At 69.3% G+C, this 55,502-nt stretch carries 55 protein-coding genes and 8 pseudogenes (2 of these 63 running past the window's edge); 38 read left to right on the forward strand and 25 right to left on the reverse strand.

What is annotated here, in order from left to right; genetic code table 11:
- Positions 1-475: the start of a cytochrome P450 family protein gene (locus tag AC07BS_RS20650; protein WP_478933651.1), read on the reverse strand. It extends 734 nt beyond the left edge of the window; the window shows 475 of its 1,209 coding nt (coding positions 1-475); the start codon lies at positions 473-475; its stop codon lies off the left edge, out of view.
- Positions 459-1,565 (reverse strand): cytochrome P450, encoded by a 1,107-nt coding sequence (locus AC07BS_RS20655; protein ID WP_478933653.1) that lies wholly within the window; start codon positions 1,563-1,565, stop codon positions 459-461. Before AC07BS_RS20655 ends, AC07BS_RS20650 begins: the two co-directional genes overlap by 17 nt.
- A gap of 646 nt (positions 1,566-2,211) precedes the next feature.
- Here AC07BS_RS20655 and AC07BS_RS20660 point away from each other — a divergent pair.
- On the forward strand, positions 2,212-3,738 hold the full coding sequence (locus AC07BS_RS20660; RefSeq protein WP_478933655.1) for an amino acid permease: 1,527 nt from the start codon (positions 2,212-2,214) through the stop codon (positions 3,736-3,738).
- Between the two features lie 345 nt (positions 3,739-4,083).
- Positions 4,084-4,476, forward strand: a complete 393-nt coding sequence (locus AC07BS_RS20665) for a hypothetical protein (protein ID WP_478637790.1) — start codon at positions 4,084-4,086, stop codon at positions 4,474-4,476.
- A gap of 18 nt (positions 4,477-4,494) precedes the next feature.
- Here the strand turns inward: AC07BS_RS20665 and AC07BS_RS20670 are convergent, their stop codons facing one another.
- Positions 4,495-5,610, reverse strand: coding sequence for a serine/threonine protein kinase (locus tag AC07BS_RS20670; RefSeq protein ID WP_478637787.1), 1,116 nt, complete (start codon positions 5,608-5,610; stop codon positions 4,495-4,497).
- Positions 5,611-6,365: 755 nt separating this feature from the next.
- Here AC07BS_RS20670 and AC07BS_RS20675 point away from each other — a divergent pair.
- Positions 6,366-7,067: a Clp protease N-terminal domain-containing protein gene (locus AC07BS_RS20675; RefSeq protein WP_478933658.1), complete on the forward strand. Its 702-nt coding sequence runs from the start codon at positions 6,366-6,368 to the stop codon at positions 7,065-7,067.
- 191 nt (positions 7,068-7,258) lie between these two features.
- Here AC07BS_RS20675 and AC07BS_RS20680 read toward each other — a convergent pair whose 3' ends face one another.
- On the reverse strand, positions 7,259-7,945 hold the full coding sequence (locus AC07BS_RS20680) for a DUF4232 domain-containing protein (RefSeq protein ID WP_478933660.1): 687 nt from the start codon (positions 7,943-7,945) through the stop codon (positions 7,259-7,261).
- Between the two features lie 458 nt (positions 7,946-8,403).
- Here AC07BS_RS20680 and AC07BS_RS20685 point away from each other — a divergent pair, with 458 nt between their 5' ends.
- On the forward strand, positions 8,404-8,805 hold the full coding sequence (locus AC07BS_RS20685) for a peptidase inhibitor family I36 protein (protein ID WP_478933792.1): 402 nt from the start codon (positions 8,404-8,406) through the stop codon (positions 8,803-8,805).
- Positions 8,806-8,980: 175 nt separating this feature from the next.
- Here the strand turns inward: AC07BS_RS20685 and sigJ are convergent, their stop codons facing one another.
- Positions 8,981-9,916, reverse strand: coding sequence for an RNA polymerase sigma factor SigJ (gene sigJ, locus AC07BS_RS20690; protein WP_478933662.1), 936 nt, complete (start codon positions 9,914-9,916; stop codon positions 8,981-8,983).
- Positions 9,917-10,018: 102 nt separating this feature from the next.
- On the opposite strand from sigJ, the gene AC07BS_RS20695 reads away from it, so the two are divergent.
- Positions 10,019-10,387, forward strand: coding sequence for a hypothetical protein (locus AC07BS_RS20695; protein ID WP_478933664.1), 369 nt, complete (start codon positions 10,019-10,021; stop codon positions 10,385-10,387).
- Positions 10,388-10,435: 48 nt separating this feature from the next.
- Here the strand turns inward: AC07BS_RS20695 and AC07BS_RS20700 are convergent, their stop codons facing one another.
- A complete protein-coding gene (locus AC07BS_RS20700; RefSeq protein WP_478933666.1) occupies positions 10,436-11,284 on the reverse strand; it encodes an alpha/beta fold hydrolase in 849 nt (282 codons plus the stop codon).
- A gap of 79 nt (positions 11,285-11,363) precedes the next feature.
- Here AC07BS_RS20700 and AC07BS_RS20705 point away from each other — a divergent pair, with 79 nt between their 5' ends.
- Entirely contained in the window at positions 11,364-11,969 is a 606-nt protein-coding gene (locus AC07BS_RS20705; protein WP_478933668.1) for a TetR/AcrR family transcriptional regulator, read from the forward strand.
- A gap of 218 nt (positions 11,970-12,187) precedes the next feature.
- On the opposite strand, the gene AC07BS_RS20710 is transcribed toward AC07BS_RS20705, so the two are convergent.
- Entirely contained in the window at positions 12,188-12,688 is a 501-nt protein-coding gene (locus AC07BS_RS20710) for a flavoprotein (protein WP_478637770.1), read from the reverse strand.
- Positions 12,689-12,814: 126 nt separating this feature from the next.
- Between AC07BS_RS20710 and AC07BS_RS20715 the strand changes: the two are divergent.
- A pseudogene (locus tag AC07BS_RS20715) lies at positions 12,815-12,937 on the forward strand (transcriptional regulator); the annotation flags it as partial.
- Between the two features lie 664 nt (positions 12,938-13,601).
- Here AC07BS_RS20715 and AC07BS_RS20720 read toward each other — a convergent pair.
- The gene (locus AC07BS_RS20720) at positions 13,602-14,189 is read right to left on the reverse strand and encodes a hypothetical protein (protein ID WP_478933670.1); all 588 of its coding nucleotides are present in this window, start codon (positions 14,187-14,189) and stop codon (positions 13,602-13,604) included.
- Positions 14,190-15,213: 1,024 nt separating this feature from the next.
- Between AC07BS_RS20720 and AC07BS_RS20725 the strand changes: the two genes are divergently transcribed.
- Both AC07BS_RS20725 and AC07BS_RS20730 read left to right on the forward strand, forming a co-directional pair.
- Positions 15,214-15,693, forward strand: coding sequence for an ATP-binding cassette domain-containing protein (locus AC07BS_RS20725; RefSeq protein ID WP_478933672.1), 480 nt, complete (start codon positions 15,214-15,216; stop codon positions 15,691-15,693).
- A gap of 377 nt (positions 15,694-16,070) precedes the next feature.
- Positions 16,071-16,910 carry a class I SAM-dependent methyltransferase gene (locus tag AC07BS_RS20730; RefSeq protein WP_478933674.1) on the forward strand — a complete coding sequence of 280 codons (840 nt, stop codon included), beginning with the start codon at positions 16,071-16,073 and terminating at the stop codon, positions 16,908-16,910.
- A gap of 9 nt (positions 16,911-16,919) precedes the next feature.
- On the opposite strand, the gene AC07BS_RS20735 is transcribed toward AC07BS_RS20730, so the two are convergent.
- Positions 16,920-17,285, reverse strand: a complete 366-nt coding sequence (locus AC07BS_RS20735) for a MerR family transcriptional regulator (RefSeq protein WP_478933676.1) — start codon at positions 17,283-17,285, stop codon at positions 16,920-16,922.
- A gap of 70 nt (positions 17,286-17,355) precedes the next feature.
- Here AC07BS_RS20735 and AC07BS_RS20740 point away from each other — a divergent pair, with 70 nt between their 5' ends.
- A complete protein-coding gene (locus tag AC07BS_RS20740) occupies positions 17,356-18,498 on the forward strand; it encodes an alkene reductase (RefSeq protein ID WP_478933678.1) in 1,143 nt (380 codons plus the stop codon).
- A gap of 83 nt (positions 18,499-18,581) precedes the next feature.
- Here AC07BS_RS20740 and AC07BS_RS20745 read toward each other — a convergent pair whose 3' ends face one another.
- On the reverse strand, positions 18,582-19,772 hold the full coding sequence (locus AC07BS_RS20745) for a cytochrome P450 (protein WP_478933680.1): 1,191 nt from the start codon (positions 19,770-19,772) through the stop codon (positions 18,582-18,584).
- Between the two features lie 183 nt (positions 19,773-19,955).
- Here AC07BS_RS20745 and AC07BS_RS20750 point away from each other — a divergent pair, with 183 nt between their 5' ends.
- Complete coding sequence (locus tag AC07BS_RS20750) at positions 19,956-20,633, forward strand: GbsR/MarR family transcriptional regulator (protein WP_478933682.1); 678 nt, start codon at positions 19,956-19,958, stop codon at positions 20,631-20,633.
- A 34-nt stretch (positions 20,634-20,667) separates the two neighbouring features.
- Here the strand turns inward: AC07BS_RS20750 and AC07BS_RS20755 are convergent, their stop codons facing one another.
- Entirely contained in the window at positions 20,668-21,603 is a 936-nt protein-coding gene (locus AC07BS_RS20755) for a LysR family transcriptional regulator (RefSeq protein ID WP_478933684.1), read from the reverse strand.
- 140 nt (positions 21,604-21,743) lie between these two features.
- Between AC07BS_RS20755 and AC07BS_RS20760 the strand changes: the two genes are divergently transcribed.
- A complete protein-coding gene (locus AC07BS_RS20760; protein WP_478933686.1) occupies positions 21,744-22,994 on the forward strand; it encodes an MFS transporter in 1,251 nt (416 codons plus the stop codon).
- A 275-nt stretch (positions 22,995-23,269) separates the two neighbouring features.
- Here the strand turns inward: AC07BS_RS20760 and AC07BS_RS20765 are convergent.
- The 4 pseudogenes from AC07BS_RS20765 to ureA all read right to left on the reverse strand — a co-directional run.
- Positions 23,270-23,584: pseudogene (locus AC07BS_RS20765) on the reverse strand (urease accessory protein UreD); the annotation flags it as partial.
- Positions 23,585-23,773: 189 nt separating this feature from the next.
- Positions 23,774-24,115 (reverse strand): annotated as a pseudogene (locus AC07BS_RS20770) (GTP-binding protein); the annotation flags it as partial.
- Between the two features lie 40 nt (positions 24,116-24,155).
- A pseudogene (locus AC07BS_RS20775) lies at positions 24,156-24,344 on the reverse strand (urease subunit beta); the annotation flags it as partial.
- 9 nt (positions 24,345-24,353) lie between these two features.
- Positions 24,354-24,659, reverse strand: a pseudogene (gene ureA, locus AC07BS_RS20780) (urease subunit gamma); the annotation flags it as partial.
- Positions 24,660-24,892: 233 nt separating this feature from the next.
- Between ureA and AC07BS_RS20785 the strand changes: the two are divergent.
- The 5 genes and pseudogenes from AC07BS_RS20785 to AC07BS_RS20805 form a co-directional block, all read left to right on the forward strand.
- A pseudogene (locus AC07BS_RS20785) lies at positions 24,893-25,117 on the forward strand (recombinase family protein); the annotation flags it as partial.
- Positions 25,118-25,334: 217 nt separating this feature from the next.
- On the forward strand, positions 25,335-25,640 hold the full coding sequence (locus AC07BS_RS20790) for a DUF6247 family protein (RefSeq protein ID WP_478637753.1): 306 nt from the start codon (positions 25,335-25,337) through the stop codon (positions 25,638-25,640).
- Positions 25,637-25,897: a type II toxin-antitoxin system RelE family toxin gene (locus AC07BS_RS20795; protein WP_478933688.1), complete on the forward strand. Its 261-nt coding sequence runs from the start codon at positions 25,637-25,639 to the stop codon at positions 25,895-25,897. The genes AC07BS_RS20790 and AC07BS_RS20795 overlap by 4 nt, the downstream gene beginning before the upstream one ends.
- A 239-nt stretch (positions 25,898-26,136) precedes the next feature.
- A complete protein-coding gene (locus AC07BS_RS20800; protein ID WP_478637749.1) occupies positions 26,137-26,670 on the forward strand; it encodes a hypothetical protein in 534 nt (177 codons plus the stop codon).
- 92 nt (positions 26,671-26,762) lie between these two features.
- Positions 26,763-27,134 carry a hypothetical protein gene (locus AC07BS_RS20805; protein ID WP_478933691.1) on the forward strand — a complete coding sequence of 124 codons (372 nt, stop codon included), beginning with the start codon at positions 26,763-26,765 and terminating at the stop codon, positions 27,132-27,134.
- A 179-nt stretch (positions 27,135-27,313) separates the two neighbouring features.
- Here AC07BS_RS20805 and AC07BS_RS20810 read toward each other — a convergent pair whose 3' ends face one another.
- On the reverse strand, positions 27,314-27,595 hold the full coding sequence (locus AC07BS_RS20810) for a hypothetical protein (protein ID WP_478933693.1): 282 nt from the start codon (positions 27,593-27,595) through the stop codon (positions 27,314-27,316).
- A 66-nt stretch (positions 27,596-27,661) separates the two neighbouring features.
- Here AC07BS_RS20810 and AC07BS_RS20815 point away from each other — a divergent pair, with 66 nt between their 5' ends.
- The gene (locus tag AC07BS_RS20815; protein ID WP_478933695.1) at positions 27,662-28,294 is read left to right on the forward strand and encodes a flavin reductase family protein; all 633 of its coding nucleotides are present in this window, start codon (positions 27,662-27,664) and stop codon (positions 28,292-28,294) included.
- Between the two features lie 18 nt (positions 28,295-28,312).
- On the opposite strand, the gene AC07BS_RS20820 is transcribed toward AC07BS_RS20815, so the two are convergent.
- Positions 28,313-29,191, reverse strand: coding sequence for a TauD/TfdA family dioxygenase (locus tag AC07BS_RS20820; protein WP_478933697.1), 879 nt, complete (start codon positions 29,189-29,191; stop codon positions 28,313-28,315).
- Between the two features lie 301 nt (positions 29,192-29,492).
- On the opposite strand from AC07BS_RS20820, the gene AC07BS_RS20825 reads away from it, so the two are divergent.
- From AC07BS_RS20825 to AC07BS_RS20840, 4 genes are read left to right on the forward strand one after another with little or no spacing between them, the layout of a single operon-like run.
- Positions 29,493-30,962, forward strand: a complete 1,470-nt coding sequence (locus tag AC07BS_RS20825) for a radical SAM protein (RefSeq protein ID WP_478933699.1) — start codon at positions 29,493-29,495, stop codon at positions 30,960-30,962.
- Between the two features lie 6 nt (positions 30,963-30,968).
- Complete coding sequence (locus AC07BS_RS20830) at positions 30,969-32,420, forward strand: glycosyltransferase family protein (protein WP_478933701.1); 1,452 nt, start codon at positions 30,969-30,971, stop codon at positions 32,418-32,420.
- 12 nt (positions 32,421-32,432) lie between these two features.
- A complete protein-coding gene (locus AC07BS_RS20835; RefSeq protein ID WP_478933703.1) occupies positions 32,433-33,428 on the forward strand; it encodes a TauD/TfdA family dioxygenase in 996 nt (331 codons plus the stop codon).
- 10 nt (positions 33,429-33,438) lie between these two features.
- Positions 33,439-34,692 carry a hypothetical protein gene (locus AC07BS_RS20840; protein WP_478933705.1) on the forward strand — a complete coding sequence of 418 codons (1,254 nt, stop codon included), beginning with the start codon at positions 33,439-33,441 and terminating at the stop codon, positions 34,690-34,692.
- A 19-nt stretch (positions 34,693-34,711) separates the two neighbouring features.
- On the opposite strand, the gene AC07BS_RS20845 is transcribed toward AC07BS_RS20840, so the two are convergent.
- Positions 34,712-35,359 carry a hypothetical protein gene (locus AC07BS_RS20845; RefSeq protein WP_478933707.1) on the reverse strand — a complete coding sequence of 216 codons (648 nt, stop codon included), beginning with the start codon at positions 35,357-35,359 and terminating at the stop codon, positions 34,712-34,714.
- Between the two features lie 117 nt (positions 35,360-35,476).
- On the opposite strand from AC07BS_RS20845, the gene AC07BS_RS20850 reads away from it, so the two are divergent.
- Both AC07BS_RS20850 and AC07BS_RS20855 read left to right on the forward strand, forming a co-directional pair.
- Entirely contained in the window at positions 35,477-36,370 is an 894-nt protein-coding gene (locus AC07BS_RS20850; RefSeq protein ID WP_478933709.1) for a hypothetical protein, read from the forward strand.
- 291 nt (positions 36,371-36,661) lie between these two features.
- A complete protein-coding gene (locus AC07BS_RS20855) occupies positions 36,662-37,144 on the forward strand; it encodes a macro domain-containing protein (protein ID WP_478933711.1) in 483 nt (160 codons plus the stop codon).
- A 60-nt stretch (positions 37,145-37,204) separates the two neighbouring features.
- On the opposite strand, the gene AC07BS_RS20860 is transcribed toward AC07BS_RS20855, so the two are convergent.
- Positions 37,205-37,645: a hypothetical protein gene (locus AC07BS_RS20860; protein ID WP_478637731.1), complete on the reverse strand. Its 441-nt coding sequence runs from the start codon at positions 37,643-37,645 to the stop codon at positions 37,205-37,207.
- A 199-nt stretch (positions 37,646-37,844) separates the two neighbouring features.
- On the opposite strand from AC07BS_RS20860, the gene AC07BS_RS20865 reads away from it, so the two are divergent.
- From AC07BS_RS20865 to AC07BS_RS20875, 3 genes are all read left to right on the forward strand, one after another.
- Positions 37,845-38,306, forward strand: a complete 462-nt coding sequence (locus AC07BS_RS20865; protein ID WP_478637729.1) for a hypothetical protein — start codon at positions 37,845-37,847, stop codon at positions 38,304-38,306.
- 2 nt (positions 38,307-38,308) lie between these two features.
- Positions 38,309-39,190, forward strand: coding sequence for a M64 family metallopeptidase (locus tag AC07BS_RS20870; protein ID WP_478933714.1), 882 nt, complete (start codon positions 38,309-38,311; stop codon positions 39,188-39,190).
- A 128-nt stretch (positions 39,191-39,318) separates the two neighbouring features.
- Positions 39,319-40,305, forward strand: a complete 987-nt coding sequence (locus AC07BS_RS20875; RefSeq protein WP_478933716.1) for an aldo/keto reductase — start codon at positions 39,319-39,321, stop codon at positions 40,303-40,305.
- Positions 40,306-40,524: 219 nt separating this feature from the next.
- On the opposite strand, the gene AC07BS_RS20880 is transcribed toward AC07BS_RS20875, so the two are convergent.
- Positions 40,525-41,130, reverse strand: a complete 606-nt coding sequence (locus AC07BS_RS20880; RefSeq protein ID WP_478933718.1) for a hypothetical protein — start codon at positions 41,128-41,130, stop codon at positions 40,525-40,527.
- A 323-nt stretch (positions 41,131-41,453) separates the two neighbouring features.
- Here AC07BS_RS20880 and AC07BS_RS20885 point away from each other — a divergent pair, with 323 nt between their 5' ends.
- The gene (locus AC07BS_RS20885; RefSeq protein ID WP_478933720.1) at positions 41,454-41,948 is read left to right on the forward strand and encodes a hypothetical protein; all 495 of its coding nucleotides are present in this window, start codon (positions 41,454-41,456) and stop codon (positions 41,946-41,948) included.
- Between the two features lie 177 nt (positions 41,949-42,125).
- On the forward strand, positions 42,126-42,395 hold the full coding sequence (locus AC07BS_RS20890) for a cupredoxin domain-containing protein (protein WP_478637721.1): 270 nt from the start codon (positions 42,126-42,128) through the stop codon (positions 42,393-42,395).
- A 39-nt stretch (positions 42,396-42,434) separates the two neighbouring features.
- On the opposite strand, the gene AC07BS_RS20895 is transcribed toward AC07BS_RS20890, so the two are convergent.
- Complete coding sequence (locus tag AC07BS_RS20895; RefSeq protein WP_478933722.1) at positions 42,435-44,324, reverse strand: transketolase; 1,890 nt, start codon at positions 44,322-44,324, stop codon at positions 42,435-42,437.
- A 315-nt stretch (positions 44,325-44,639) separates the two neighbouring features.
- Here AC07BS_RS20895 and AC07BS_RS20900 point away from each other — a divergent pair, with 315 nt between their 5' ends.
- The 4 genes from AC07BS_RS20900 (at position 44,640) to AC07BS_RS20915 (ending at position 47,813) form a co-directional block, all read left to right on the forward strand.
- Positions 44,640-45,362: a hypothetical protein gene (locus AC07BS_RS20900; protein ID WP_478637716.1), complete on the forward strand. Its 723-nt coding sequence runs from the start codon at positions 44,640-44,642 to the stop codon at positions 45,360-45,362.
- Positions 45,363-45,422: 60 nt separating this feature from the next.
- Positions 45,423-45,851: an LLM class oxidoreductase gene (locus AC07BS_RS20905; RefSeq protein ID WP_478637714.1), complete on the forward strand. Its 429-nt coding sequence runs from the start codon at positions 45,423-45,425 to the stop codon at positions 45,849-45,851.
- 305 nt (positions 45,852-46,156) lie between these two features.
- Positions 46,157-46,621: a hypothetical protein gene (locus AC07BS_RS20910; RefSeq protein WP_478637711.1), complete on the forward strand. Its 465-nt coding sequence runs from the start codon at positions 46,157-46,159 to the stop codon at positions 46,619-46,621.
- 586 nt (positions 46,622-47,207) lie between these two features.
- Positions 47,208-47,813, forward strand: coding sequence for a hypothetical protein (locus tag AC07BS_RS20915; RefSeq protein WP_478933725.1), 606 nt, complete (start codon positions 47,208-47,210; stop codon positions 47,811-47,813).
- A gap of 51 nt (positions 47,814-47,864) precedes the next feature.
- Here the strand turns inward: AC07BS_RS20915 and AC07BS_RS20920 are convergent, their stop codons facing one another.
- The gene (locus AC07BS_RS20920; protein WP_478637707.1) at positions 47,865-49,364 is read right to left on the reverse strand and encodes an amidase; all 1,500 of its coding nucleotides are present in this window, start codon (positions 49,362-49,364) and stop codon (positions 47,865-47,867) included.
- 150 nt (positions 49,365-49,514) lie between these two features.
- On the opposite strand from AC07BS_RS20920, the gene AC07BS_RS20925 reads away from it, so the two are divergent.
- A complete protein-coding gene (locus AC07BS_RS20925) occupies positions 49,515-50,141 on the forward strand; it encodes a TetR/AcrR family transcriptional regulator (RefSeq protein ID WP_478933728.1) in 627 nt (208 codons plus the stop codon).
- A 25-nt stretch (positions 50,142-50,166) separates the two neighbouring features.
- Here AC07BS_RS20925 and AC07BS_RS20930 read toward each other — a convergent pair whose 3' ends face one another.
- A complete protein-coding gene (locus AC07BS_RS20930; protein WP_478933730.1) occupies positions 50,167-50,703 on the reverse strand; it encodes a hypothetical protein in 537 nt (178 codons plus the stop codon).
- Positions 50,704-50,734: 31 nt separating this feature from the next.
- Positions 50,735-51,841 carry a NucA/NucB deoxyribonuclease domain-containing protein gene (locus AC07BS_RS20935; RefSeq protein ID WP_478933732.1) on the reverse strand — a complete coding sequence of 369 codons (1,107 nt, stop codon included), beginning with the start codon at positions 51,839-51,841 and terminating at the stop codon, positions 50,735-50,737.
- A 417-nt stretch (positions 51,842-52,258) separates the two neighbouring features.
- On the opposite strand from AC07BS_RS20935, the gene AC07BS_RS20940 reads away from it, so the two are divergent.
- From AC07BS_RS20940 to AC07BS_RS20950, 3 genes and pseudogenes are all read left to right on the forward strand, one after another.
- The gene (locus AC07BS_RS20940) at positions 52,259-53,230 is read left to right on the forward strand and encodes a GlxA family transcriptional regulator (RefSeq protein ID WP_478933734.1); all 972 of its coding nucleotides are present in this window, start codon (positions 52,259-52,261) and stop codon (positions 53,228-53,230) included.
- Positions 53,227-53,832: a DJ-1/PfpI family protein gene (locus tag AC07BS_RS20945; protein WP_478933736.1), complete on the forward strand. Its 606-nt coding sequence runs from the start codon at positions 53,227-53,229 to the stop codon at positions 53,830-53,832. The genes AC07BS_RS20940 and AC07BS_RS20945 overlap by 4 nt, the downstream gene beginning before the upstream one ends.
- 174 nt (positions 53,833-54,006) lie before the next feature.
- Positions 54,007-54,893 (forward strand): annotated as a pseudogene (locus AC07BS_RS20950) (amidohydrolase family protein).
- Here AC07BS_RS20950 and AC07BS_RS20955 read toward each other — a convergent pair.
- Positions 54,874-55,188 (reverse strand): annotated as a pseudogene (locus AC07BS_RS20955) (MmyB family transcriptional regulator); the annotation flags it as partial. The pseudogenes AC07BS_RS20950 and AC07BS_RS20955 sit on opposite strands and share 20 nt — an antisense overlap.
- Positions 55,189-55,390: 202 nt before the next feature.
- Between AC07BS_RS20955 and AC07BS_RS20960 the strand changes: the two are divergent.
- A protein-coding gene (locus tag AC07BS_RS20960) for a MazG-like family protein (protein ID WP_478637692.1) crosses the window boundary here: on the forward strand, positions 55,391-55,502 show its start. The gene runs 194 nt beyond the window's last position; 112 of the gene's 306 nt are visible here — the first part of the coding sequence; the start codon lies at positions 55,391-55,393; its stop codon lies beyond the right edge, outside the window.

The following is a 55,502-nucleotide window of genomic DNA, read 5'->3' on the forward strand; positions in this document are numbered from 1 at the left end:
AGAGGCCGAGGAGGTCGAAGATCACCGCCACGGGGAGCGGAAGGGCGAACTCGGTGATCAGCTCGGCCTCGTCCTGTTCTTCGAGCGCGTCGAGCAGCGCGGCGACGTGCTGCCGCACCTGGGGCCGCAGGGCGGCGGTGCGACGGGCGGTGAACTCCTTCTGGACGATCCCGCGCAGTCGGGTGTGGACGGGCGGGTCGCTGTTGAGCATGTGCGAGAAGAGACCGCCGCCGGGCCCGTCGGTGAGGCCGATGTGACGGCCGAACCTCCGCACCGCGTCGTTCTTGGCCAACCGGGGGTCCGCGAGCAATGCCCTCGCCTGCTCGTGGTCGGTGACCACCCAGCCCTCCACCGGCGCCGGGCCGGGATAGCGTACGTAGCGGGGTCCGCCGGTCTCGCGGAGCCTGCGGTACGTGTGGTGGGCGCTTTCGTACCAGTCCTCGCCCAGGACCTCGATGTCATGCCGGTCGGGCACGGCGGCGTACCTTCGTCCTGGGACCTATGTGGACGGTCTCGACGCCCAGGAGGCCCACGAGGGGAACGTGTGCCTCGTGCTGTCCGGGGGCGACGATCAGGCCCGTTCTCCGGATGTGGTCGAGGAGCAGCTCGGCGAGCGGCATGACCATGTGGCGTCCCCAGCAGCGTTCCGAGTGATGGCCGAACGGCAGGTAGCCGGGGGTGTCGTCCGGGTCGAGCGTCTCCCACCGCTGCGGCCGGAACTCGCCCGGCGCGTCCCACAGGGCCGGGTCGCGATGGGTGAGCAGCGGCAGCATGAGCACGTCGTCGCCCGGACCGATGCGGGAGTCGACGGCGGGAAACTCCGGACACCGGTTCCGTAACAGGTTCCAGGAGGGCGGCATGAGCCGCATGGCCTCCCAGATGATGTTCCGGGTGGGTACGTTCTCGTCGAAGGGGGCGCCGAGCCAGAGGGCGTTGGCCACCAGAGTGGAGACCGTGAAGCACACAGGTGCCGCCAGGCGCCGGTACATGCCCATCGCCCAACGGCGGTCGTGGTACCCCTCGGCCCGGGCGAACAGGTTCGCCGTGTGGGTGAGGTGCGGCCCCGGCCGCGGCCGGCGCGGCAGCGCGGCCCCGGCGACGATCGTGGTCCATGTCAGCTTCGGGTCGATCTCCAATGTCCTGGACATGAGGACCTTGAGCCGGCGCGGGTCATCGCGCAGGACCAGGTCCCGGAGGAAGCGGTGGCCGGTGATCGGCCAGGGCCCGGACAGGTCCGCCGAGGAGGGGATCGGGTCGGGCTGCTCCAGCGCGGCGCGCACGTCCCTGCCGACCGTGCGGATGCCGGACGATGCCTCCGCTTTCGAGATGGAGCGGCCGTGGAGGGGTTTGAAGGTGGGCCGCTCGGTCTCGGTCGCCTTGCGTACGGCCAGAATGCGGTCGCACAGCTCGGCTCCGGCGACGCCGATCGTGTCGGGCTCGAGTCGGACGAGGTCCTTGCCGAGGTGGTCGTCGAGGAGGGCCTGGAGGCGCGGGTGGAAGACGGTGGTGCGCCGGACGGCGGGCGGGGACAAGGCGGCGGGGGACTGGGACAGGGCGGCGGGCATGAGGAAGCTCCTGGTTCCGGGGCGTACGAACGCGCTGGGCCCGCCCGGGCGGGCCGGCAGGAAGGCCGACGCTGCCGGGGCGGGCCCGGTGCTGGGAATGCTCCGGCGACTCAGTACCAGAAGTACCAGGCGCTCCGCTTCAGGCTCTGCTCACGCTTCTTCGCGAACGCGGCGAGAATCTTCGTCATGGGTACCTACCTCCCCTCAACGCTTCCTTGCACCGCGCGGTGGAGCATTGAGCGCGGTGGCTCGTACCGGGGAGGCCGGGAAGTCCCCTGCTCCGCGACCGGTGCAAGGAGTGAATCCGTGGGGTACGGAGGATGTCAATGGTTGTACTTGCCCTGAGTGATGACACGGGCCGCAATGTCTTGATACATGCGGTGGAGACGTCTGTGGCTGTCACAGGGTGCGACGGGGCGCGTACGAAAACGTGATGTTCCGTCAGGCCGCAGCAGGGCCCCACGTGGCCACGTCAGGCCGACGCCGGGCCGAGTCCCCCAGCGGCAGTCCGCGCGGAATAACCCATGCGCACGAGACGCCCCGTTGATCAGTGGCCCTGCCTTCGGGTGTCATGGAACGTCTGCTCGGACGCACCGCTCGCTTCACCCACGTTCTCTCGTCTCCACACTTTCTGGAGGTCGCTTCCGTGTTCACACCACGCTCGCGCCCGCGTGGGCACCGATCGACGCACGGCGCCGAGGCCGACGACTCCTTCCTTCAGGAGTTGGGCTACAAGCCGCAGCTCGTCCGGCGCATGGGCCGGCACGGCAATTTCGCCATCTCCTTCTCCGTGATCTCCGTGCTTTCCGGCTGCATGACGCTCTACGGCTTCGGCCTGTCCACCGGTGGGCCGGCGGTGATGTTGTGGGGCTGGGTCGCGGTGGGAGCGATGGTGTTGTTCGTCGGCGCCGGTCTGGCCGAGGTCACCAGCGCCTACCCGACCAGCGGGGCTCTGTACTACATGGCCGACCGGCTCGGAGGGCGGCGCTGGGGCTGGTACACGGGCTGGCTGAACCTGCTCGGCCTGCTCGGGGCCATCGCCGGCATCGACTACGGTGCCGCGCAGTTCTGCGGAGCCTTCGCCGGCCTTCAGTGGGGGTTCGAGGCCACCCCCGCCTCGACCTTGCTGCTCTTCCTGGGCATCCTGGCACTGCATGCCGTGCTGAACCTCTTCGGTGTCCGGCTCGTCAGCGTCCTGAACTCCATCAGCGTCTGGTGGCACCTGGCAGGCGTGGCCGTCATCGTCAGCACACTGGTGCTCGTACCGAGCCACCACCAGTCCGCCTCCTTCGTCTTCGGCACGTTCGTCAACGACACCGGCTGGAGCGCCCAGTGGTACGTGGTGCTCATCGGCCTGCTGCTGGCCCAGTACACCTTCAGCGGTTACGACGCTTCCGCCCACTTGTCCGAGGAGACCACCGACGCCCGCACCAGCGCACCCCGCGGCATCATGCGCGCCATCACCTGGTCGTGGGGCGCCGGATTCGTGCTGCTCGCCGGCATGACCTTCGCCATCCAGGACTACGCCGAGACCAAGGGTGCCGACGTGCCGCCCGCCCAGGTCTTCCTCGACGCCCTCGGGGCGTCCGGCGCCAAGGCGCTGCTGCTGATCGTCATCGTCGCGCAGCTCTTCTGCGGAAACGCGGAGGTCGCGGCGTGCTCGCGCATGGTCTTCGCGTTCTCCCGTGACGGCGCCCTGCCCGGTTCCCGCGTCTGGCGGCGAGTCGACAACCGCACCGGCACTCCCCGCGCCGCGGTATGGCTGTCCGTCATCATCGCCGCCCTTCTGGCACTGCCATCCCTCTACAGCGATACGGCCTACGGAGCGGTCACCGCCATCAACGTCATCGGGATCACCCCCGCCTACGCCATACCCATCTACCTGCGCCTACGCCACCGTCGGACCTTTCAGCCCGGCCCATGGCACCTCGGCGGCCGGGGCCCGCTCATCGGCTCCATCGCCGTCGCATGGGTAGCCGTCGTCACGCTGCTCTTCCTGCTCCCTCAGAGCTACCCCGTCACCGTCGCCACCTTCAACTACGCCGGCGTCGCCCTGGCCGCCGTCCTGGTGCTGGCCACCCTTTGGTGGTTCGTGGCCGGGAAGGACTCCTACCAGCCCCCGGGCCACGGCACCGCCCGCACGAGCGTCGAATTCGAGGAAGAGATCGTCTAAATGGACGCCACCCAGGAATAACCCGGACGTCCGACCACCCCGGAGACCTGGATCTCGGCGACATCGCCACGGGTATTCCGACGACCATGGAGGCCGCCCCTGAGGGAGCGAGCGTAGGACACCTCGCCCGTAGGGTGGGACGGCACAGGTCTCACCGGCGTCCTCCGCACCCGCCGCTACGGCCACTGGCGCTGGGCGCCGCCCTCACCGCCCATCCCACCCTGGCACGTGGGGAGGTTGCCCGCGCGGAGGCGTGTCTTTTCCGATCTTCGGAGGTTAAGGAAAGCGGATCGCGCAGGGCGGTCCGCTCGACTCGGGGACACTCAGGGGAAAGGGGCGGTCACCATGGTTCGCGGTGCCAGGATCCTGGCCGTACTGGCTATTTCGGCGATCACCATGTGCGGCGCTGGAAGTGCGGCCCATGCCCACACGGGCAAGGGCACGGGCGGTGAGGACATCGCGGGCAGTGTCCTGTCGGTGCTGGGCAGCAGCACCAGTACGGGGCACGCCAATCAGTGCGGAGCCCCTATCGGTGGCGTGGGAGTGAAGTCGGTCTGCCGGGCCAAGCACGACCACGCCGACCGGAACCGGCCGGGTGACGAGCGGGTGGAAGGCGGGCTGCTGTCCAACGTCGCCGCCTGGAACGCGACCGGGCACAGCAACAACTGCGGCAATCCCAACGTCGCCGTATTGAGCGACACCACCTGCATCACCGAGGAGGTCCACCACAGGCACTGACCCCCGGTCGCGGAAGCCTCAGAACCTTCCCGATCGCCTGGGGAAGTAGTCCTCCAGCACGCCTTCGCGGTGGACGTCGAGTGTCGCGCAGTGCAGTCCGCCGCCGAAGGGAGCCACGTCCCAGAACGGCACCGGGACGACCTCGAAGCCCAGCCGGTCGAGCTGTTCCATCTGTGCGGTCTCGCTCGCTTCCACGCAGACCGTCCCGGGGTCCAGCACCAGCACGTTCATCGACAGCCAGCGGCTGCACGCGGACAGCGGCGGCGGGTTCTGCCGCCCGGGGGTGGCGGCCTGCACGACCTGCCAGTCGTTGACCTTGAGGTGGTGCAGCAGCTCCTCCTCGGCGGGACGTTCCCCACAGTGCAGAACGAGGCCGGGACGCAGGGGCACCCATGTGGCATCGATGTGCATGGGGTGCGCGTTCCCGAACGTCACCCCGTGCACGCGGTGCTCCGGCAGATGCTGCCGGAGCCAGCGGATCCCGGCCGCGTTGGTGGCGAGGGACTGCTGGACGAACAGGTCCTTGCCGCAGCGGGCGATGTCGGCGGCGTCGAAGAGCGGCTCGGTCTCGGTCAGCAGCAGCTCCCCGGCCCTGGCCCGGGCGATCTGCTCCTCGAACGGCAGGGCGTCGTACATCTCCCAGAAGCCCGGCCGGTACGACGCCTCGGTCAGCCGGGGCTTGGGGGCCGCCTCCCACCTCATGTCCGGGTCGTCGCGGAAGTAGCTCTCGATCAACGGCCGGTGGGCCAGGAACTCGAACCAGCGGCTGCGGAACGACATGGTCGCCTCGAGCAGCTCGTTCCCGATCACCACCAGGACGTCACGCACCGGCATGGCACCGAACATGCTCTGCTGCGACCACTCAGGGGTGCCGACGGGCCGGCCGAAGTCCAGCGGCCGTGGCCGGTCGACCCGAATGCCGCGCTGTTCGAGGACACGCGCGAAGTCGTCCAGTTGCTCGTTGGCGGCCGCCGTCATCTCCTCCGGCAACGGCCCATACGTTCCGCGTGGAAAGCCGTGCTCGGGCCAGTCCCGCACGACCGCCGGCTCGGGCGCCTGCACCACGGTGCCGTCCGCCCGGCCGACGACGACATGCCTCAGCGGATCCCACTCGTTCCAGGAACCGACCTTCACCGATCCTCCCCCGAGGTACACCGCCGTGTACGGCCCGCTCCCCGAAGCGGGAAGCGACGAGAGGCCAGTGTGGCGTCCGCCCGGCCGCAGCACGAGAGGGCGAGCCAGGGGCGCGTGAGGTGACCAGGGAGTGCCCGGCGCACGAGCGCCGGGCGAAGACCCGGCGGGCGCGATGGTGATGGGAGACGGCGCGCCCCCAGGAACAGCCGGTCAGGGTGATGGCGGCGCACCTAACGGCATACTGCGGCGCTGCCCCGTCGGACGCCCCTGACGGCACCCGCGGGCGACGGCCGGTACGCAATCGGCAGCCGCCCGGATATGGCCCGGAACAGGCCCGGAGCGCCGGACCTGTGTTCAGGTGACCGTGACCGTTCCCGTCATCTCCGGGTGGATGTCGCAGTGGTGCGGGAACGTCCCGCGCAGGGGGAAGGTGTGGGGGAAAGTCTCGCCCTGGCCGAAGGGGCCCGAGTTGAAGGATCCGTCGTCGGCCGTCTGGACGGGGGGAATTGCCCCGGCGCCGACACCACGGCTCCTTACGCAGGGCAGCAGTACGAGAACCGGTCCTCAATGAGCAATGGGCGACACCACAGGCCGACGGCCTGCGGCCGGCTGGCCGGTATGCGATCAGGCGAGTGGGCAGGCGCACGACAAACCCGACCGCCGTACCGGGCCGTCGGGCGAAAGCGAGCGGGCGCACACGGAATGAGCGTCAACTGCACGTTGACGACAGGGAATCGTCAACTTACGATTGACGCATGAGCCCACTCGACATCAGTCTCGCCGACCTGATCGCTCGGCTCGACGAGGAACTCCCCGGCGCCAACGAACTGGCCCGCATCAGCGAGGCGCGACTTCGCGCCCAGACGCTGTCCGACCTCGGTGACCAGCTCATCGACCACTACGTCAGCAAGGCCAAGCGGAACGGCGCGTCATGGACCGAGATCGGTGACGCCATCGGAGTGTCCAAACAGGCCGCCCAGCAACGCCACACGCCCGCCCCGTTCGAGCGCTTCACCAAGCTGAACCGGCACAGCATCGTGCTGGCGCAGGAAGCCGCCCGAACGCACAAGCACGACTTCATCGGCACCGAACACATACTGCTCGGCCTGCTCGGCGAACCGCGGGGTCTGGCGCATGAGGTGCTGGTGGCGAAAACCGAGTCGGAGCGACGCATCCGCGACGCGATCGAGGAAGCCATGCCGCCGGCCGGGGAGAAGCCGCTGCGAGGGCACATCCCGTTCCGGCCGGAGAGCAAGGAGGCCATCGAGCAGGCGCGCCGCGCGTCGGACGACCTCGGCCACGACTGGGTCGGCACGGAACACACGCTGCTGGGCCTGATCCGCACCGAGGGGAGCCCGGCCGCGCAGATCCTGCGCAACCTCGGCTTCACCTCGGACGAGCTGCACGAGACGGTCAAGGCCGAGACCGCCAAACGGCTCGACGCGCACGACGAGTAGTAGCGAGACCATCAGTCGCCGCTGAGGGTCGGACCGACAAGGGGCGGTGCGTTCGCGCCGCCCCTTACCCGACGTCGTCAAAACCTTGCAGTGCATGGTGGGTGAGAGATATCCGATATGTCGACTCATATCGAGGCCCGTCAGTCGGGCGTCCAACGGACCGCGTGACGCCCTCTCTCAAGGGCGTCTGATCAGCCGCCCTGACCGGCGCTCCCGATCGGGCCGACCTTCACCGGGGAGCCGGAGCCGTCCGTGACGGGCAACGTGGCAGCGCCCGGCCAGGAGAGGGTGACCGTCTTCGTCTCGCTCGGCGGGGTCACCAGCAGCCCCGTGACGCGGACGCCGGAACCACCCGACTTGTTGAACGGATAGCTGATTCCGAAGGCTATCGACTCTCCAGCCTTGAGGACGACCGAAGGTGCCTGCTCACCAGTGCGCTTCGCGGACAGTAACCCCGCGTTGGTCTTCAGATCGACGCCCGCGTACCCGGACATCGCGCAGCTGCGGCCACCGTGGTTCTTCAGCTCCACCACGACGGTGCCATCGGGGTCACCGTCGATAGTGCGGTCCTTCGCCGTGATCTGCAGATCGTCGGTGCGGCACTTGACGGCCTTGCCGTTCTTGTCGGATCCGGTCCCGGCCGCCGCGCCCTGCCCGCCGGAGCTCTTCCCGGTGGGCTGCTTCCCGGTGGGCTCCTTCCCTCCGCCCTGATCCGAGCCGCCCGAGCCGGAACCACCGCCCGAGGCAGACGCGGAAGACGCGGAGGACGCGGACGACGGGGTGCTCTGCCCCTTGCCGTCATCGTCGCTCTGGCAGGCCGTGAGCGAGAGACCCGCGGCAATGGACAGGGCGGCGAAGGTGAGCCTGTGAACACGCATCGTTTCTGCCTCGATATCGGTTGGGGGTGTCGGCCGCTCGATACGAGTTGGTACGAGCGAGCGCTTCTGATCATCAGGATGCACGCGACCCGGCGAACCGTTCCGCCCAACTACTCCCTAGTACATTCCTGTTACACGCAGCCAGGTGCGACGCGCACCATCATCGAGGACACGCCGCCCGCAGCCGTCCCTCTCGTGCCCTTCTCCTGCCGACGTCTGGCGGGGGAAACAAGACTCGAACACGGTGCGCCGTGCCGCGCCGCCGGCCCGTCTTGCACAGGCGAGCGCGTGAACCGAGCTGCGGGGGCAGGCCCCCTGGAGGAGTCGGCGGCGCACTGGTGAAGGCCAGTGGGCATTCGGTGAAGAACCCCGGGGGCCGAGGTGCGGCGATGCGCCCGACTTCTACCGTTGTCGTCGATGTGTTCACGACACCCCAGCCGAGGAGTCCGCGCGTGCCGATGAGGAAGCTGCTCTCCGCTCTGCTCGTACCGGTGGCCGCCGCGGCCGCCGCTGTGGTGCCGACCTCCACGGCTCACGCGGCCGCCGGGTACTACCGCTGCCCGGTCGGCTACTTCTGCCTGTTCTCCGGCCTCGACGGCACCGGCGACATGGTCGAACTGAAGCAGAGCACGCCGGACCTCACGGCGCTCGGCATGGACAAGCGGGGCAAGTCGGACTGGAGCCGGACGCGCTCGACCATCCACCTGTGGTCCGAGACGAACTACTCCGGCTGTACGACCGTCACTGCCTCCGGCCCGACGGGCAAGGGCAACTTCTTCCCCGGCTTCCGGGACTTCTTCAGCTCCGTACAGTTCGACGGGCCGGGCGGCCAGAGCTGCGGTACACCCCCCGGTGAGTGAGCCGTCGTGGAGAGCCCACCGCGCCCATGGATCGCCATCGGCCGCAGTTCGGGAGCCCATGAGCCAAGGTCTCGAACCTGCTCGACAGATTGGCCCGGTACGTGGCCGCCACCAAGCGGCCGGCACTCCCGGGGCACCACGTTCGCGACCGAACCCGAACCGGCCGCCCGTATGATCACCCGGTTCCCGGGTGCCAGTCGGCCCTCCCGCGCCACGGGCGCAGCTTCTCCGGGTTGCGGACGGCCCAGATACGGGTGACGCGCCTGTCCACGACGTCGAACGAGGCTACGGTCACGACGATGCCGGCACTCTGGGCCACCAGGCCCGGTACGCTGTTGACCGACCGCTCGAGGAGTTCGAGCCCCGGAGCCTTGTCGGCAATCGCGACCATGTACTGAGCGATGCGTGCGCCGTCCTCGACCGGGCGCAAGGCGGTGCCGACCATGCCGCCGCCGTCGGCGGTCATCACGGCAGCCGGGTCGAGGAGACCGACGAGGGCTGCGATGTCCTTGGACTCCCATGCCTCTTTGACGCGCCTCACCACCTCGGCGTGACCGGCAGCCGCGCCCGGAGGGCACGCGACGGCCACCCGCCGCCGAGCGGAGGCCGCCAGCTGCTTGCAGGCCGCAGGGGTCCGACCGAGGGCCCCGGCGATCTCGGCGTAGGGGTACCGGAAGACCTCGTGGAGGACGAACGCCACCCGCTCGGCAGGCGTCATCGTCTCCAGAACGAGAAGGAGGGCCATACCCACCGACTCGTCCAGAACGATTTGGTCGGCCGGGTCTGCGGTGCCGGTGCCGATGCCGCCCGTCAGGTCCCACTCGGTGCGGTCGGGCAGCGGCTCGGGCAGCCACACGCCGACATAGCGTTCACGGCGGGCCCGCGCGGACCCGAGCAGGTCCAGGCAGATGCGGCTGGTCACCGTCGTCAGCCAGGCGCCGGGGGAGAGGATCTCCTCCCGCCGGCTACGCGGCAGCCCGTACCAGCGTGCGTAGGCGGACTGCACGGCGTCCTCGGCCTCGGTCACCGAACCGAGCAACCGGTATGCGACATTGATCAGTTGGCGTCGCTCGCCGGCAATCTCATCCGCGCTGGTGCCGACACTCCCCATGCTTCCGGCCGTCCCCTCGCCTTACCTTTCGCGGGCCCGCGTCGTCGGACTGGTGAGACCTTACCGAGCTCCCGCCCGGGGCGGAAAAGAGGGGACTGTGACATGGCCACTCAGGTGACGGCGAAGACACAGAGCAACTCCTGGTTCCTGAAGTTCGCGATCGCCCTCCAGACCGTGACCATCTTCCTTCAGGCGGTTTCCGCCGGGCTGCTGCTGACCTCGTCCTACGGAGAGACGCTGCACAGCATCGGAGCCCGTGTGATGTACGGGGCGTCGATGCTGCACGTACTCGCGGCGGTGCTGGCATGGAAGCCGGGCGGCAGTTCGCCCCGGCCTGTCTGGCACGCGACAGGATTCCTCGTACTCGCCTCCGTCCAGGTCGTGCTGGGCATCGCGCACGTTCCGTCGGTCCATATCCCACTGGGCGTCTTGATGTTCGGCCTGAGCGTGCTGGCGCTGACCCGGCGTTGATCCCCGTACGGGAGCGGCGCCCGGCACTCCCTGCCCTCGGGCGGCGCATCAGCGGGAAGGACCAGCTCCGGTCTGTCGCAGGAAGTCTCTGAGAACAGCAGCGAGTTTCTCGGGCTGATCCTCGGGGACAAGGGTGGATGAGTCGGTGATCTCGACCAGCCGTCCCTTCGGGTACAGCTCCGCCAGCCGGGGGCCGTGCTCACGCGGCATCAAGGGATCCTCGGTGGCCCAGACGACCAGGACCGGACGGTCGAAGCCGCTCAGCTGCCGGCTCCAGTCCAGCAGCGTCTTGCGGTCGGGTGCCGAGGTGGCGAACTTGGCGAAGTCCCTGCGAATGGCCTTGCTCCGGGTCACAGGAGCGAACCAGTTCTTCGTGATCTCGTCGGGGATGCCGCGACGGCTCATGCCGCCGTATCCCTTGGGGCTGGTCCGGACAGCGGGGATGCGCATCAGCTGGATCAGAAGCCGGAGGCCTCCAGGGATCCGGCACACGGTGGCCAGTGCCTTGGTAGGCCCCGGGGGAAAGTTGTCGAACGCCTCGCAGGCCACCAGTACCAGCCGTGCGACCCTTTGCCCCTGCTTCTCCAGAACGAGGAACTGGCCGCCGCCCCAGTCGTTGAGTACGAGGGTCACGTCGTTCAGCCCCAGCCGCTCGATGAACTCGCCCAGCAGTCGTACGACGCCGCGCTGGGAGAGATCGGCGTCGGGGTTCATCGGCCTGCGGTGACCGCCCAGAGGCAGCGTCGGCAGGATGCAGCGATACCCGTCCAGCAGGGGCACCACCTTGCGCCACTGCGCACCGTCCATCGGCACGCCGTGGCCGAACACGAGCACCGGTCCGTCACCGCCGGTGTCCTGGTAGTCGATCGGCCCGGATGACAGCTCTATTCCTGGCATCGAACCCCCTTGATAGATTGTTCTACTGGAACGTAGCGGAGGCGGGCGGCAACGCCAAGGACTCGGTACGCAAAGGGTGATGGACATCGAACGGGACCAGCCGGACACGCGGACCAGGATCCAGAGCGCCGCCACGATGCTGTTCCGCCGCGTCGGCTACCCGGGCACCGGTCTGAAACGGATCGCGGCGGAAGCCGACGCGCCCTTCGGCTCGATCTACCACTTCTTTCCCGGTGGCAAGCAGCAACTGGCCGAGGACGCGATCCGCACGGCCGGCGCCGAGTACGGCCGCATGGTGCTGGCACTGCTGGACAGCGTCCCGGACCCGGTCGAGTCCGTCGTACACGCCTTCGAGGCGGCTGCCGACGACCTTGTCGCGACGGAGTATGCCGATGCCTGCCCGATCGCGACGGTGGCATTGGAGATGGCCAGCACCAACGAGGTCCTGCGAGTCGCGACAGCGGAGGTGTTCGCCGAGTGGGTGAGCGCGGGTGGGCAATGGTTCGCCCGGTGGGTGCACGATCCCGACGAGGTACGGTCACTCGCCTATTCATTGATCATGAACCTGGAGGGAGCGTTCATGCTCTCCCGGGCCGCCCGGGATCCAGAGCCACTGCGAGTGGCCGGCCGATCCATGGCCCAACTGCTGCGCGCAGCGATCGAGCGAGCCGACAAGGGTTGCTGACCTCCGACGACGACCACAAAGCCCCTGAACGCGGCTCCTGTGACGATGCCGGCAGCGGAGTTACGAGGCAGTCCCGGTCAAACGAACCAGTATGGCGACTCACCCTCCGGGTGCGGGTCGAGCTCGTCGACGGCGAGTCCGTCGCGGCTGAGTTCCCGGACCGGAGCGCCGGCCCATCACCGCCTCCCGATTCGCGATGTAAGGGGCCGCGGCTTCTGTCAGGCCTTCCGCTCGCCCGCTGCCGCGAGCGCGGCACTCCAATCGAAGCGCGTCTCGCCGTGGAGAACGGTGACGCCGGCATCCTTGAGGGTCGAAAGCGAGCGATCGAACTGCGGGTGCTGCGCGAGCGCACTGTTCACGCAGGGCATCGTCACCAAGGGGATGCCCTTGCCGATGGCTTCCGCGGCGAAGGCCACGACGAAGTGATCGGTCAGTCCGAGCGCCCAATGGTTGATCGTGTTGAACGTTGCCGGCGCCACCAGAGCGACATCAGCGGGAGGCCACACGTCGACCTCGGTGGGCCGGCGGTGCCGGGACCGGATGGGACGGCCGGTGAGCGACTCCAGCTCGGGCAGACTTTCCTCGAGCCATTCCGCCGCGGTGGGAGTCAACCCCAGGCAGACGTCCCATCCGTCCGAGTGGGCCCGGCGGATGGGGCCTCCGATGTCCAGGACCGGGGGCGCGGCCGTTCCCAGGAGGTAGAGCACGGGAGTGGTCATGTGGTGATCCCACCACATGGAGCCGCCCCCGGACCGATTGCCCTGGGGCGGACTCCGTTCCCCCGATCAAAGTGCAGGGGTACCGTTCCAGATGGTGAGTCAGGAACGGAGACCAGTGTGCGCAAGCTGGGATGGGAAGACGACCACATTGGAAGGCGCATCGCCGAGCATCGCAAGCGCGCCGGTTACACCCAACGCGGATTAGCCGAACGGCTGCCGTACTCGTACAGCCTGCTGCGCCAAGTGGACACTGCCTGACCCCGTCCAGAGAGTGGCTCGCTCGGGCCAGCGCCTTCCGCAAGGCAGCCGGTTGGCTTGGCTCGCGGCAACCTGACCCGTCCTGGCCCGCGCGTGCTGGTCGCGCGGCGAGTCCGCGCTGATCCCGCTGCCCTCCAGTCCCTGATCGGGGGAGGCAAGGTGTGGTGATCGCCTATACCCCGGACGAGCCGGCGGCCATCCGCCGTCGGCTCGCCATCAGCCCCTAGGGCCCGGGTCTCACCGAGCACCGCTGGGCAAGGGGGCCTTCCTGCGCCGATGACCGCCGGCCTGCCGTGGGACGTCGTGCACGTCCCCTACGCCGTCGCCCTACGCGCCACGATGATCATGCGGGCGCGCGGCCAGGCACCCGGTCCCCGGACCGTCAGCATCCGGCACGGCACGTGGTGGTTCATCGGCAACGCCCGCGACTTCGCCCTCACACCGGTGCCCGGCGGCTACTTCCGCCCCCGCGGAAGTCTGGTCACCCGCGCCACCACCGGGAGGACCGGCCGACGGGTACCGATGGATTCTGCCGACGGAACCCCGGTCCGGCCCGTTCACCTTGACCGACCCGCTCCACCTCTGGGAAGCGCTCATTGACTCGTCCATCGGCCCATTGTCGACGGCCGGTCGTTCGACGAGCCAATCGAAAAGATCATGGATTGTGGGAACCCTGGCTTCGGGGTGCGCGCGAGCCTTCGTCGATCGCCCGTACTGGGCGCGGGATGAGCTCGGGCATGGAGGTCGCCGCGGTCTTCGGCCACGTCACGGCGTCGGGGACCTGTCTGTGCCCGGCATGGCCGTACTCCGCCCGGTGGGCCGCGCGGACGCGATCCAGGAGGGCGGTCAGAGCCGGGGGTTCGAAGGTCGCCCGGTGGCCTTCGGTGAGCTCGTGGAGCAGGGCGTTCAGACCGGCGCATCCGAAAGTGCGGTGGGCGTAGTCGATCGCCGCGAGCACCAGGCCCTGGCAGGCGGTCATGTCGGCAGCCGCGATCGTACTCAGGGCGCTACGGGCGAATTCGTCGCCATCGAGGGAGAGCCGGCCGCAGTCGCAGAAGCCCAAGCGCTTGGTCAGGGCGAGGGACTCCTCCTGGGGCAGGATGTCGGCGATCGCGTCGACGGCGACCTGGAACGCCTGATGGCACGTAACCGGGTGGGCGCCGAACTCGCCGATGAGCGGTGCGTGGCGGCGGGTGACGGCTGGCGGCCGTGGTGGTCGGCGGCGATGGCGTGAGGACGGCATGCAGCGTTCAACAGGCCGCCGCGCGGCCGGTCACTGCCGTGTCCCCCGCTTGGCACAGCCTGGGCACTGCGACGAGCGCGGGCCGAGCGGGCCGGTCTACTGCCTGCCAGGCCACCGCAGCCGCTGTGCCAGGCTGAAGGCGACGCTGCGGATCCCACGGCGTGCGGCGAGCATGTCGTACGGACACTCGAATATTTACTCGGTCGTCGTCTGTCTGGCCGCCCGAAGGCCACGGCCGGTTCTGCAGATGACGGCAACACATCACATGACCTCGCTGGGCACGCTCGAAACCGGTACCGTGGGAGCGCGATGTCCACCCGGTCGACAATGGGGGGCCGGGCCAGCCAGGCACGGCCGATGGACGTAGCGGAGCCCACCACCGGAACACCGCGACGATGACGGTGCCCACGAGGGGAGCCGTCCAGCGGTAGATCTGGTAGAGCCGGGCCCGCAGGCGACCGGTCCTTCTTCTTGCGATGGCGCACGTGCTGCGCCTTTCTCCCAGGGTGGGCAATTGCCCGCCGGTTAGCCGTGTTGCGCCCCGCGCAGTAAGGGAATGCGGGAACTCGAGTCCCTTGTGTCGCAAGCTCGTTGGGCCGAGCATGGCACCCTCCACCCTCCACCCTCACCGAGACCGGCACGCAACGCTCCGGGGCCGGAACCCCTGATCGTCGCCGTCGTTATGTGAGCTGACGGGCCGAGATGGCCACGAGGGACAACCGGACGGGGCAAGGAATCGATGACGTACACCCGCCGCGCGGCGTCGGCTTGCTGAACGAGTCCGAGCTCGCAGCGGAGGGGGAGAAGCTCCTGAGGCGTGGGACGGGGCTCGTCGATTTCGCGCTGCGTGAGGCCGCGGACCGGCTGCACCCCCGTCCATGGCCACGGTGTGCCGCTACCACCTGGCGTGGGACACCGATGACTCCCCTGCGTCGGTATCCCGGGAAGGCAACCGGGGCCGGGCCGCGCTGGCCCTGCCACGAGGAGGAGACCCACCGTGCCGTCCACCCCGTACGCTCTGCGCGTGCGCGACGTACACAAGGCCTATCGGTCGCGTCGCGTCCTGAAGGGGGTCTCGTTCCACCTTGATCCGGGCACCCTGGCGGGAGTTGTGGGGGAGAACGGCTCGGGCAAGAGCAGCCTGTTGCGCGTGCTGTGCGGGCAGATGCAGTTCCTGTCCGCCTATGGCCCGGCCCGACATAGGTCGGTTTCACCGCCGGCTTCACGCACACGGACGCTCCGTACGGTCATCTGTTGCTCGGCCCCGCGTGGTTCCTGCCGATGTGGCTGCTCGGCACGGCCGCGTTCTTCACCCGGACCCGCAGTCACCTGCCCGCCCCGCGCGCCCCACTGCCAAGAGAGAGCACCGTATGAATTCTTCCGACTCAACCACTACGCCGCCATGCGAGGCGGTCATCGTGCTCTGTCGGCTTTGGCACAGCGACGTCATCTCATGTGGCGAGGCGCCGTCACACGGGCCGACGGTCAGCTGGGAACGCGATGACCGACGGCACGACGTACAAGGCAACGATGACGATGCCGATGGCAACTGCTTCGAACGGCCCTATGTTGCTGAACATCGGTTCAGCCTATCCCGGTACTCCCGTGGTACGACCCCGGACCCTCGCTCGGATTCGGCCCGTTCCCGCGGCTGCGGCGGTTCGAAGGCCGGAGGTTTCAGCCGGGTGGCGGCCCCGGCGCGACCCTCTGAAAGGCAGAAGAAGGTCGTGATCGTCGGCTGGCCCGGGCGGCACGACCCCATCTTGACGCGGGTGCCGGCCTCCCGGCATGGGCACAACGGCACCGGCGGTCCTTTGCATTCCGGTTTGCCGAGCAGTGGAAGTCCGAGTACCGATGATCGATGAGGAGTTGGTTGCGGGGATGCGGGAGACGAACGAGGCAACGACGAACACGGCGGTCGGCGCCGGCAGCGCGGCCGGGCAGTACGACGACGTGCTGGGGCATCTGCATCCCGCGGAAACCGCTCGTCTGCTGGCGTTGGCGGAGGCGTTCGACGACGGCACCCAACGGCGGATGGAGGCACTCGGCATCGGCACGGACTGGTCATGCCTGGAGGTCGGAGCCGGTACCGGAACGATCGCCCACTGGATGGCCGCGGCCTGTCCCCAAGGACGGGTGACCGCCACCGACCTGGACGTGACACTCGTACGGGAACCCGTCCCCTCCAACATGACCGTACTGCGCCACGACGTCACCCACGACGCCTTCCCCTACGGCTCCTTCCAGCTCATTCACGCGCGCACGGTCCTCATGCACCTGCCCCAGCGGGAGCAGACCGTCGAGCGCATGCACCGCTGGCTGGCCCCCGGCGGCGTGCTCCTCCTCGAAGAACTCGTCCACTTCCCCCGACACTGCCTGCCCGCCACATCGCCGCTGCGCCGGGCCATCGAGGGGTGGTGGGCCATGCTCACCGCGGCCTTCGGGATGGACGCGGACTGGGGCAGCCGGGCGGCAGGGGTCCTTCGCCGGGCCGGATACCTCGATGTGCGGGCCGAGGCCGGCCTGCCCGCATTCCACGCCGGAGCGCCGATCGCCGAGTTCTCACGGCTGACGCTGGAGACCATCGGTCCTCGGCTCACCCATGGCGGATTCCTCGGCGAGGACGATCTCCAGCTGGCGCTCGACGAGATCGGCAACCCCGAACATCTGTCCTTCCCCCTGGCAGTCATCGCGATCTCGGGACGCCGGGCTCCGCAATGACACCGGCCCCTAGGAGACGCCGACCGACGCCGTGGTGATGACTTCGTCCAGGACGTCGCGGGAGCGGACCAGGTCGCTGATCAGTCGGCTGATACGGTCGCGTTCCGAGGTGAGCTCCACGACCAGCTGCTCGGTGGCGGCCTCGGAGGGGCCGCCGTCCGTGTCCCGCATGCAGGGGAGCAGCTGGGCGATCTTCTTGCTGTTGAGCCCCGCCGCGTAGAGCGCCTGGACGCGGATGACCCGGTCGACCGCCCACTCGCCGTAGTACCGCTGGCCGCCCGGAGTGCGCTCGGCCTTCAGGAGGCCCTGCGTCTCGTAGTAGCGCAACGAACGCTCGCTCACGCCGCTGCGCCGCGCCAGTTCGCCGATCCGCATTCCCCACCCCGCCTGTCGCTGCCGCCACGGACTTGAACCTGACACTGATGTCAGCTTCTACCGTACCGGCATGACGAACACACAAGCACCGTCCCGCCTCTTCGACCACGCCCGCCTCGGCCCTCTGCACCTGCCCAACCGCCTGGTGATGGCGCCGTTGACCCGCAACCGGGCCGGCGCCGACGGCGTCCCGCAGCCCATCATGGCCACCTACTACGCGCAGCGCGCCTCCGCGGGGCTGATCATCGCCGAGGCCGCCACCCCGAACGCCGTGGGGCAGACGTACCCCAACATCCCCGCGATCCACAACGAGGCACATGTGGCCGGATGGCGGCAGGTCACCGACGCGGTGGCGGCGAAGGGCGGCCAGATGTTCCTGCAACTGCAGCACGGTGGCCGGGTCGGCCATCCCGACAACAGCGGACTGATGCCCCTCGCGCCGTCGCCCATACCGCTCCCGGAGACGATTCACACGCCCGGCGGGCGCCAGGAGGCCGTCGTACCGCGGGAGATGACGCAGGACGACATCCGGTCCACCGTGGCCGATTTCGCCGCCGCCGCCCGCAACGCCATCGACGCCGGCTTCGCCGGAGTGGAGGTGCACGCCGCCAACGGTCATCTCCTGCACCAGTTCATGGCGCGGAACACCAACCACCGCACCGACGGCTACGGCGGTTCGGTCGCCGGCCGCATCCGGTTCGTCGTCGAGGTGGTCCGGGCGGTCGCCGAAGCCATCGGCCCCGAGCGGGTGGGCCTGCGCATCTCCCCGGGAAACACCGTCAACGGCATCGAGGAGGGTGACACGCAGAGCATCTACCCGGCGCTCGTCGAGGCACTGGCGGACACCGGCCTGGCCTACCTGCACATCGTCTGGGCCGACCCCGACCAGCCCCTCTTCCACGAGCTCCGGAAGACCTGGACGGGCACGCTGATCGCCAACCCGGCGCTGGGCTGGGGAGGGCCGATCCCCGCCGACGGCGGCCGAGGCGCGGGTGAGCGGCTGCTGGACGCGGGAGCCGACCTGATCGCACTGGGCCGTGCCTTCCTGGCCAACCCTGACCTCGTCGAACGCATGCGCATCGGTGCGCCGCTCAACCAGGTGCGCGACCAGCACATGATGTACGTGGGGGGAGAGACCGGGTACACCGACTACCCCACGCTGGCCGCCGACGTCCCGCACCCCGCCCAGGTGCTCGAACCCGTCGGATCGTGACCAGCGCGCGATGGCGCGATGGCGGGCGATGGCGGGCGATGGCGGGCGACCGTACGGGCCCTGGACGTGCCACGGGCTCGCGGTCACACGTCCCAGGTGACCGGCAGGCTCTTCACCCCGTAGATGTCCGCGGTCTCCGGGCGCAGGGCGACTTCCTCGGCCGGTACGGCCAGGCGCAGTGTGGGGAAGCGGTTGAACAGCGCGCGGAACGCGACCCGCATCTCGACGCGGGCCAGTTGCTGGCCCAGACACTGGTGGATGCCGTGGCCGAAGGCCAGGTGGCCGCCGTCCTGCCGGTGGAGTTCGAGCGTGTGGGGGTCGGTGAAGCGCTCGGGGTCGCGATTGGCGGTGTTGTACGACAGGACGACCGTCGTGCCGGCCTTGATGGTCTGACCGCCCAGCTCGACATCTTCCAGCGCCGTCCTCCAGAACTGCTTGGCGACGCTCAGATAGCGCAGCAGCTCCTCCACGGCCCCGTCGGTGAGCGCGGGATCCGCGCGGAGGGTGGCCAGTTGCACCGGGTTGCGCAGCAGCGCGAAGGTGCCCAGCGCCAGCATGTTCGCGGTGGTGTCGAATCCGGCCGCCAGCAGGATCAGGGCGATCCCCTTCAGCTCCTCGTCGGTCAGATCGCTGTCGGTGAGTTCGCTGAGTACGTCGTCGGTGGGGTTCGCGCGCTTGGCGGCGACCAGCTCGGCGAGGTAGTGCTGGGTGGCGGTGTAGGCCGCTATGAGCTCCTCGTCGCTCGTCTCCCCGCCCATGAACGTGTCGATCTGCTCCTGGAAGGATCCCCGGTCCTCGTACGGCACCCCCAGCAGCTCACAGATGACGATGGCGGGGAGGGGCTTGGCGAAAGCGGTCACCAGGTCCGTCGGCGGCCCGGCGTTCTCCATGGCGTTCAGGCAGTCGGCAGTGATCTGCTCGACGCGCTCGGTGAGCTGCCGCATGCGCCGTACGGTGAACCTGCCCATCAGCGGCTTGCGGTAGCGGCGGTGCTGTGGGTCGTCCATGAGGAGGAACTCGCCCGGCGGCGCCGGGGGAAGCTCGAAGTCCACGACGTTCATGAGCTCCCTGCGCGAGCTGAACCGGGGGTCGGCCAGGACCGACCTGACCAGGTCGTACCCGGTGATGAGCCAGCCGGGTGTTCCGCCGGGGTGGGTGCAGCGGCTGATGGGGCCGTGCCGGCGGGCGTCGATCAGCTCTGCCGGCGGGTCGAAGGGACAGCCGGGCTGACGCGCCGTCGGCAATGTGGTGACGGTGTGGACGGATTCACCCATGACCATTCCTCATCTCGCGATAGTACGCGTTTGACGTAACTCGAAAGCTACGTTGCATTCATGACTGGGTCAATCTGCGAGAAGTTATTGTCCCAGGTCGGCGGCGGTAAATTGATGCAATGACGCTGAACTTAAATGCAACGATGCATTGCAATGAATGGCGGTGAAGGCAATACTGACGACATGCCAGGCGGACGATTGACCCAGCAGGAGCGTCAGCGCATCGCGGCCGGACTCGCCGACAGGCTCTCCTACGCCGAGATCGCCAGACGGCTCGACCGGCCGACGTCGACGATCAGCCGGGAGGTCGGACGCAACGGCGGCCCCCACGGCTACCGGCCCCAGCAGGCGCATCAGGCCACGGTCCAGCGGGCACGGCGTGGCACACCGGCACCGCCACGCGCGACCGGAGCGTCGGGCGGCGGCGCCGCGGAAGAGGAGATCGTCGAGCTGGCGGTCAGGTCGGGAATGCCGAGGATGACAGCGCGGGTGCACGTCGATCTGCTGCTGGCCGAGGACGGCAGGCGCACCGCGGCCGAGTTGACCCGCAGACTGAAGGTCAGCCCGGCCTCCGTCTCCGTGGCCGTGAACTCCCTGGTCCAGCACGGATATGTCCGCCGCGAGCGCGATCCGCGACGACGCCACGACATCTACGTGGTCGATGACGACGCCTGGTACCACTCGATCGTGATCAGCGCACAGCAAACCCTCGAGGCGGCGCAGGCCGCGATGGCGGCGGCGGAGACGTCCGGGCCCGACACACCCGTGGGGCGGCGGCTGGCCAGGGCGGGAACGTTCCTGGAGAAGGTCACCCTGGACATGGTGGAATCGGCCGACCGCTGGCGCGCACTCCTGGCGTAATGCCCCCAGGGGGCGGAGCGGTATGCGGGCGCGTTCAGCGCGGGAGCACCCAGTCCGGCGTCCAGGTTCCAGCGGCGTCGTTGTCGGGTGTTGCGGCGGCGAGGTGGGTGCGGAGGGTGGCCAGGGCCGGGTGGGGGTTGTCGCGGTGCCACAGGAGTGAGTGGGGGTAGACGGGTGTCGGGTCGGTGACCGGGATGCGGCGCAGGCCGTGGCCGGTGGGCCAGACGAGGCGCGTTTGCTCGCTCATGAAGGTGGCCAGGGCCGGGGTGTCGGCGATGGTGTCGAGGAGGGCGTCGGAGCCGAAGTTGGGGCCGGTCGCCTCGATGGTGAGGCCGAACTCGGCGACGAGGTCGTCGTAGTAGGCGGCCCACTCCGTGCCGGGGACGATGCCGGGCATCCAGATCCGGTGTCCGACGAGCTCGGCGAGCGTCACCGACGTGGCGCCCGCCAGCGCGTGGGCGGGGCCGGTGAGGAGCTGGAGCGGCTCGTCGAGCACCCGTACGGACTCGATGTCCTCGGGAAAGGGCCGGCCGGGCGCGGCGACGGCGCGGAAGGACGCGTCGATGGCGCCGGAGCGGATGGCGGTGACGGCCGTCTCGATGTCGAACAGCATCAGCACGTCGAGCTCGATCCCGGGGTGGGCGCGATGGAAGCCGCGCATCAGTCCCGACGCCGCGCCGCGCGAGTTGATCACGTCGACGCGCAGCGGGCGGTGGCCGGTACGTACGGACGCGACCGCGCGGTCGGCGGCCCGTAGCAGCTCGCGTGCGTGGGGGAGGAACGCCTGACCGTCGATGGTGAGCTCGGCGCCGCGCGGCGTACGGGTGAACAGCCGCACGCCGAGGTCGCGCTCCAGTGCGGCGACGCGCTTGGAGACGGCCTGCTGGGTGATCGACAGGTCGGCGGCGGCCCTCTGGAACTGGCCGGCTTCCGCGATGGCGACGAAGGTGCGTACTGCTTCGAGATCCACACCGACCCACCCTAGTGAACAACCGATAGTTGTGCAGGGAGGGCGAGACGGTTGTTTGACCTGCTGTTGTGCCGCCCGATTAGCTCTCCCCGGTCAACATCGGTTTGTTCGATCGGGGCATCGAGGGGAGCGCGCCGAACATGGTGGGCAGGAGACGGCTGGGCCGGCGGTTCGGCTGGCTGTGGGCGGCGTACGCGGTGAGCGCGTACGGGTCCGCTCTGGGGTTCGGGGCATTACCGCTGATCGCCGTACTGGCGCTGCACGCCGGCCCCGCCGAGGTGTCCGCGCTGTCCGCGGTGGGGCCCGCGGTGGGCGCGCTGATCGCGGTGCCGCTCGCACCGTGGGTGGAGTTCCGGCGCAAGCGTCCGGTCATGATCGCGACGGACCTGACCCGGTTCGCGGCCATGGCGACGATTCCCCTCGCCTACGCCCTCGGCCGACTCAGCTTTGTCCAGCTGCTCGTCGTCTCGGCCGTGGTCGCCGCGGCCAAGATCGCGTTCGGCGCTGCCAGCGGCGCCTACCTGAAGGCGCTCGTCCGGCCTGACGACCTGCTCGTGGCCAACGCGCGGTTCGAGTTTACGAACTGGAGCTCCATCGCGGTCGGGCCACCGCTGGGCGGGGCGGCGATCGGCTTGTTCGGGCCGGTCACCACCGTGGTGGCCGACGCGCTCAGCTACCTCCTCTCCGCACTGGGCATCACCGCGATCCGCGGCCGGGAGGAAGCGCCGCGACCGACCGGCGAGAACCCGGCCCGGACGGGCGCGATCCTCGACGGCTGGCGACACATCATGGGCGATCGCGGTCTGCGGGCGCTCTACCTCAACAACATGCTCGTCGCCGGCCTGATCATGGCCACCGAACCGCTGCTGGCCGTACTCATGCTGCGCCGGCTCCACTTCCCGCCCTGGCAGTACGGCCTCGCCTTCGCCGCCCCCTGCCTCGGCGGACTCATCGGCTCCCGCCTGGCCCAGCGCGTCGTGACCCGCTACGGCCGCGACCGGGTCTTCCGGACCGTCGGTACCCTGCGTGCCGTCTGGCTGATCGGCCTGACCTTCGTCCGCCCCGGCGTCGTCGGCCTCCTCACCGTGATGGCCGTCGAACTGGCGATCATCATCAACATGAGCCTGTACACCCCGGTGCTCGCCACCTACCGGCTCGAACGCACGCCCAAGCAACTCGTCGCCCGTACCCTGACCGCCTGGTCGATCGGCCAGCAGGCGTCCATCGCCGTCTGCACCGCACTCGGCGGGCTGCTCGCCGACGTCACCGGCCCACGCACCGCTCTCACGGCGGCGGGACTGCTCATCCTGGCCACCCCGCTCCTGCTTCCCCGACACGACCAGTCGTCGCAGGACGAGCCGGAACCGTCCCGCGGCAGAACGCCGCTGTAGCGCGCCGGCCGCAGCCGGCCGGCCGCAACATGCCGGGCAACGCGCCGACGCTGTTCGTGCCGACCCGGTGGCAGGGCTACCTGGACGAGGCGGCGGCGAAGGGAGACGCGACGGCCTACCGGCTTGGACGTGAGGTGGATGCCGGTTTCAGTGGGTGGTGTGTGCCGCGTCAAGGAGGTGACGCAGGCGCAGGCTGTCCGGGGCGACGGTTCGGCCTGTTGGTCCAGCAGGGTGCGCCCGCCGCGTCGGACGGTGAGGCGGGTCGTCAGGTGGCCTGGGGTTTCGCCGGTGCGCCCGAGGATTTGTTCCTCGCGCAGGACGAGCCGTGCGGTGGGGGCGAGGTCGATGGTCCAGCTCTGGCGCAGAGTCCAGCTCTGGCGCAGATTGCTGCCGGCCGCGCAGATCAGCGGTTTGGGGAGCCAGTGGAGCTGTGCCTGTTCTTCTACGGTCAGATGCACGTCGTAGGTGGCGTGCTCGGTGGTCGGTCCCCGCAGGGCGAGGGTCGCGGCGGCGGTGGTGATGTGCAGCGCGGCGCCGCGCTGGGCGGTGGCTTCGATCCGCAGCCGGTCGCCGCCGAGCGGGGCGATCATGGCGCCGATGATGCACACCCGCGCCTGGCTGCCGTGCGGGCGCAGGCCCCGCACGTCGAAGGGCCCGTCGCCGCTGAGAACGAGCAGGATGGTGGTGTCGCCCCGGGCGGCTGCCACGACGCGGGCGGTGGCATGGACGCCCGCGGGGGCCTGCTGGGGGAGGATCGGGTGTGCCCGGTGGCGGGGTCGTGCGGGGACCGCGGTCCAGTCGGTGAGGCGTGCGCGGACCCAGTCGGCGACCGGTTTCACGCCGTCCTCGGTCTTGAGAGTGGTGAAGGCGACGGGGAGCCGGCCGCGTTGGGCTTTGGCGTCGCGGGCCATGTTCTCGAGGTCGGAGCCGACGTACGGGGCGAGGTCGGTCTTGTTGATGACGAGGAGGTCGGCGGTGGTGACGCCGGGGCCGCCCTTGCGGGGGATGTCGTCGCCGCCGGCCACGTCGATGATGAAGATCTGGTGGTCGACCAGGCCCCTGGAGAAGGTGGCGGTGAGGTTGTCGCCGCCGGATTCCACCAGGACAAGGTCGAGGCCGCCGCGGGAGCCGATTGCCGTTGACGGCGTCGTAGAACTTCAGTCCTTCGTTCACCTCGTAGAAGTGGTAGTGCGAACCTATCTGGATGGGACGGTAGGACCTGTCCTCGTTGGTGACGGTCAGCTCGAGGACGTCGCCCTGAAGATGCGCGTTGTGCCGCACCTTCCCGCCGTCGACGTGCGTAGCATGATCCACATCGCCCGGAATGACGGCCGATTCGGTCGTGCCCACGCTCTTGAAGATGGGGTTGCGGATGGTGACGAGCTTCGTGCCGTCGGGGAAAGTGGCTTCCACCTGCACGTGTTCGATCATCTCGGGGACGCCCCTCATGACCCACACGTCCTTCAGCAGCGTCTTCCCTTCAGCCATCACCTGGGCGACGGTCTCCTCGCCATGCCGGGCCTCCGCAAGGATGTACGAGGTCAACACCGCCATCACCTCGGCATAGTTGACTGGCAGGCGCGGGTTCCGTCTCAGACGCTTGTCGACGACGTCCGCCGCGACATGGATCATCAGGCGCTCTTGTTCATGTGGAGTCAGATGCACAGTTCTACCCTGCGTTCGCCTTCCCCCAGAGCTACTGCCCTGAGGCTCATGAGCTCGGAGCCAGGCCATGTGCCATCAGCGCAGCTCAGTGCCTGCGGCCACGGCCCCAATCCTCACGAGAGCATCGTGATCACACCGATAGCGCCGGAAGCGGCGCACGGCCCGCCTCCGCCCGTATAAGTGACGACCGGACCGCCATATGCCGACGGCCTGGCACGCCGGGAGCGAGGACCCGCACCGGGGAACCGCTCTCGACGGTGAAGTTCATGGCGCAGACCCTCGCCGCCGCCGGCGAACTCCAGCGCGACCTTCAGCGTGAGCTGACGTACGACGGGCTGCGGGCCGCCGAGGTCAAGGGCAGCAAGGGCGGCCGCCGCCCCGCCATCACGACCGAAAAGACCGACGCCGTCCGCACGGCATACCAGGGCGGCCGGTCCATCGCCGCGCTGGCCCGCGAGACTTGGGCCCCACCATCGACACCGCCGAACTGCACGCCCTGCTCCGGGCCGGCCGACTCGAACCACGAGCCGATGCCACTCACGGCCGCCGGCACCCACCCGGTGCGGTAGCCGCCCGCAGCCTCGCCTGCCCCTCCACCACCACCGACTTGCCGAGCGGCGCCCGCGGCTGCGCCGCTGCGCGTACGGTGATGACGAGACCCACTTGGAGGATCCCATGAGCGCCCAGCCCGAGCACGCGACGGTCCCGCCCCCTGCCCCCGCTCCCACCGAGGCCGCACGGGTGCTCGCGCGGATCCGAGCCGACCGCCGCTCCGAGCGGTGGGTGCCGGCCTTCGAGCGGGACTGGGCGAGGGCACTGGAGGACTCCCGCCACAGCTACAGTCTCACCCCGCTCCACGACGTCGTACGTACCTGGCAGGCCCGCCTCGCCGCCGCGCCGGCCGTGGACGCGTTCCTCGCCGCGGGCAGGGACGACTCCGACGGCATCGCCCTTGACGATGTGTTCGTAGGCCGCCCGTGAGTGACGCGGCCTGGCAGGTGCGTCTGTCGCCAAAGGCCCTGGACGTCCTGGACGCTCTTCCTGCCCACGTCGGCGAGATACTCCGGGACGTGCTGGCCATCGCTTCTCGCGACCCGTGGTCCTTCCCGGCCTTCGACCGTGGTGACCCCGAAGGCGAGGACGTACGCTCCGCCTCGGTCGGACAGCTCAGCGCCGTCTACTTCATCAACCGCGCGGCCGCGCGTCTCTACGTCATCGACATCGTCTGGCTCGGTTGATTGCCCACCGGCGACGCCCTGATCCCGGCGTGGCGCTGCCAACGACACCGGGCGGGCCCACGGGCCATGAATCGTGGCTTAGGTAGGGTCGGGGCATGGTCGTGGGGAGGAACAGGAACAGTGAGCCGCCGGTACCAGCCGTCGATTGGCGGAGCGTTCACAAGTTCTCGATAGACATCGTGGAGCGTGAGACTGGCCCGGGGCGCAAGCGTCCTGTGCTGGGCCCGAATGCCGTGCGCGTGTCCAGGCGCGAGGGCCAGGACCGGATCAAGGCCCCATGTGCCTTCTTCCGCGCGGGCTCCAGCGGTGTTCGCGTCTCCGGACGGGTGCTGTACGAGGACCGGGAAGCGCGGCAGGTCCTGTGCGCGACGGAGGAACGCGAGGCGGAAGGCGAGGAGCGCCGCTACAGCGTGCGGGACGGTCAGGGTCAGGAGATCGGAGTGATCCGGCGAGTACCCGCGTCGAGGAGGCTGCTGCGGCATACGTGGCGCATTCAGCAGCCGGGGCACCCGGAGATCGTGGGACGCAACAAGTGGGCCGCCATCGCGCCCAAGGAAGCCGCGGCCCGCGCTGCGGGCAGGTTTATCGGCGAGCTGGTCGAGTCCGCGGTCTCCTTCGGGTATGACGACGGCGGTCCTGCCAAGGAACGGACCTTGCTGTGGCTGGCGGGCGAGGAACAGGTCATGCAGTCCGTGGGCCAGGAGTTCCAGATCAAGGCGCGCTGGCTGGACCGCAGGTTGGCGTTCGCGGTCGCGGCGCTCGGGGACCGCTGACCGGCTCTACCCAGTGCACCGCGTGCGTCGCGCGGTCCAGCCGCTGGATGCCCCGGGACCACAGGGCTCTGTCCATGAGGGATCATCCCCTCATGGACAGAGTTGTTGATCTTGACGAGGCGGCTTCCCTTCTTGGTGAACGAGCCGTGGGGTGGAGATCGGCCGGGCTTGAGGTGGGGGAGGTGACCTGGCGGGATGCGGAAGCGGAGTGGCCTCGGCCGCTGGAGACGGAACGGGGCCGGGTGCGTGACCCCGACTCGCTCGGTTTGGTCATCTCCGGTGCGGCTGAGGCCGAGCTGTCAGTCGTCCTCTTCCGTGGTGGCTGGGCCGACGTGGACTTCTTCGATGGGCTTGACGAAGCCGGTTGCCTTCCTGCCTCGGACATCGCCTCGGCGTCAGACTTCGGTGCCCGCATGGATCAATGGGTGCTGCGCATCTTCGGGACCCTTGGGAGCGTTCAGTGAGTGCTGGTCCGTTGCGATGCAGGTGATCAGCTGTGGCTCGGCGCGGGCGCGGGTGGTGGCGAGGCGGGCGATGACGGACGCGCAGGGGCAGAGGTCGAGTTCCGCCAGCCCGCCCAGCCGGTGGACACCGTCATCGCCCTCGGCGGAGGCGGTGGCGGTGGCCGCGACATTGCCGACACTCAGCGAGCTGTGAGCGCCTCGTCAGTCACGCCCAGGTGCCGTCGGAAGGCGTCGCGCCCCTGGTCCGTCAGCCGCACGACGCGGGAGCCTTCGGCCGGCACGAGCCAGGACTCCTGAACCGCATGGTGGAACACGGCCGCGGCGACCGCGCCCGCCAGGTGCGAGCGCCGCTCCGTCCAGTCCAGGCACGTGCGTACATGAGGTGCCGCTTCCTGGCTGATGCCCATGTCCGCGAGCCATGCGGCGCCCGAGTGAGTGACGTAGACATCGGGGCTGATCACGGCACCATTGTCGCCGGCCGTTGTTTCGACGAACACCGAAACGTCCCGCCCCTAGCCTCTGGAGACATGACGACGACTGACACCCACCGAGTGGTCCGGCCGAGCATCCTCTACTTCGGCACGCCCGTGGTCCTGCTGACCACCGAGAACGATGACGGCACGTTCAACCTTGCGCCGATCTCCTCCGCCTGGGCGCTGGGACAGCACATTGTCCTGGGCCTGGGCAGTGAGAGCCGGACCGTGCGCAACCTCGCGGCGCGCTCCGAGCTGGTGATCAACGTTGCATCGCCGGAGCTGTGGCAGCACGTGGAACGCCTGGCGCCACTCACCGGAGCCAATCCGGTACCCGAGAGCAAGCGGGCGGTGTACCGGTACGAGCCGGACAAGTTCGCCGCGTCCGGGCTCACCCCGGCCGATTCCCACATCGTGAAGCCGCCGCGGGTCGCCGAGTGCGCGCTGCAGTTGGAGGCACGGGCCCGTGCGCTGACGCCGGGCGGCGCGGGTCTTTTCCTCACCGTCGAATGCGACGTGCTGCGCGTCCACGCCGACGAAAGCATCGTCGTGCCGGGCACGCACCACATCGACCCGGCTCTCTGGAGCCCGCTCATCTACAACTTCCGCCACTACCACGGTCTGGCACCCGAGGTCGGGCACGGCTTCCGCTCCGAAACAGCGAACACAGCGACCCGTGCCGCATGACAGCCATGTCCCGGGTGGTCACCGGCTCATCGGATCACGGTCCGGTGTGGTGCCCGGTGAGCCGGAGACGTGCACCTTCACCCGCTTGAGGTGACGGCTGACGCCGCCGGCCCGGACGTCGGTGCGGCCGTGGAGCAGGCGTCGGTTGTCGAGCAGCAGCAGGTCGCCCGCCCGCAGGAGGAAGACCGTGGTCAGATCCGGCCGCTCCAGGGTGCGCTCGAAGACGTGGAGTGCGTCGAGGTGCTCGGAATCCAGCGTGTCCCCGGCGAGCCGCACACCTGTTGCGACCCGCACCGGGCAATAGCGCACTGTGGTGCTCCCGTCGGCCCCGGCGAGGATCGGATGGGTGAGGACCGTCGGCTTCCCTTCCCCGGGATCCTGTGGGACGGCGAAGGGGTAGCAGGAGTCCTGCAGTGGTCGGAGGCGGCTCTGCCCGGCGAGCTCGGTGGCGACGTCCGCGGCGCGCACGAGGACGGTGTGCCCATCACCGTTCGGGCTCGGGCGGACGCAGAGCAGCCCGAGGTAGGCGTGCGGGTGCGGCAGCATCGGGGAGTCGGTGTGGAGCGGGTCGGGGTCCCGGTAGGGCCGTGCCGCGCTGTCGACGACGTCGTGCACGAGCGTGTCGGGCCGCGGACCGTTGTAGCTTCCGTCGACCGTGCCGAGGGCGCCGGCGGCGATCGCCAACGCGGCGTCGGCGCCCCCGGTGGGGAAGTTCCGGATGATGACCGCGAGCTCCGAGCTCGCGGCTGCCACTGCCATGGCCAGCAGATCGTTCAGGCCGGGAATTTCATCGCGGGCGCGGCGGAGGGCTGCTTGCTGCGCCTGCCCGGTCCCCAGTTCTCCTGGCTGCCAGGCCGAGCCGAAGCGGGCCAGCGCCTCGGAGGTCGAGTCGGTCATGGCGAGTCGAGGTGGCGACCACATGCCGGCCATTGAAGCAGTTTTTTGAGCTGGCCTCCGTCCCTGGCGAACGGGTCCGGGCGCCGCTGACCCGTCCTGCATTTCGGACGCCGTGAGGACACCTCGCTTTTCGGCCAGCAGCGGATCCGGCCGTTGACGGCCTCGAAAGTCTCCGTTAACTTCAACCGAATGTGGTCATCGAATTAATGATGATCGCATATATCCGTTTCGCTGATCGTGTGCCGCCGAAGATCGACCCGCACCGCCCGCACCCTGTCGGATGTCATCGATACGGAGACGCATGGTGCCCAGCAAAGCCGGCTCGTATGATCGCGGACAGGCTCTGCGCAGTCTCTCCGAGATCGATCCCGCATATCCGCGGCCACGGATCTCGTCGTTCCTGTCCGATGAGCGCAATGACGAACTGCTCGGATATGTGCAGGCTGAAGCGTTCACCCACGTGTTCGCAGGGGATACGAGAAGCGGCCCGCAGAATTTCTTTCGCGAACTCGACCGTGGGCTGCGCAAAGCGCCATCGTTCCATCTCTGGGCGGACATCCCTCTCTGCCGCTACCGGTGTCACTTCTGTCAGTTCCCCATTCTCGTGACGAGCGCCAGGCCCGAGCTGGCCGACGCCACGGCACGGCGATGGGTGGACGCGAACATCAGCGAAGCGCGGGCCTGGGTGGAGGCGGTCCCGGCGTTGCGTACCACGCCGGTCGGCGAGTTCTGTCTGTTCGGCGGCACACCGAGTGTCCTGCCCGCCGAGGAGATCGAACGGCTGGTGACCTTCTACCGGGAGACGTTCGCCATCGACGAGCGAACCTCCCTGCGCGCCGAGGGAAGCCCGGACTCCCTCACCGACGACATTCTCGAGACGATGCGCGGACTGGGATTCACCGCCCTCACCTATGGCATCCAGTCGCTGGACGACCGGTTATTGGCGGCCGCAAACCGCCGGCACACGGGAAAGCAGGCGCTCCAGGTCCGTGAGGCGGCCGGGCGCATGGGTTTCACCAGGGTCGACGGGGACCTCGTCTGGGGTCTGCCCGGCCAGACGGTCACCGGATTCCTCAGCGACATCGACCGCGTGGTCGAGGCCGAATTCAGCACTGTCGTCGCGATCAAGCTGCATCTGCGGTCCTTCCACGACGTGGACTCGGCGATCGGGCACGTGTCCGCGGCGGCATGGGAGGACCCGCACACGCGTGAGCGACTGGCACAACGCGGATACCGGTGGCCGTCGCTGGGGGAGCAGTGGCAGATGCGCGAGACGGCCGTCGACCGGCTGGCCGCCGCCGGCTACTACGAGCACCCCACCACCTACTTCGTACGGCGGGACATGGGGCCGCAGGTGTGGCGCTCCCTCAACCTCGACCAGGACAAGCAGGTCCCGCAGGTGGGCATCGGCCTGGGTGCCTACAGCTGGTGCGAGCAGGCCGAGGCCAATGTGGTGGCGGCCCCGGCGCAGTACCTGGACCGTGTCGGCAAGGGCGAGATCCCGCTGGAGAACGTCACCTCCGTCAGCCCCGAGCACCGCGAGACGCGCGCGGTGCAGATGGCGCTGTCCACCTGCCGGCCCCTGCTCGAGGAGGTCCACCGCTCCCGTTTCCCGGACAGCTCACTGCTGTCGGGCAGATGGGGGACGGTGTTCGGCTCGCTCGCCGACCGAGGGCTCGCGACCCTCGACCGCGAGGCCGGCAGCGTCACTCTCACCGAGGCCGGCACCACGCTGGTCGAGGCCATCGTCAACACACAACTGGGCGGGTGACACGGGATGCGCATAGGACTGGTCTGCGGGGACGGTGTGCCGGCCAGCGGACTGCTGACGATCTTCCGCAACGTGGTGGGGCTCGGCGTCGACATGCGGTTACTGGACACGCCGGTACCGGCGGAGCTCGGCTACTCATGGCGTCCGGACAAGCCCGCCTTCTTCCCGTACGGGCCCAAGAGCCCGGCACCGTCCGCCCTGCTGGAGACCACCGGGCCGGCCGCGCCCGACCTCGGGGACCCCGCGCGGGCGGCGGCCGAGTGGACCGACATCCGGACCTCGGTCGCGCGCGCCGCGGAGCTGGACCCGACCGAGCGTCGCCGGCTGCACCAGCGCATCGACCGGCTGGCCGCCCCGTACCACGACTACTTCCTGGAATGGCTGCGCCGGACCCGGGTCGACTGGACCGTCGCGATCAACATGACCCTCTCGGACGCGGTGCCCGTCACGAAGGCCCTGCACTCCGCCACACGCCAACGCCACCGCGAGACCGGGTCCGGCGGAGTGCTCTTCTGGGACCACGACCTGTTCGCCAGCTGCGCGGTGCACGATGACGACGGCACCCGCATGTATCCCGATCGGCCCAACGAGTTCACCCCGCTCCCGGAGATCCGTGCGGGTGTGCGCTGGGCGGTGGTGTCCGAGGCCCTCGCGGAGGAGACAGCGGCCTACCCTGTGCAGCGGCAGCCGCGCGTGGTGCCGAACATCCTGCCCCGCGTGCCCCATGGACCGCTGGAACCAAAGCACGAGCGGTTCCTCCGCGACCAGGACCTCGATCCCGCGCGGCCGATCCTGCTCAACCCCGTACGGGTCTTCCGGGTCAAGGGAGTGGAGCTCGCACTCGAACTGCTCGCCGCGACCCGGACTGCCGGCGCCGACCGCGGCCACCCCGCTCCGTACCTGCTCGTCTTCGGCAGCCTGGCGGAGGACCCCGGCTACGCCGACGAGGTGCTGAGCACAGCGCGGCGCCTGGACCTGCTGTCCGACGTACGGTTCCTGGACGGCGTCCCGCTGAGCAGCGTCCAGGACGCCACCGGCTCCTGGCAACTGGACGAGATCGACCTCCTGCGGATCGCGGCGGCGACCGGTGGCGGCGTCGTCTTCACACCCAACACCGAGGACGTAGAGACGGTCGGCCTGGGACCCGCGCTCGCCGCTGTCGCCGGGCTGCCGTGCGCGACCACGGCATACACCGCCTTCGCTCCGGTGTACGGGCCGGACTTGTCCGTCATCGCGGTGGACACGAGCGAGAGCGGTATGAGGCACGCGGGCACCGAGCTGGTGGCGGCCCTGCACGCCAATAGCTCCGGGGCCCCGAGGACGGCCCACCTCATGCGGCGGAACCGCGAGATCGTCGACCGCCGGTTCCCTATCGATCCATGGGCACAGCTGCTGACCGACCTCGCGGTCAGTACTGGAGACAGGAGCCGCCCCGGTCCGGGCGAATCACGACCGTAGGAGGGCACACACATGGGCCGGTCCGCCCCAGCGCCGGGCATCCAGGAGATCGCGCTCACGGAGAAGGAAGTGCGCCCCGCGGATGACGTCATCCGCGGGCTTGCCACCCAGTACCGATCGACGGAAGGCCTCAGTCTGCTGACCGAGCTCGCCGGATGCGGCCACATCCTTCCCGCCCGGCTGACGGACACGCTGGCCGGCGCCCGGACCCGGCGGGGCTGCGCGGTCACCGTGGTACGTCGTCCCCGCCCGGCCGAGAACATCGGCGCGACACCGCCGCACTGGCGGATACGCGGACACACCGCGACGCTCCTTCACGACCTCTGGCTGGCGCTCGTCGCGGTACAGGTCGGTGATCCGATCTGCTGGCAGACGCTGCAGGACGGCAGGCTCTTCAACGACGTACTGCCGATCAAGGGCCAGGAGCACGCACAGACCGGTCACAGCAGCGTGAACGACCTCACCTTCCACGTGGAGGACGCCTTCGACGACGACCGGTGCGACATGCTGGCGCTGATGTGCCTGCGCAACCGGGACCGGACGGCCACGACGATCGCCACCACCGGCCACCTCCACCTCGACAGTCAGGACCGTGAGCCACTCCACCAACCGCGCTTCGCCATCCGGCCCGACCCGGAGCACCGGAAGACGAGCACGGCCGGTGACCTCCCGCCGGTGTGGCGACCAGCACTCTTCGGCGACTCGCAGCCCTACATGCGCGTCGACCCGACGTACACCACCACCGCGCCAGGGGACGACACGGCCGAACGGGCCTACTCCCGGCTCTGCCGGCAACTCGAGTGCGCACTTGTACGGGTCCGCCTGAGGCCCGGAGACCTGCTACTGATCGACAACTACCGCGCTGTACACGGCCGGGAGCCGTTCCGGCCCCGCTACGACGGTACGGACCGGTGGCTGCGCAAACTCACCCTCACCTTCGACCTCCGGCGTTCCTCCCGGCGCCGGCCGGACGGCGGCCGGGCGCTCGCCCTCTCCCGTGAGAGCTGAGCGCCCGGACATGCACAACGTCTCAGCCGGCTTCCGGTTCCGGTTCGTCACGCGCGGCCGGCAGAGTGACGACCTGGCGGCCCTGGCACTGCGCTCGCTGCACTGCTGTCATCCCAGTGCCGACGTGGTCGTGGTGGACGCCAACGACGAACCGACGCTGACGGCCGAGCACTTCGGCTCGGGCAAGAACGTCACGATCACGCATCTGCCCCCTGGCGATGATCCGGTGTCGCGCGCCGTCGGCAAGGGCACCGCAAGGCATCTGTTCTACTGGCGCCACTCACCCGAACTGCGCAGCAGCCTGCCGCCATGGCCGGGATACGACGTCCACGCCGACGCCGATCTGCTGTTCCTGCGCCCCATGGACCTCAGCGCGCTGCGGGGACCGCTGGCCCGGGGGCGCATCGCGACGGTGGTGGACGAATCGACGATGGACTACTACTCCGAGCTCGGGAGGGTGTCTCCGACACCGCTGGCCGCCATGTTCGACGCACCGGGAGTGGGTGGTCCGCTGCTGCAGGCCGGTCTGCTCTTCAGCAACCCCGCCGACGACGGAGGGTTCTACGATCTCCTGTGGCGGTTCGCGGTCAAGGCCGCCGAAGCGGGCCGGCTGGACATGGTGCCGAGCGACGACATGGGTGTGGTGAGCTCACTGCTGGGCCAGCGCGGACCCCTGTGGGAACGGTCCTTGGCCCTGGGCCACGAGTGGAACTACATCAGCGGAGCGTTGAAAGACCCGGGCGTGTTCGGGTGCGTGGCACATTTCGGCGGTCGGAGGGCCAAGAAGTTCCTCCTCGCCCAGGCCGAAACCCTCTTCCCGCCGGACACCGACATCAGCCGGACGCCATGGGGCTCGATGAAGGCACCCGCCGGCCCCGGACGCCCCACGGTCGTACGCGGCCTGTGGCGGCGAACGTGGCTCCCCGTCGACGAGACGGCACCGACACGAGCACCGGATCCGGACGCGGAGGCCATCGAGATCGCGCTGCCCTTCAGCCTGTCCTGGCAGGTGCCGCCGGGCCGCACCACGGCACTCGTCGACGGCCTGATGGCGGCCGGGCGCCACCAGGCACCTGCCGAGGACGGCGCGGAGGCGGTTCTGTACGTCTATCTCGACGGCCGCCTGGTGGACCGGGTGCCGGCCGAGGGCTGCCACTTCCGACGCTCGGTCCGCCTCGGCACGGCCGAAACCGTCACACTGATCGGCACCGGCCCGGCACCGGACCGCACCATCCGCCTCCAACCCCTCTTCGACACACCCTGAGCATGGCGTTCCTTCCGACTCAAAATCGGAGGAGCACGGCGGTGGCGTCGTCCGTAGCTGTGGCTCGCGGCCATCGCCGGCAATCGCGATCGACGGCCTCGAACTGCCGGACCTCGTCGATGAGCACCTGTGGCCCGTCCTTGGCCAGCGTGTCCATGACCTGCTCCCACACAGCGATGCCGAACGTCACCAGCCGGGCGGCTCCACTCGACAGGACAGCCACCTGCCGGACCCCGTCCAGCTTCGTCCGGCCACATACCGGTTCACCACACGCCGGCTCGATGTCCTCACCTAGACTGCTGGAGACGATCCGCAGGCCGCTCGGCAGATCCAGGATCACCACAGTGTCGTGGACCACCAGCCATTCCAACTCGCCGCGGACGACCCTGACAACGGCTGCGGCAAGCCGGGGCGGGGGAGTACGACGAACATTCAGAAGATCGTCCGGTGTCCGCCGGACCTTCACCCCGGCCCCGGTCAGACACGACTCGATGGTGACGGCTGGATCGGCGAGCCGACCCAGCACACCAGACCCGAGGAGCCCTGTGCATCCCTCCGCTTCGGAGCCGGAGCCGGAGCCGTCACCGTCGAGCAGAACCACCGCACTGGCGGTCACCCCCACCCAGTTCCCGTTGGTCCGTTCGCTGCCGGCGGCGACACTGGCCAACTCAGCTCGCATACCTCGTTCCCCGTTCCGTAAGACCGCGTTGCGTACGACCGACGATCGGAGGCCACAGTCATGGCGGGTGAACCAATCCCACTCAACAGTACGACCCTCTCCGCATTGGTGGAGCGCAATCTCGGCAGCCGTCCCAATATCGAGCTGTGGCGCTGGACCCACCTGTCCGAAGTCCTCGCTCTGGAACTGGTGGACCAGCGCCGCGTGGTCGTCAAGGTCCGTCCGTTCGCCGAACGGCTGATCGACTGTTCCCGGACCCATCGGATGATGTGGTCGGCAGGTCTGCCCTGCGCGGCCCCACTGGGCGAGGCGATTCGGCTCGACGGCCACATCGTGACCATGGAGGCCCTGGTGGAGGACGGTGCAGCGCTCGACGTGGCGCCCGTCGACTCCGCCCGCTCGGCCGCCGCGTTGGCCCGTTTCATGTCGCTCGCACCCGCCGTCGGCGAGGTGAGCCGTCTGGACCCGCCACCACCGTGGGTGTGGTGGAACCACGACCAGGGCATGATCTGGCCCCTCCCCGACGACCGGGACGAGGATCTCAACGAGCACCCGGGGCCGGACTGGCTGGACGAGGCGGCGACCAGGACCCGGAAGCGGCTGACGCAGCACGACCTCGGCGCCCCCGTCGTCGGCCACTGCGACTGGGAAGCGCAGAACATCATGTGGAGGGACGGCGTCCTCCACTCCGTGCACGACTGGGACAGCATCGTCGCACTACCGGAGATCGTCACCGCAGGGGCCGCCGCCGCTGTGCACGCGGTCCTCGGCGGCCGCCCCGGCGAGGCGTCGATCCCCCACACGGAGCAGTTCATCCGGGCCTACCAGGAGGCGAGGGGACTGTCCTGGTCCGCCGCCGACCGCGAGGTCGCATGGGCCGCCGGCCTCTGGGTGCGTTGCTTCAACGCCAAGAAGGCGACTCTGCACCCTGACGGGGCTGCCGTCGTCGCCCGATTGGCCGGGGAAGTGGAACAGCGGCTGAGCCTCGCGGGGGCGTGACGGTCCCTGTGCGTGACCCCTGCCGGCCGGTGGGCCTCCAGCTCCGCCCCGCTGATGCGCCCACGAGCCGCACTTCCGCGAGGACCGCGTCGATGAACCAGCACCCCCGAGAAATCACCACCTGAGAGGGGCCGGAAGCGCGGTCGGCTCCCAGCCCTTGTGGGCGACGTGTGACATGACCTCCCTCTCGGATCCGCCGGGCGCTGCTCATCCTTCCTACCCAGGCGATCCCCGATCTCGCGTCGTCCCGCGCTCGACAAAGATGTCATACCCCCTCGATAGCCTCGGCTAATGAATACGAAGATCGCCTATGTGTGCGGCGACGCGACCCGTCCGTACGGGCCAGGACCCAAGATCATCGCTCACGTATGCAATGACGCCGGCGGGTGGGGCGCGGGCTTCGTGGTGGCGGTCTCCCGCAGATGGCCACAGCCGGAGGCCGCATTTCGACGTTGGTACCGCGAACGCGCGGCCAACGACTTCGCCCTGGGAGCCGTACAACTCATCGAAGTCGAAGACGGCCTGTGGGTGGCCAACATGATCGGACAGCACGGCATCCGACGGCGTACCTCACCTGAGGTGCCCGTGCGGTACGAAGCCATCGATCAGGCCTTGGTATCGCTGTCGGAGCAGGCCTTGGCATTGTCGGCCTCGGCGCATATGCCCCGGATCGGATGCGGCCTGGCCGGCGGACGATGGGAGCGGATCGAACCGCTCATCGTCCACCGGCTGACCGACCGGGGCGTGCCGGTGGCCGTCTACGACCTCGAGTAGAGGTGCTGTCGGTCGGGGACGATCGGTGGATCACCGACCGGCCGCAGCCCCCTGGACCCCTCACTTCACCTTGAACTCGCACATCTTGTCGGACTTGCCACCCTGATTGTCCGCCACCTTCTTCCCATCAACGGTGATGACGCAGGGCGCCGCGTGCAGCATGCCGTCGGAGCCGGGGACGGATCCGGGAACGACGGACACCACCTGGCCGACCTTCTTCTCGGCGTCCGTCGTCAAGGTGATGGTCGCCGTCTTCTTCCAGGGCAGCTGCACCTGCTCCATCTTGTTGGTGTCCAGGTTGTAGTAGACCTGCGACGCGCCGGTGCCGAGGACTTCCAGAGTCACCTCGTGCTTGACCTCGCTGCTCCCGCCGTCCGGCTTCCCCTTCGGCTGAGCGGACGCAGCGGGCTTGTCGGCGGTCGACGAGCTCTCGTCGCTACCGCATCCCGTCAGCAGAGCCGTGGTCAGTGCCAGAGCCGCAGCTGTGACGATCTTGCGCATGTTTCTCCCTCGTGAACAGGTGAACGATCTTAAGGGGAAGGACGCCACTCGATGGAGACGGTCGCTGCCTTGGGTGAACGGTCGTGGTGGCCAGGCCTGAGGCATATGTGGTTGCGATCACGGGCTCCGGCGGAACACTGGAAGCAGGGGATGCTGACCATGCAGGCGTCCCCGTCCGCACGGGAGAGGGGATGCGACCGTGACGGCCGGAGAAGACAGGGACTACGCCACAGCGCACGCCGTGCGGCTGATCTTCGAGTACGAGGGGACGGACATCCGTCTCGTCTCCCGGCAGCAGGTGGAGATGCTCCTCCCGCCCAGCGACCCATTGGAGGACCTGCGGGAAGCGCAGGGCTTCTGGGTCGAGGTCCGCGACACCGAGCGGAACACGTTGTACCGACGTATCCTGCACGATCCCGTGCGGCGCGACGCCGAGGTCTTCTCCGAGGATCCCGAGCGGTCGATCGCCAGGGTCCCGGTGGAGACCCCTCGGGGGACCTTCGCGGTTCTGGTGCCCGACATCGAGGCCGCGGACCACGTCGCGCTCGTCAGCAGTCCGCTCGGCCGCGGCCCGGCGCTCGCCCCCGCGGCCGAGGTGGCGCGCTTCGCCCTGCGGCCGGGCACGAACGAGGGCCCGGCCGCGGCCGAGAGGGGGCGCTGACGATGACCACCGCCGACGGAACCGTCATCGGCACCACGAAGATCGTCGACAGCGGGCCGGCGACCCAGCGCTGGAATCTTGTGATCACGGGTGACGGCTACACCAACGCGCAACTCGGTCAATTCGCCAATGACTCCCAGTCGTTCGTGAACACGCTCTTCGCCACCCCACCCTTCGATGCGCTGCGCCCCGCCATCAATGTCTACCGAGTGAACGTCAGCTCGACCGACAGCGGCGCCGACGACCCCACCTCGTGCGGCGGGTCCGGGACGGCATCCCGGACGTACTTCGACGCGTCCTTCTGCAACAACGGGGCCCGCCGGCTGCTGGTCGTCGACACGACCACGGCGCTGACGGTGGCGGGCAACCAGGTTCCCCAGTGGAACATGGTGATGGTTGTCGTGAACTCCACCGTCTACGGCGGCTCCGGCGGCTCGGTGGCGGTCTACTCCCTCGCGTCGGGCGCCAACGAGATCGCCCTGCACGAGATGGGGCACACGGCCTTCGGCCTGGCCGACGAGTACGAGTACTACTTCGGCTGCGGTGTGGACACCGATCGCGACCGCCATCCCACCGTCGAGCCGGCGGAGCCCAACGTCACCACCGATGCCAACCGGGCGACGAACAAGTGGCGGGACCTGGTCCCCGCGACCACCGCCATGCCGACGACGGCCAACCCCGACTGCTCGCAGTGCGACCCCCGGCCGAGCGCGGTGCCCGCCGCCACGGTCGGCGCCTTCGAGGGCGCCCACTACTACCACTGCGGCGCCTACCGCCCCCAGTTCGACTGCCGCATGCGGGCCTTGGGCCACCCTTTCTGCGCGGTTTGCGCGCGACGGATCCGCCAGACGCTCCAGCCCTACCTGCCACCCGCTGCGAGATGAGCGCACGCGAACCGGCCGGGAGGGCCACTGTCCAGCCGCCGTCGTACCCGTACCTCGTTTGACATGGAGCGCGCTCCAATACCTAGCGTCCTGGGCAGACGGTTCCGACAAGCCCAGGAGACACAAGCATGAGCGACATCCCCACCCGGTACCTCGGCGAACTGGCGGTCTCCGCCCAGGGCCTGGGGTGCATGGGCATGAGCCACGGCTATGGTGCCGCGGACGACGCGCAGTCGATCGCGACGCTGCGCCACGCTCTCGACATAGGGGTGACCTTCCTGGACACCTCCGACTACTACGGCTCCGGGCACAACGAGGAACTCATCGGGCGAGCCATTGCCGGGCGCCGCGACGAAGTCGTGCTGGCCACGAAATTCGGCCTCGCCAACCGCCTGGGCGAGCCCACCCTGGTCCGTGGCGATGCCGCCTACGTGCGGCAGGCTTGCGAAGCCTCGCTGCGCCGGCTCGGGGTCGACCACATCGATTTGTACTACCAGCACCGGGTCGATCCGCAGGTGCCGATCGAGGAGACCGTCGGCGCCATGGCGGAACTGGTGCAGGCCGGTAAGGTCCGCCACCTCGGGCTGTCGGAGGCCGGCGCGCCAACCATCCGGCGGGCGCACGCGGTGCACCCGATCGCCGCGCTGCAGAGCGAGTGGTCACTGTGGACCCGCGACCTGGAGGCGGAGATCGTCCCGGTCTGCCGCGAGCTCGGCATCGGCCTGGTTCCCTTCTCTCCACTCGGGCGCGGCTTCCTGACCGGTCGCTACCACTCGATCGAGGCAATGGAGGCCACCGATGTGCGGCGCAGTCAGCCACGGTTCGCCGACGGCAACCTCGAAAGGAACCTGGCGATCGTCGCGAAGCTGAACGAACTGGCCGAGGCCAGGGGAGTCACCGCAGGGCAGCTCGCCCTCGCCTGGGTGCAGCACCGAGGCGACGACGTCGTACCGATCCCCGGCACCCGGCAGCAGCGGTACCTGGAGGAGAACCGCGCGGCCCTGACCATCGAGCTGTCCGCCGAGGACCTCGCCGCCATCGAAGCCACCGCACCGCCGGAGCAGATAGCCGGCAACCGCTACGACGCGACCAACCTCACCTTCGTCAACCGCTGAACTGCCCGCTCCCAGGCGGATATGTGGATGGCTCGAGTCCCCGGCCGTAGCGGCCGGGGACCCGAGCCATGTGACGTGTTGATCGGGGCCCTTCCAGTGCACACCCGGTCAGGGCAACAGCCCGGTACTTCGTTCCCCAGGGCGAAAGCTTTCCCCTTGGCCTGGGCAGCCCGGCTCCGCTGTATCGCCGGCCGCCCGGCGTCGTGACCGGCCCGGCCGCTATGCCGGCTCGGAAGACTCCACCTCCGCCTGGCCCTGCTCAGGCTCGGCCGGCTTGTCCTGCCGAACCGCCAGGCTGTAGGCGACCGAACGATCCTCCTTGTTGCGCTGCACCTTGCCCCGGGCGACGAGTCCTTCCAGCGCGGTGCGCACGACGGTTGCCTGCACCGTACGGTCCGGATGAGCAGCGCTCACGGCGTTCGTGATCTCAGCGACGGACTGCGGATCCTGCTGATCGGCCAGGTACGACAGGAGGATCTCACCCCACGTGACTTCCCCCCGTCCCGACTTCGTCCCGCGGCGATCGGCCCGCGCACGCGCGTCCCGCTGCGCCGAGCGCGGCCGCGGCACCTTCGTGCGCGTCTTCCGGCCGGCCTCGGGCTCGTCAGCGGTCATGCTCGGCGACGGCCGCACCGCCGCCGGCTCACCAGTGAGGGTCGTCCGCAGCTTCAGCAGTTGCTGATGGTCGGCTTCCAGCGTCTCCAAACGCTTCTGCAACGCCGAGATCTCGGCGCGCACCTGCTCCCGTTCCTGGGACACTCGCTCGATGTCCGAGGTGACCCGGGCCGTGTACTGGTCGGTAAGGGACGTGGCAATGTCAGACATGAGGCCGTCCTCGCTCCGGTTGCCGTATGTGAGCCGCGATGTTACCCGCGCCGGCGGCCGGCGGGTCACTTCCCGGGTAAACGGGGGTGACCGGGGGCGCGAGGGATGACAGGGCGGGTTCGGGGTGATAGCACGGGCGCACGGCCGTCTGTGTGCTCGGCAAGGGACGGCGTGACGGGCTGTCGGAGTGCCGGTGTCGGACCCTGATGCCCCGTGAAGACCCGTGATGACGTCTTCGATCAGCCGCACAGAGCCCCAACAGCGGATGTGCCACGGCGACTATTGTCGACATGACACCGAAGATCGCACAGAGGTGACCACGTATGGGTGCGCTGCCCTTGGCCAGTGACGGCAGACGGTACGCCGGAGCAGCTGTCGACATGACGCTGGCCGGGGCCGCCGGCCTGCTCTCCGGCCTCTTCTACCTGGTGGGCTTCCCCATTGAGGACGCCCCGGCGCCGTCCGACCCCCGCCTGCTCCTGCGGGTGGCCGCCGGGGCTCTGCTGATGTCCTTCGCCAACCAGGTCCTGCTCACTGTCCTCACCCGCCGGAGCGTCGGAAAGCTCCTTGCCGGGACATGCCTCACGCGCGCCGCGGACGACAGATGGCCTGACCCCTGGCGGGTCTTTCGCCGATGGATAGGAGGCATCGCCTACGCATGGACGATCGCCCCACTGGACATCCTCACCGCAGGCACCGGCCTGGCACCCGAGAAGTTCACCGGCGTACGCATCGTCCTGCGCCCTGGCCTTGCTGCCAGATCTTCCTCTGCTTGTCGTCCGCTGCGGCGGACGAGGACGGGAAACATGACCAGCTGATCGCCGAGCCGGTGTCCCTCGCCCAGTCCCAGGGCCTGCAGCTGACCGAGTCCTACGGGCAGGTCGGACGCCGGGGCGGAGGTCCCTCACACAGGTGAGTTGAGGGGTGAACCACATGACAGGGGGCATAACCAGGGCACTTCACGGGCTCATCCCCCGCATCGGAAGAGGTGCACGATGGCCAATGTATCGATCACTCTAGGGGCGTTCAGCCCGGCGGAGACGATCATCTCCGCCGGCAACGTCGTTACGTGGACCAACAAGGACGACCCAGCGCTGGGTTCGACCCACACGACGACCTCCGACGACGGTCTGTGGGACTCCGGGAATCTGAACGCGACGAATGCGTTCACCCACCCCTTCTCCACCCCCGGCGACTTCCGCTACCACTGCCGGATCCACCCGTCCGAGACGGGCATCGTCAAGGTGTTCTTCGCCGCCGACTGAGCCGACGGACCCGGGGGCGGCGGCTTGACACCGGGGGTGTCAGTCGCGGTCGGCCCCGGTGAGGACACGGGCGGCGTGGGTGATGTGGGCGCGTGAGATGCCCGCGGCGCCGAGGAGTTCGGTGGGGGTGCCGGAGCCGGGGAGGTCGCGGACGGCGAGATGGGCGACGGCGGGGGAGAGACGCCGACCGGCGAGGGCGGATAGTACGGCTTCGCCGAGGCCGCCTTCGGGGTGGTGGTCCTCGACGACGACCAGCGCCCCGGTCTCGCGGGCGGCGGTGGCCAGGGCGTCCGTGTCGAGGGGTTTGACGGAGTACAGGTCGATCACGCGGGCCGCGATGCCGTCCGCGCCCAGCCGGTCCGCGGCGGCGAGGCATTCGTGGACCGTGACGCCGGCGCCGACAAGGGTGACACGATCGGCATCGCTGCTGCGCAGGGCCTTGGAGCCGCCGACGGTGAAGGACTCCCCGGGCGGGTAGAGAACGGGGTAGGCGCCGCGCGTGGTCCGCAGGTAGGAGATGCCGTCGAGGTCCGCCATGGCGATGGTCAGGGCAGCGGCGGAGGTGGCGTCGCTGGGGTAGAGCACGGTCGAGCCGTGGAGCGCCCGCATCATGGCGAGGTCCTCCAGGCCCATCTGGGACGGGCCGTCGGCGCCGATCTCCACTCCGCAGTGACTTCCGCTGATGGCCATGGTGATCCGGGAGACGGCGGCCATGCGCAGGAAGTCGTGGGCGCGGGTGAGGAACGCGGCGAAGGTGGCGGCGTAGGGGCGGTGGCCGCGGGCGGCCATGCCCACGGCGGTGGCGAGCATCCGCTGCTCGGCGATGTAGTTCTGGATGTAGCGCTCGGGGTGGGCCTTGGCGAAGTCCTCGGTGTGGGTGGAGTTGCCGACCTCGGCGTCGAGGACCACGACGTCCGACCGTGCCCCCAGGGCCACCAGGGCCTTGCCGAACGCCGCCCGGGTGGCCACGGAGTCCCCGATGTCGAAGGTCGGCGGCTCCACGGCCACGGGCGGGGCGGGGGTGCTCGGCTCGGCGGCGGGCGGCTGGGGGCCGCGAACGGTCAGGTGGCGCACACCGCCCAGCTCGGCCACGGCGCGGGCGGCCGATTCCTCGTCGGGCAGGGGTTTGCCGTGCCAGCCGTCGGCGTCGGCGACCTGGGCGACGCCCCGTCCCTTGACGGTCCGGGCGACGACCACGGTGGGGGCCTGCCCGTCGGCGGCGGTGGTCAGCGCCTGGTCGACGGCGTCGAGGTCATGGCCGTCGACGGTCAGTGGCCGGCAGCCGAAGGCCTCGACGCGGCGGGCGTAGGCCTCGAGGTCCCAGCCGAACTCGGTCGGCCCGCACTGGCCCAGACGGTTGACGTCGACGATGACGGTGACGTTGGAGAGCTTGTGGCGCCCGGCCTGGTCCAGGGCCTCCCATACGGATCCCTCGGTCATCTCGCTGTCGCCGCACAACACCCACACCCGGTACGGCCGCCGCTCCAGGTCACGTCCGGCCAGGGCCATGCCCATGGCGTACGCGATGCCTTGGCCGAGCGACCCGGTGGCCACGTCCACCCACGGCAGGACCGGCGTCGGATGACCCTGCAGGCGGGCACCGGCCCGCCGGTAGGTGGTGAGCAGCTCCTGCTCGTCCACGACGCCGGCCGCGCGGAACATCGCGTACAGCAGCGGGGACGCGTGCCCCTTGGAGAAGACCAGGTGGTCGTTGGCCGGGTGCTCCGGGCGCTGCCAGTCGTAGCGCAGGTGGCGGGCGAGGAGGACGGCCATCAGGTCGGCCGCGGACAGGCTGGAGGTCGGATGCCCCGAGCCGGCGGCCGTGGTGGCGCGGACACTGTCCACCCGCAGCTGCTGCGCCAGCTCGAACACGTCGGCCAAGGTGGTGTCCGGTCCGATGGCGGTGGTGGGCGCGTGCGGGGCCGGCATCGCGGCCTCCTTTCCCTTGCGCGTCTGCTCCACCGACCGTACGCGGACATTTCGCCCGCGGCGGGATCCGACACCACGACGTCGATCGCCCGTTCGGGTCACCGGAGCGGTGCCGAGGGTTGAGCGCCGCCGTCACCCTGAAACGTGACCGGCGGACGCAGCCGGGAGCCTCGGCAGCCGGCGGTGAACCAGGGCGTCGGGTCGGAAGACGGCGTGATGCTCCGACGCCGGCAGGCGGATGGGTGAGGTGCGAGTTGCGGGTTCCCGGGGTTTCATGGACAAGGGGGCCGGCCTGTCCGTCTCAAGGGAGTCGCCATGGGGTTCTTCGACTCGGTGGGCGGCTTCTTCAGCGACGTCTACGATGCCGCACGGGGCGTCGTGGAAGAGGGATGGAACATCATCACGGAGGCTGCGAACCGCCTCTTGGGACTTCCAGATCTCCTCATATGCCTGCTGGGGATCCATCCACGCAAGAGGCTCCGGCTCCGCGTCCTGATCCTTCGCGACGAGCATGGCTACCCGTTGATGCCAGAGCGCGAGGTCCTGTCGGCGGTAGAACTCGCCAAGGACGTCTTCCGAGACGAGTGCGAGGTGGATGTGCTGGCCGTGGGCGACATCATGGTCCGCACCCTGCCCGACTCGGCCCCTGCCGCCGCACTGGAAGTCGGCTGCAACTGGGACGCATTCCTGGACGGCTTCGGAGCGGCGGGCCAGTACTTCCGCGACAACCTCGCCAGCGGCGGCTTCCTTGGCTACGCCCGCCCTGTCACGGTCTTCATCGTCCGCGAGGTCCGAGGTAGGACGGGTTGCTCCCTGGGCCCGCTCACCGACTACGTCACCGTGGACGTCCCCGGCATGGCTGCCCCTACGGCACCGGACGGCCGCCCGCGCATCCTCGCGCATGAAGTGGCCCACTCCTGTGGTCTCCCGCATGACGATGACCCGAACAACCTGATGGACCCGGAAGGCCCCGGCACCGCCCTCGGTATCTGGCAAGAATGCCTTCTGAGGAATTCACGCCACGTCACATATCTGTGACCGGGCTCCAGACCGCGCCTGAGTGATTCAGGCGGTCAGGACCACGCGCTGCCGGCGCGGATGTGGGACCGCCTGCTCCTTGGCCTGGGGGTGGGCCACCCGAAGATCGACCAGGACTACCACCGCCCGTACACGTCCCTGTGCGACTACCTCGACGAGCTGGACGGCCTTGACGGCTCGCCCGCGCCCATTCCCCGGCCGTCCCGGATCGTGGGCGCACACGGCCCAAGGATGACGCGGCTGGCTGCCACCCGTACGGCAGGCGTCCACCCGCACTTCACCACCGCCGAGCACACCGCGCATACCCGCGAGCTGCTCGGCGACGCCCTCTTAGCCTGGGGCACCCTCGACCGGATCGCCGAGCGGATCACCGAGCGCCTGACCGCGGGCGCCGACCACGTCGCGGTGCAAGTCGTCACCGACGCGACGTACGGATTCCCGCTCACCGAGTGGCGCGCACTGGCCCATGCCCTTGGCGTCCGTCCCTGAGAAGCTGTCCCACGTTCGAGCGCGGGCCTGGGTCGGTCGTTCGGAGGATCCGTCGAGCCGTGCTCTCTCTCCACGGGGCCATGGCGGCGACGGTGTCGCGCCGTGCCGTCGCCCCGGTAGTCGTCCTGAGGCCACTCCTGCCCGAAAACGGGTGCCACCGCGCCCGTCCCCCGGCCAAAGAAGGAATCGAACACGTCATGGAGCGGCGGAAGGTGTTCCTCCGGCACACGAGGCTGCAAGAGTCCGGGGCGCCGCCCCCGTCCGGGGGCACCGGTGGAGGAACAACTCGGCGAAGGGACACTTTCGTGGGGAAGAAGACCGCCACAATTCTCGCGACCGCCGCACTCGCGGCCATGACGCTGGCCGGACAGGCGAGCGCGACGCCCTCCGGCCACGCCGTAACGGCGGCCAAGGGCACGACGGCAGGGCAGACGGTCAAGCAGACCAGGACCTTGCACGCCCCGTTCACCCTGGAGAGAAGCAAGTCGGTGAGCTCCAACACCGCCCGTCTGGTCATGCAGACCGACGGCAACCTCGTTATCTACGACGAGTTCAACAGGGCCCGCTGGGCCACCGGAACCGTCGGCCAGGGCTGGAGGGCCGTCTTCCAGACGGACGGCAATTTCGTCGTCTACACACGCTCGAACCGCGCCGTCTGGGCCTCCAACACCGACGGCCACCCCGGCTCCCGGCTGGTCGTCCAGGACGACGGCAACGTCGTCATCTACGACGGCAGCCGCGCGATCTGGGCCTCCGGCACCAACCACTGACCTGACGCACTGCCCGCACCCGTCACCGTCGCCCGCACGCCACGGTGCCGGGCGGCGGGCCGAGGCCGGCCCGTCATCGCGACGTGCCGGCCTCGCCCGCACGTTCTGGCCCCCGCCCACAGCCCGCCCAGCGCGTCCGGGCGGCACATGGGGAACCGCCGGCCCTCGTCCAGGGCAGCAGCCGACGGATCCAGAGCGACCACGGCATCCCAGAAACGGTGCAGAAACGCCATTCCCTCCGCGTAGTCCCATACGCACGCGGCGGCCAGCCCACCAGGCCGCACCACCGGGCCAACCGCTCGTAGGCGTCCCCGGCCGCCCACACGTCGAACCGCTGCGCCGTCATGCCCCCATGATCCCCGGCATGGACCTCGTGTGCCGCGGACACGCGGCGGCAGGGGGCGCCGAGGTGGTACGGCCACTTCACGGAGCCGAAGTGACAGTGACATTTCAGGCGACCGCCCTGGCGTTTCGCAAGGCCTGACCCTCAACCAACGCGTCCCTCGCTCGTTGACGTGGTATGAAGAGCGTCATGCATCGACGGTTGCACATCGTGGCCACAGTAACCGCCCTGACTCTCGGAGTTGTGGGCGTCGGGAACGCGGAGGCGAGCCCGGCGGGCCGTGGTTGTCCGGCGGGGGAGATCTTCGCCACCAACAACACCGCGATCATCACGGATCCGGCCGATCCCCGGCTCAAGACCCGTCTCACGCGCTTCGACCGCGAGGTGCGCGGGATCATCCACGCCAACGGTGCGAGGCCCGGCGCCTCCACTCTCCTGGATGGTGTCTTCTGGTCCGGCGACCTGAAGCAGGCCACCTACGAACGCTCGCGCGAGTTCGACGTCAACAAGGTCGGCCGCGACGGACTCCACCACATCGCCGGCGTCATCGCCAAGCAGTACCGCCAGGAATCGGTGCTCACGTTCCGCTGCCTGCCGAGGACGTCGCCGGAAACCGATGCGGTCGAGATCCAGGCCCCCGGTGTCAGCTCGACCCGCCTGCACGACGCGCTGCTCGCCGACCCTGAGGCCCGCGACAAGCTCGGCGGCGGCTCGACGACTCTCAACGGGCGGCTCATCCTCGTCGCTCCCATCGCCAACCTGCCGCTGGCCAAGAAGTTCACGAAAGCGCTTGGCGCCGACTGGAACACGGCTCAGGTGCGCTATGGCGACGAAGAGTTCGTGAGCTGAAGGAGGCCGGACCGGGCACGAGTTCCCTGGAAGTGCCCGGTGTTCAGCGGTTCATTTCGCTACTTTGCAGGGGCTCGGCCCGCCCTCGTGGTGCTCGGTTCCCAGGCCCATATGGTTCCCCGCCCACACCGTGGGGGTTCGGCCCGACCACGGGCTTGCCTGTTCGAGCTGCCCGGCGAGGCGGAAGAGACGGCCTTCGAGCCCGTAACCGGCGGCGAACTGCATGCCGACCGGGAGCCCCGTCCCGGCATCGGCCGTCACGGGCACGGACATGGCGGGCGTACCCGCCACATTGAACGCCGCCGTGAACGGCGAGAGGTCGAAGAGGCGCCGAACCCAGCCAAGGCCGTCCATCGCCTCCACTCCCTCGGCATGGGTACCCAAGGGCACGGGAAGCTCCGGCAAGGTCGGGGTGAGCAGTATGTCGTGAGTGGCGAAGTACCGTGCCAGGCTGCGGGCGACCCGGTTCCGGATCGCGAGGGCGGTGACGAACTGGGTGGCACCGACCCGTTGCCCGTAGTGGTAGCCGGCAAGGGTCACCGGTTCGAGCGTCGAGGAGTCGACGGGCCGGTCGACGGCGGCGGCCAATTCGTCGACCGAGGCCGCGAGGTTCGCCGTCAGCAGCCGGGTGTTGGCCAGGACGAACTCCTCCCAGTCGGCCCCGAGGTCGACCTCGGCCTCCTCCACCCGGTGGCCGAGGGATTCGAGGAGACGCACGGTACGGGAGAGGGCCTCGGCAACGGGTGGGGCGGTGCGGTGCCCACCCCATGCCTGGGTGAGGACACCGATCCGTAGCGAGCCCGGGTGGCGGGTGACTTCTTCCGCGTACGGCCGGGACGGCTCCTGGGCGAAGTAGGGGTCGCCCGGTTCCGGGCCGCGGATCTGGTCGAGCAGTGCCGCACTGTCGCGTACGGTGCGGCTGACGCTGCCGTGCCCGGCCAAGCCGTTGAAGATCTCGTCCATGTAGGGGCCTGCGGAGATCCGGCCACGAGTGGGTTTCAGCCCGAAGAGGCCGTTGTAAGCGGCGGGAACGCGGATCGAGCCCACGGCGTCGGTGGCGTGGGCGATCGGGACCACCCCGGCGGCGACGGCCGCGGCCGCGCCCCCGCTGGATCCGCCCGCGCTCCGCTCGGGGTCCCACGGGTTGCGGGTCGCGCCGTACAGCGCGGGTTCGGTCGTGGTGCTGTAGGCCATCTCCGGTGTCGTGGTACGCCCGAACGTGACGAGGCCGGCGCGCCGTAACCGGAGCATGAGGGAGGAGTCGGCGCCGGCGACGTGGCCGGCCGCGAGACGGCTGCCCAGCTCCATTCGCCGTCCGGTCATGGAGACTCCCATGTCCTTGATCAGGAAAGGGACCCCGGCCAACGGTGTGCTGCCGGGACTGGGCTCGTCGTCGGCGGGCCATGTCTCCACGATCGCGTTGATCCGAGGATTGACCGCCTGGGCGGCTTCGCGTGCGGCTGCTTCCAGTTCGGCGGCGGTCACCTCGCCCTTGGCCACCAGCTCCGCGAGCCCGACCGCGTCGAAGCCCACGTACTCGGAAATTCTCACTGCCACTCCTAGCGGATAACGGATAGCGGACAACGGAAAGAGCGATACCGTTGAGTACCTGATGATACCGAACGGTATCGCGTGGAACGGATTGGTACCATAGCAGGGGTGTGGGGACCCACAACAGGCCGGACGTCAGGGGAAGTGGTCATGGCATCGACCGTCAGCAGGCCGGGCAGGGTGGCGAAGCTGCCGCCTCGTGAGCGCATCCTCGACGCGGCGGAAGAGCTCTTCCAGAGCGAGGGGATTCAGCGGGTGGGCGTCCAGGCGATCGCCGAAAAGGCCGAGACCACAAAAATGGCGATCTACCGGCACTTCGACACCAAGGACGCCCTGGTCGCGGAATGGCTGCGGATCGTCGCCGCCGACTACCAGACAGCCTTCGACCGGGTCGAGGCCGAACACCCCGGTCGGCCCAGGGAGCAGATCCTCGGCCTGGCCCGCTTCATCGCCGAGGGACTGCCGGCGATCTCGCACCGGGGCTGCCCGTTCATCAACTCCATCGCCGAGCTGCCCGACCGCTCACATCCCGCACGTCAGGTGATCGAGCAGCACAAGGCCCGCCAGACCCGCAGGCTGGTCGGCATGTGCGCCGAGGCCGGGCTGCCCGATCCCGAGCAGGCCGCGGCCGAGATCACCTTCGCGCTCGAAGGCGCGCAGGTCAGCACACAGAACGGAAGCATCGACCAGGCGGGAGGCCGGCTGATGAGGATCGTCGAGGGGATCGTGGACCGGCACCGCTCCCACACCGGCGAATCCCGGGCGACCACCGACTGACGGCCCCGCACCCGCGCCCTCCACCTCAGTCGGCGGCGGCCTCGCTGCGCCAGGTTTCTCCCAGCTCGTCGGTGAGCTTGTGCGCGTACGGCGGGGTCGTCGGCGCGGGCCAGACCTGGATCAGGTGCTCTTCCACCGGGCCCGGACCGGTACCGTCGTCGTCCGCGGCCGCGCCCGCGTCCCGTCCCCGTACGCTCACCCGCATCCGGTATGTGCCGGGGCCGGCCCAGGCGAGGTCGGGCAGTGCGGCCGGCTGACCTTCCACGTTGTGCACGTGTGCCGTTCCGGTCGCGGTGTAGCTGGCCTCGACGATGTCGTCCCAAGCGGTGTCGTCGACGGCGGGAACGTCGCTCCACAGCTCCACGCGGATGCCGATGTCCCCGTGGTCCGTGCCCGTGATGATCAGAGCACCGTCGGTCCCCGCGGCGAACAGGCCGGTGGCGGCCAGTTCGCCGGTATCGGGAATGCTGTCCTGTGCGTCCTCCGCCGCGGGGCTCAGGATCGCGTACTGGCCCTCGGGGGTGGACAGGCGGGCCGTGGCGGCCCCGATCAGGTCGGTCACGACCCGCTCCGTCCTCTGGACTACCGCTCTGTTACTTGGTGATCTCTACCCAGAACTCATCGTAGTCCAGGACCCGGTTCTGCATGATGAACCTGCCCCGGTACTTGAACCCGCCCTCGGTGCGGTTCTCGCTCAACGGAACCGGGGCTGTGGAGTAGTCCGAGTTGAGTGCCGCGCCTTCGTAGCTGCCCGCGAAGGGGTACTCGTCGCAGCTCTTCGGCTTGTACCTGTTCTTGACGGCCGTCGTGCACGCCGCGTTCCGGTTCGCCGTGGACAGCGTTCCATTGGGCAGCCTGTGCAGCGGGTACCCCTTGTCCATGACGCCCCACGGCTTCTTCAGCTTGTGCTTCTGGGCGTCCTCGATGTGCTCGGCGACGCCCTTGACCGCCTTGTCGCCCTTGCTCAGCCGGTAGACGGGCTTCACCAGCGGATGCACACAGCCCCGGCCGATGTTGCCGATGTTCTTCTCGCTGTCGCAGCGGACCGGCGCGATGTTGGCGAGCGTGAAGGTGGCCTTCTCGGGGCTGGACGGGTGGCTGACCGTCACCTTCGTCTGCGGCGCGTGTCCTACGAGGGCGTTGCCCGGAGAGGACACCTTGAAGGTGTACGTGTTGGTCGAGGTTCCCCAGATACCCCAGAAGACCTTGGGACCGATGATGCCCGGCGACGACGTGCAGCCATTGCCCTGGGACGCCTTGCAGTCCACTTCCGCGCTCGCCATCGTGCCGAACTTGGCGACGCCGAAGGAACGGACCATCTTCAGCACGGCCTCCTGTTCCCAGGTGCCGGACTTGTAGTTGAGCCTGGTCTTGTTCTGCGCGTCGAACAGAGCCGTACCGAGGATCTTCCCGCTCGGGATCTCCACGATCGAAACGATCAGGTACTTCTCGGCGCAGGAGGAGAAGCGGTCGGATATCTGCGCTCCGACCTTGCACCCTGCCGCCTTGGCGCTCAGCTCGGCTTCCTGGGGTATCTCCGCAGGCAGCGCCTCCCGGATCTCGATTTTTGTCTGCTGCTTCTCCTGCCCCTGGGTGGCGTGGCCCCGGGCGACGTGCCCCTGGGCGGCGGCCGGCGAGGTGGCGCCCAGCGCCAGCGCCCCCACGGCCGCGGCCGCGAGCAGTGTTCCGCGTGCTGCCAAGAGTTCCCCCTTGAGTTTCGGCGCGCGGCCGGAAACCGACTGCGCGATCGTGTGCACGACAACAGGCCGAGCATGCTACTCGGGGTGAATCAGGGCCACGACGGGGTCGGTGGGGACACCGCGAAATCTGGAAAGTCCACTGGTCAGTGCGTCACACGAGGCGAAATGGAAGAAAGTTGGCCGAATGTGAGGGTCGTGTGGCGTGAATCGTTTCCGCAGGCCGCCGGTACCGACGCCATGATCAATGCGGCCGATGGCGGGCGGCGATACGTCCGGCACGCGCCCTGAGCGTGACGCGACTTCTCTGCGCATTGGCTGAATCTCGACGCAGTCGGCGCCTGTCGCTCGGACCGTATGGCACGAAACGTGGGGTGGCCGTCGTTGACGCCATCAGGTATCGGGCCGGAGGCTGGAGAGGTGGATCAGCACCGCATCGCCTTCGTGATCTTCGAGGGCTTCCAGTCCCTCGACCTCTTTGGCCCGTACGAGGTGTTCCAGCATGCCCACCGGCTCACCGGCGGATACTCCTGCCGGATCGTGGCGCCCCGGCCAGGACCGGTGCTCTCCGCCAGTGGCCTCTCGGTGCACGCCCCCTACGGCGTGGCCGACCTGGACCCCGAGCGGATCGACACCCTGGTGGTGACGGGTGGCGACGGCGTCGACCAGGCACGGCACGATCCAGCACTGACCGATTGGATCGCGAAGGCGGGGGCCGGTGCCCGGCGCGTGACCTCGGTGTGCAGCGGAGTGTTCCTGCTGGCCGCCGCCGGACTCCTGCGGGGTCGGAGGGTGACCACCCACTGGGCACGCGAACAACAACTCGTACGCGAGCATCCCGAACTGGTCGTCGACTGCGACCCGATCTTCCTCAGGGACGAGCGGGTGTGGACATCGGCGGGAGTGACGGCGGGGATGGACCTCGCGCTGGCCCTGGTCGAGGACGACCTGGGCCGCCAGGTCGCCCACGCCACCGCGCAGGAGATGGTGCTGTTCCTGCGCCGCCCCGGCACCCAGTCGCAGTTCAGCGTCCCGCTGTGGTCGGCGCAGCCCACCACCGACCCCATCCGCTCCGCGGTCTCGGCGATCCACGCCGACCCCGGCGGCCGGCACCGCATCACCGACCTCGCCGCGCACGCCGGACTGAGCCCCCGCCACCTCCAACGCCGCTTCACCACCGAACTCGGCGTGCCGCCCGCGTCGTACGTCGAGGGCGTACGCGTCGAGGCGGCCAAGCGGGCGCTGGCCGAGAGCGACCACCCTCTCGACACCATCGCGCGACGCTACGGCTTCGGCACCGCGGAAACACTGCGCCGCGCGTTCCACCGGCACCTGGGCGTCGCACCGTCCGACTACCGCGACCGATTCCGATCCACCAAGGAGCACCTGTGACCACCTACGGCCTGCTGACCTTCGAGGGCGCCGAGGAGCTGGACTTCGTCGGACCATGGGAGGTGTTCACCGCCTCCTCCATGCTGCGCGACCACGCGGACACCGTGACGCTCATCGCCGAACACCCGGGCGCCTTCCGCTGCAACAAGGGCATGCGCGTCCTGCCCGACCACACCTTCGACGACCACCCACCGCTGGACGTCCTGCTGGTCCCGGGCGGCAACGGCACCCGCCGCGAAGTGTCCAACCCCGAACTCGTCGACTGGATCCGCAGGACCGCCGCGACCACCACCTGGACGACCAGCGTGTGCACCGGAGCCCTGCTCCTGCACGAGGCGGGCCCGGCACGCGGCCGGCGGGTCGCGACCCACTACCAGTTCGAGGCCGACCTGCGGGCCCGGGGTGACGTCACCGTGGTCGACGACGCCCGCTTCGTCGTGGACGGGAACCTGGTCACCAGCCAGGGCGTCTCCGCCGGCATCGACATGGCACTGTGGCTCATCGGACGCCTCCACGGCCGCGACCACGCCCGCGCGGTCCGCCGCTACATCCAGTACGAGCCCGCTCCGCCCTACCTCGCCGACGAACCTACCGCCGCCTGAACCCGGCGGTACGAGGCGGGGCGTGGCAATCGGCCGAGGGATCGGTCTGAGCCAGGGTGTGCTGTACCTGGGCAGATGGCGGCCTGGTTGCCGCCGGCGGCCGGTCCGAAGCTGAAGTCGTAGCCCACCACGTAGGGGCCCGTCGCCCCTGGCACGACGAACAGGATCCTCCCCTTGACTTCCTCCGGCACCACCAGCCCCGCCGTGCTCGAACAGCTTCAGCGCCGATCCGCCGACCCCAAGCGGCGTGTTCTGTTCACCGGCGCGACCATCGTCACCATGGATCCCGATGCCGGTGTCCTGGACGGCGCCGACCTGCTCGTCGAGGGCGACACGATCACCGCGACAGGTCATGATCTGAGCCGGGAGGGCGCGGTGGTCGTCGACGTGACCGGCGCGATCCTTACGCCGGGCTTCGTCGACACGCACCGGCATGCCTGGCAGACACAGCTGCGTCGGATCATGCCGGACGTCGACGATCTCGGCGCCTATGTGATGTCCACCCTCGGGGAGAGCGGCAAACGACCATCGCCCTGGCTCCGACCTCGGACGCCCAGATCGGGCTGGAGACCGCGATCCCCGCGATCGACGAGGCCCTGTCGGCCGGGGTGCGGCCCGGTCTGAGCATCGACGTCGAGGTGGCGCTGGTCAGCGACATGTTCACGCAGATGCGGGCTCTGCACGCCATCCAGCGGATGCGCGCGGTCAACACCGCCTACGGCACGGACCAGCGGCCGGCCCGCATCACCACCCACGACGTCCTGGACTTCGCCACCCTCCAGGGCGCCCGTACCAACGGGCTGGCCGCCGTCACCGGCTCCCTCACCCCCGGCAAGAAGGCCGACCTGCTGGTGATCCAGGCCGAGGACCTGAACAACATGCCGCTCAACGATGCCGTCGGCACCGTTGTGCTGGGCTCGGACGCCCGCAACATCAGCGCCGTCCTCATCAACGGCGAGCCCCGCAAATGGAACGGTCAGGTCCTCGACGTCGACCTGACCGCCCTGCGCCACGAGGTCCAAGCCTCCCGCGAGTACCTGCTCAGGACGCCCGCTGCCTGACGCCGTCGTCCCTGGCCTGGAGGCTGCCGAGCAGGGCGAGCGCCTGGGCGCCGGGGCTGCCCGGTTCGGCGAGGTAGACCACCAGCCGCTGGCCCGGCGCTCCGCGGACGTCGAAGGTCTGGTAGGTGAGGTCGAGGGGGCCGACGTCGGGGTGGACGAGCTCCTTGCTGTCACGGGTCTTTCCGTGCACGGTGTGCGAGGACCACAGGGCGGCGAATTCCTCGCTCTCCTCGGTCAGGGAACCGACGAGATCGTGCAGGCGCCGATAGTCCGGGTCCAGGCCCATGGCGTGGCGCGCCCCGTGGGAGACGAGCCCGACGTCGTCGGGGAGCAGGCGGGCTCGGTGGGCACGCAGGAAATCTCCGAGATCGTTGCTGGTCATCCGTCCAGGCTATGCCGCCCCCGCCCGCGCGCGTGGGTGCGCTGTGCCCAGGCACGCCAGGGTCCCGGCTACGCTGCTCCGGCATCGAACTCAACGCACCCTTACTGGAGAAGACTTGGACATCAGTGACGCCCAGCGGCTCGCGTGGGAGAACAAACTCGACAAGGGGTTCAACACCACCGATGTGCCCCTCGAGTTCGGGCTCCTGACGGCCGAGGTCGGCGAGG

This window comes from Streptomyces sp. NPDC044063 (assembly GCF_056434285.1).

Bases quoted from the DNA above. Each gene is read 5' to 3' on its own strand.
- AC07BS_RS20655 (WP_478933653.1), bottom strand. From the start codon at position 1,565: ATGCCCGCCGCCCTGTCCCAGTCCCCCGCCGCCTTGTCCCCGCCCGCC.
- AC07BS_RS20665 (WP_478637790.1), top strand. From the start codon at position 4,084: ATGGTTCGCGGTGCCAGGATCCTGGCCGTACTGGCTATTTCGGCGATC.
- AC07BS_RS20675 (WP_478933658.1), top strand. From the start codon at position 6,366: ATGAGCCCACTCGACATCAGTCTCGCCGACCTGATCGCTCGGCTCGAC.
- AC07BS_RS20680 (WP_478933660.1), bottom strand. From the start codon at position 7,945: ATGCGTGTTCACAGGCTCACCTTCGCCGCCCTGTCCATTGCCGCGGGT.
- AC07BS_RS20685 (WP_478933792.1), top strand. From the start codon at position 8,404: ATGAGGAAGCTGCTCTCCGCTCTGCTCGTACCGGTGGCCGCCGCGGCC.
- sigJ (WP_478933662.1), bottom strand. From the start codon at position 9,916: ATGGGGAGTGTCGGCACCAGCGCGGATGAGATTGCCGGCGAGCGACGC.
- AC07BS_RS20695 (WP_478933664.1), top strand. From the start codon at position 10,019: ATGGCCACTCAGGTGACGGCGAAGACACAGAGCAACTCCTGGTTCCTG.
- AC07BS_RS20700 (WP_478933666.1), bottom strand. From the start codon at position 11,284: ATGCCAGGAATAGAGCTGTCATCCGGGCCGATCGACTACCAGGACACC.
- AC07BS_RS20705 (WP_478933668.1), top strand. From the start codon at position 11,364: ATGGACATCGAACGGGACCAGCCGGACACGCGGACCAGGATCCAGAGC.
- AC07BS_RS20710 (WP_478637770.1), bottom strand. From the start codon at position 12,688: ATGACCACTCCCGTGCTCTACCTCCTGGGAACGGCCGCGCCCCCGGTC.
- AC07BS_RS20720 (WP_478933670.1), bottom strand. From the start codon at position 14,189: ATGCCGTCCTCACGCCATCGCCGCCGACCACCACGGCCGCCAGCCGTC.
- AC07BS_RS20730 (WP_478933674.1), top strand. From the start codon at position 16,071: ATGCGGGAGACGAACGAGGCAACGACGAACACGGCGGTCGGCGCCGGC.
- AC07BS_RS20735 (WP_478933676.1), bottom strand. From the start codon at position 17,285: ATGCGGATCGGCGAACTGGCGCGGCGCAGCGGCGTGAGCGAGCGTTCG.
- AC07BS_RS20740 (WP_478933678.1), top strand. From the start codon at position 17,356: ATGACGAACACACAAGCACCGTCCCGCCTCTTCGACCACGCCCGCCTC.
- AC07BS_RS20745 (WP_478933680.1), bottom strand. From the start codon at position 19,772: ATGGGTGAATCCGTCCACACCGTCACCACATTGCCGACGGCGCGTCAG.
- AC07BS_RS20750 (WP_478933682.1), top strand. From the start codon at position 19,956: ATGCCAGGCGGACGATTGACCCAGCAGGAGCGTCAGCGCATCGCGGCC.
- AC07BS_RS20760 (WP_478933686.1), top strand. From the start codon at position 21,744: ATGGTGGGCAGGAGACGGCTGGGCCGGCGGTTCGGCTGGCTGTGGGCG.
- AC07BS_RS20790 (WP_478637753.1), top strand. From the start codon at position 25,335: ATGAGCGCCCAGCCCGAGCACGCGACGGTCCCGCCCCCTGCCCCCGCT.
- AC07BS_RS20805 (WP_478933691.1), top strand. From the start codon at position 26,763: ATGGACAGAGTTGTTGATCTTGACGAGGCGGCTTCCCTTCTTGGTGAA.
- AC07BS_RS20815 (WP_478933695.1), top strand. From the start codon at position 27,662: ATGACGACGACTGACACCCACCGAGTGGTCCGGCCGAGCATCCTCTAC.
- AC07BS_RS20820 (WP_478933697.1), bottom strand. From the start codon at position 29,191: ATGACCGACTCGACCTCCGAGGCGCTGGCCCGCTTCGGCTCGGCCTGG.
- AC07BS_RS20825 (WP_478933699.1), top strand. From the start codon at position 29,493: ATGGTGCCCAGCAAAGCCGGCTCGTATGATCGCGGACAGGCTCTGCGC.
- AC07BS_RS20830 (WP_478933701.1), top strand. From the start codon at position 30,969: ATGCGCATAGGACTGGTCTGCGGGGACGGTGTGCCGGCCAGCGGACTG.
- AC07BS_RS20835 (WP_478933703.1), top strand. From the start codon at position 32,433: ATGGGCCGGTCCGCCCCAGCGCCGGGCATCCAGGAGATCGCGCTCACG.
- AC07BS_RS20840 (WP_478933705.1), top strand. From the start codon at position 33,439: ATGCACAACGTCTCAGCCGGCTTCCGGTTCCGGTTCGTCACGCGCGGC.
- AC07BS_RS20855 (WP_478933711.1), top strand. From the start codon at position 36,662: ATGAATACGAAGATCGCCTATGTGTGCGGCGACGCGACCCGTCCGTAC.
- AC07BS_RS20860 (WP_478637731.1), bottom strand. From the start codon at position 37,645: ATGCGCAAGATCGTCACAGCTGCGGCTCTGGCACTGACCACGGCTCTG.
- AC07BS_RS20870 (WP_478933714.1), top strand. From the start codon at position 38,309: ATGACCACCGCCGACGGAACCGTCATCGGCACCACGAAGATCGTCGAC.
- AC07BS_RS20875 (WP_478933716.1), top strand. From the start codon at position 39,319: ATGAGCGACATCCCCACCCGGTACCTCGGCGAACTGGCGGTCTCCGCC.
- AC07BS_RS20880 (WP_478933718.1), bottom strand. From the start codon at position 41,130: ATGTCTGACATTGCCACGTCCCTTACCGACCAGTACACGGCCCGGGTC.
- AC07BS_RS20885 (WP_478933720.1), top strand. From the start codon at position 41,454: ATGGGTGCGCTGCCCTTGGCCAGTGACGGCAGACGGTACGCCGGAGCA.
- AC07BS_RS20890 (WP_478637721.1), top strand. From the start codon at position 42,126: ATGGCCAATGTATCGATCACTCTAGGGGCGTTCAGCCCGGCGGAGACG.
- AC07BS_RS20895 (WP_478933722.1), bottom strand. From the start codon at position 44,324: ATGCCGGCCCCGCACGCGCCCACCACCGCCATCGGACCGGACACCACC.
- AC07BS_RS20900 (WP_478637716.1), top strand. From the start codon at position 44,640: ATGGGGTTCTTCGACTCGGTGGGCGGCTTCTTCAGCGACGTCTACGAT.
- AC07BS_RS20905 (WP_478637714.1), top strand. From the start codon at position 45,423: ATGTGGGACCGCCTGCTCCTTGGCCTGGGGGTGGGCCACCCGAAGATC.
- AC07BS_RS20925 (WP_478933728.1), top strand. From the start codon at position 49,515: ATGGCATCGACCGTCAGCAGGCCGGGCAGGGTGGCGAAGCTGCCGCCT.